This is a genomic window from Acinetobacter sp. YH12152, from assembly GCF_013418285.1.
GTDB classification, from domain to species: Bacteria; Pseudomonadota; Gammaproteobacteria; order Pseudomonadales; family Moraxellaceae; genus Acinetobacter; species Acinetobacter amyesii.
The window spans coordinates 1-57,671 of the sequence record NZ_VPCH01000002.1 but is presented as its reverse complement, the minus strand read 5'-3'; the positions used below and the strand labels follow the sequence as shown (position 1 = coordinate 57,671).

47 protein-coding genes and 1 riboswitch are annotated in these 57,671 nt (G+C 42.7%); of the genes, 17 read left to right on the top strand and 30 right to left on the bottom strand.

The window, feature by feature from the left end; all coding sequences use genetic code 11:
• Positions 1 to 79: 79 nt before the first annotated feature.
• Positions 80 to 889 (top strand): toxin-antitoxin system YwqK family antitoxin, encoded by an 810-nt coding sequence (locus tag FTU83_RS01010; protein ID WP_180101629.1) that lies wholly within the window; start codon positions 80 to 82, stop codon positions 887 to 889.
• A gap of 59 nt (positions 890 to 948) precedes the next feature.
• Here FTU83_RS01010 and FTU83_RS01005 read toward each other — a convergent pair whose 3' ends face one another.
• Positions 949 to 2,655, bottom strand: a complete 1,707-nt coding sequence (locus FTU83_RS01005) for a diguanylate cyclase (RefSeq protein WP_180010629.1) — start codon at positions 2,653 to 2,655, stop codon at positions 949 to 951.
• A gap of 1,098 nt (positions 2,656 to 3,753) precedes the next feature.
• Here FTU83_RS01005 and omp33-36 point away from each other — a divergent pair.
• Positions 3,754 to 4,638, top strand: a complete 885-nt coding sequence (gene omp33-36, locus FTU83_RS01000) for a porin Omp33-36 (RefSeq protein WP_180010631.1) — start codon at positions 3,754 to 3,756, stop codon at positions 4,636 to 4,638.
• 55 nt (positions 4,639 to 4,693) lie between these two features.
• On the opposite strand, the gene FTU83_RS00995 is transcribed toward omp33-36, so the two are convergent.
• Entirely contained in the window at positions 4,694 to 5,389 is a 696-nt protein-coding gene (locus tag FTU83_RS00995; protein ID WP_180010633.1) for an ion channel, read from the bottom strand.
• 254 nt (positions 5,390 to 5,643) lie between these two features.
• On the opposite strand from FTU83_RS00995, the gene FTU83_RS00990 reads away from it, so the two are divergent.
• Entirely contained in the window at positions 5,644 to 6,018 is a 375-nt protein-coding gene (locus FTU83_RS00990) for a hypothetical protein (protein ID WP_180008801.1), read from the top strand.
• Positions 6,019 to 6,106: 88 nt separating this feature from the next.
• On the opposite strand, the gene FTU83_RS00985 is transcribed toward FTU83_RS00990, so the two are convergent.
• Both FTU83_RS00985 and FTU83_RS00980 read right to left on the bottom strand, forming a co-directional pair.
• Positions 6,107 to 7,822: a cation acetate symporter gene (locus FTU83_RS00985; RefSeq protein WP_180002715.1), complete on the bottom strand. Its 1,716-nt coding sequence runs from the start codon at positions 7,820 to 7,822 to the stop codon at positions 6,107 to 6,109.
• Position 7,823: 1 nt separating this feature from the next.
• A complete protein-coding gene (locus FTU83_RS00980; RefSeq protein ID WP_078190540.1) occupies positions 7,824 to 8,156 on the bottom strand; it encodes a DUF485 domain-containing protein in 333 nt (110 codons plus the stop codon).
• A gap of 181 nt (positions 8,157 to 8,337) precedes the next feature.
• On the opposite strand from FTU83_RS00980, the gene FTU83_RS00975 reads away from it, so the two are divergent.
• Both FTU83_RS00975 and FTU83_RS00970 read left to right on the top strand, forming a co-directional pair.
• Positions 8,338 to 11,826, top strand: a complete 3,489-nt coding sequence (locus FTU83_RS00975; protein ID WP_180022766.1) for a PAS domain-containing hybrid sensor histidine kinase/response regulator — start codon at positions 8,338 to 8,340, stop codon at positions 11,824 to 11,826.
• A gap of 429 nt (positions 11,827 to 12,255) precedes the next feature.
• Entirely contained in the window at positions 12,256 to 13,023 is a 768-nt protein-coding gene (locus FTU83_RS00970; protein WP_180105511.1) for a hypothetical protein, read from the top strand.
• A gap of 425 nt (positions 13,024 to 13,448) precedes the next feature.
• Here FTU83_RS00970 and FTU83_RS00965 read toward each other — a convergent pair whose 3' ends face one another.
• Positions 13,449 to 14,099, bottom strand: a complete 651-nt coding sequence (locus FTU83_RS00965; RefSeq protein ID WP_078190543.1) for a response regulator transcription factor — start codon at positions 14,097 to 14,099, stop codon at positions 13,449 to 13,451.
• A gap of 374 nt (positions 14,100 to 14,473) precedes the next feature.
• Here FTU83_RS00965 and msuE point away from each other — a divergent pair, with 374 nt between their 5' ends.
• The 4 genes from msuE to FTU83_RS00945 all read left to right on the top strand — a co-directional run bounded on the left by msuE (position 14,474) and on the right by FTU83_RS00945 (position 19,002).
• On the top strand, positions 14,474 to 15,205 hold the full coding sequence (gene msuE / locus FTU83_RS00960; RefSeq protein WP_180105512.1) for an FMN reductase: 732 nt from the start codon (positions 14,474 to 14,476) through the stop codon (positions 15,203 to 15,205).
• A 39-nt stretch (positions 15,206 to 15,244) separates the two neighbouring features.
• Complete coding sequence (gene sfnG, locus FTU83_RS00955) at positions 15,245 to 16,351, top strand: dimethylsulfone monooxygenase SfnG (protein ID WP_078190545.1); 1,107 nt, start codon at positions 15,245 to 15,247, stop codon at positions 16,349 to 16,351.
• Positions 16,352 to 16,844: 493 nt separating this feature from the next.
• Positions 16,845 to 18,263 (top strand): deoxyribodipyrimidine photo-lyase, encoded by a 1,419-nt coding sequence (locus FTU83_RS00950; protein WP_180105513.1) that lies wholly within the window; start codon positions 16,845 to 16,847, stop codon positions 18,261 to 18,263.
• Between the two features lie 124 nt (positions 18,264 to 18,387).
• On the top strand, positions 18,388 to 19,002 hold the full coding sequence (locus FTU83_RS00945) for a riboflavin synthase subunit alpha (protein ID WP_180105514.1): 615 nt from the start codon (positions 18,388 to 18,390) through the stop codon (positions 19,000 to 19,002).
• A gap of 73 nt (positions 19,003 to 19,075) precedes the next feature.
• Here the strand turns inward: FTU83_RS00945 and FTU83_RS00940 are convergent, their stop codons facing one another.
• Both FTU83_RS00940 and acs read right to left on the bottom strand, forming a co-directional pair.
• Positions 19,076 to 20,254, bottom strand: a complete 1,179-nt coding sequence (locus FTU83_RS00940; protein WP_180105515.1) for an acyl-CoA dehydrogenase family protein — start codon at positions 20,252 to 20,254, stop codon at positions 19,076 to 19,078.
• Positions 20,255 to 20,559: 305 nt separating this feature from the next.
• Positions 20,560 to 22,503, bottom strand: coding sequence for an acetate--CoA ligase (gene acs / locus FTU83_RS00935; protein WP_180022761.1), 1,944 nt, complete (start codon positions 22,501 to 22,503; stop codon positions 20,560 to 20,562).
• A gap of 284 nt (positions 22,504 to 22,787) precedes the next feature.
• Here acs and FTU83_RS00930 point away from each other — a divergent pair, with 284 nt between their 5' ends.
• Together FTU83_RS00930 and FTU83_RS00925 are read left to right on the top strand one after the other, a co-directional pair.
• Positions 22,788 to 23,366: a DUF805 domain-containing protein gene (locus FTU83_RS00930; RefSeq protein WP_180011586.1), complete on the top strand. Its 579-nt coding sequence runs from the start codon at positions 22,788 to 22,790 to the stop codon at positions 23,364 to 23,366.
• 123 nt (positions 23,367 to 23,489) lie between these two features.
• Positions 23,490 to 24,461 carry a mechanosensitive ion channel family protein gene (locus tag FTU83_RS00925; protein ID WP_078190551.1) on the top strand — a complete coding sequence of 324 codons (972 nt, stop codon included), beginning with the start codon at positions 23,490 to 23,492 and terminating at the stop codon, positions 24,459 to 24,461.
• Here the strand turns inward: FTU83_RS00925 and FTU83_RS00920 are convergent.
• The 5 genes from FTU83_RS00920 to prfB form a co-directional block, all read right to left on the bottom strand.
• Entirely contained in the window at positions 24,447 to 25,157 is a 711-nt protein-coding gene (locus FTU83_RS00920; protein ID WP_180105516.1) for a 16S rRNA (uracil(1498)-N(3))-methyltransferase, read from the bottom strand. The genes FTU83_RS00925 and FTU83_RS00920 overlap by 15 nt on opposite strands.
• Positions 25,158 to 25,482: 325 nt before the next feature.
• Positions 25,483 to 26,763 (bottom strand): 3-deoxy-D-manno-octulosonic acid transferase, encoded by a 1,281-nt coding sequence (locus tag FTU83_RS00915; RefSeq protein WP_180105517.1) that lies wholly within the window; start codon positions 26,761 to 26,763, stop codon positions 25,483 to 25,485.
• Positions 26,764 to 26,850: 87 nt separating this feature from the next.
• Positions 26,851 to 27,939: an alkene reductase gene (locus FTU83_RS00910; RefSeq protein ID WP_111884475.1), complete on the bottom strand. Its 1,089-nt coding sequence runs from the start codon at positions 27,937 to 27,939 to the stop codon at positions 26,851 to 26,853.
• A gap of 37 nt (positions 27,940 to 27,976) precedes the next feature.
• Positions 27,977 to 28,276, bottom strand: coding sequence for a helix-turn-helix transcriptional regulator (locus tag FTU83_RS00905; protein ID WP_078190555.1), 300 nt, complete (start codon positions 28,274 to 28,276; stop codon positions 27,977 to 27,979).
• 154 nt (positions 28,277 to 28,430) lie between these two features.
• Positions 28,431 to 29,526 (bottom strand): peptide chain release factor 2 gene (prfB, locus tag FTU83_RS00900; protein ID WP_111884474.1). Its coding sequence is split into 2 segments (ribosomal slippage): positions 28,431 to 29,453 and positions 29,455 to 29,526, totalling 1,095 coding nucleotides; the frame shifts between segments, so codons are not numbered across the junction.
• A 181-nt stretch (positions 29,527 to 29,707) separates the two neighbouring features.
• Between prfB and FTU83_RS00895 the strand changes: the two genes are divergently transcribed.
• Together FTU83_RS00895 and FTU83_RS00890 are read left to right on the top strand one after the other, a co-directional pair.
• The gene (locus FTU83_RS00895; RefSeq protein WP_180105518.1) at positions 29,708 to 30,556 is read left to right on the top strand and encodes a putative porin; all 849 of its coding nucleotides are present in this window, start codon (positions 29,708 to 29,710) and stop codon (positions 30,554 to 30,556) included.
• Between the two features lie 326 nt (positions 30,557 to 30,882).
• Positions 30,883 to 31,668: a putative porin gene (locus FTU83_RS00890; RefSeq protein ID WP_067761595.1), complete on the top strand. Its 786-nt coding sequence runs from the start codon at positions 30,883 to 30,885 to the stop codon at positions 31,666 to 31,668.
• 71 nt (positions 31,669 to 31,739) lie between these two features.
• On the opposite strand, the gene recJ is transcribed toward FTU83_RS00890, so the two are convergent.
• The 7 genes from recJ to FTU83_RS00855 form a co-directional block, all read right to left on the bottom strand.
• Entirely contained in the window at positions 31,740 to 33,443 is a 1,704-nt protein-coding gene (gene recJ, locus FTU83_RS00885) for a single-stranded-DNA-specific exonuclease RecJ (RefSeq protein WP_180105519.1), read from the bottom strand.
• Positions 33,444 to 34,100 (bottom strand): pyridoxamine 5'-phosphate oxidase, encoded by a 657-nt coding sequence (gene pdxH, locus FTU83_RS00880; protein WP_168379407.1) that lies wholly within the window; start codon positions 34,098 to 34,100, stop codon positions 33,444 to 33,446. It lies immediately after the preceding gene.
• Positions 34,101 to 34,118: 18 nt separating this feature from the next.
• On the bottom strand, positions 34,119 to 35,450 hold the full coding sequence (glmM, locus tag FTU83_RS00875; protein ID WP_180054189.1) for a phosphoglucosamine mutase: 1,332 nt from the start codon (positions 35,448 to 35,450) through the stop codon (positions 34,119 to 34,121).
• A gap of 118 nt (positions 35,451 to 35,568) precedes the next feature.
• On the bottom strand, positions 35,569 to 37,035 hold the full coding sequence (gene guaB, locus FTU83_RS00870) for an IMP dehydrogenase (protein WP_078190562.1): 1,467 nt from the start codon (positions 37,033 to 37,035) through the stop codon (positions 35,569 to 35,571).
• A 219-nt stretch (positions 37,036 to 37,254) separates the two neighbouring features.
• Positions 37,255 to 37,620 carry a YkgJ family cysteine cluster protein gene (locus FTU83_RS00865; protein WP_180073361.1) on the bottom strand — a complete coding sequence of 122 codons (366 nt, stop codon included), beginning with the start codon at positions 37,618 to 37,620 and terminating at the stop codon, positions 37,255 to 37,257.
• A gap of 99 nt (positions 37,621 to 37,719) precedes the next feature.
• Positions 37,720 to 38,517 carry an MBL fold metallo-hydrolase gene (locus FTU83_RS00860; RefSeq protein WP_078190564.1) on the bottom strand — a complete coding sequence of 266 codons (798 nt, stop codon included), beginning with the start codon at positions 38,515 to 38,517 and terminating at the stop codon, positions 37,720 to 37,722.
• A 194-nt stretch (positions 38,518 to 38,711) separates the two neighbouring features.
• Positions 38,712 to 39,290, bottom strand: a complete 579-nt coding sequence (locus tag FTU83_RS00855) for a TMEM165/GDT1 family protein (protein WP_078190565.1) — start codon at positions 39,288 to 39,290, stop codon at positions 38,712 to 38,714.
• Between the two features lie 74 nt (positions 39,291 to 39,364).
• Positions 39,365 to 39,507, bottom strand: a riboswitch (yybP-ykoY riboswitch).
• Between the two features lie 58 nt (positions 39,508 to 39,565).
• Here FTU83_RS00855 and FTU83_RS00850 point away from each other — a divergent pair.
• The gene (locus FTU83_RS00850; RefSeq protein ID WP_180105520.1) at positions 39,566 to 40,276 is read left to right on the top strand and encodes a methyltransferase type 11; all 711 of its coding nucleotides are present in this window, start codon (positions 39,566 to 39,568) and stop codon (positions 40,274 to 40,276) included.
• A gap of 48 nt (positions 40,277 to 40,324) precedes the next feature.
• On the opposite strand, the gene FTU83_RS00845 is transcribed toward FTU83_RS00850, so the two are convergent.
• The 3 genes from FTU83_RS00845 to FTU83_RS00835 all read right to left on the bottom strand — a co-directional run bounded on the left by FTU83_RS00845 (position 40,325) and on the right by FTU83_RS00835 (position 45,992).
• The gene (locus tag FTU83_RS00845; RefSeq protein WP_180105521.1) at positions 40,325 to 42,310 is read right to left on the bottom strand and encodes a 2-oxo acid dehydrogenase subunit E2; all 1,986 of its coding nucleotides are present in this window, start codon (positions 42,308 to 42,310) and stop codon (positions 40,325 to 40,327) included.
• 2 nt (positions 42,311 to 42,312) lie between these two features.
• Complete coding sequence (gene aceE, locus FTU83_RS00840; protein ID WP_180022342.1) at positions 42,313 to 45,015, bottom strand: pyruvate dehydrogenase (acetyl-transferring), homodimeric type; 2,703 nt, start codon at positions 45,013 to 45,015, stop codon at positions 42,313 to 42,315.
• A 281-nt stretch (positions 45,016 to 45,296) separates the two neighbouring features.
• Positions 45,297 to 45,992 carry a M23 family metallopeptidase gene (locus FTU83_RS00835; RefSeq protein ID WP_180022341.1) on the bottom strand — a complete coding sequence of 232 codons (696 nt, stop codon included), beginning with the start codon at positions 45,990 to 45,992 and terminating at the stop codon, positions 45,297 to 45,299.
• A 106-nt stretch (positions 45,993 to 46,098) separates the two neighbouring features.
• On the opposite strand from FTU83_RS00835, the gene FTU83_RS00830 reads away from it, so the two are divergent.
• Positions 46,099 to 46,539 (top strand): DciA family protein, encoded by a 441-nt coding sequence (locus FTU83_RS00830; RefSeq protein WP_168379402.1) that lies wholly within the window; start codon positions 46,099 to 46,101, stop codon positions 46,537 to 46,539.
• A 97-nt stretch (positions 46,540 to 46,636) separates the two neighbouring features.
• Here the strand turns inward: FTU83_RS00830 and lpxC are convergent, their stop codons facing one another.
• The 8 genes from lpxC to gshB all read right to left on the bottom strand — a co-directional run bounded on the left by lpxC (position 46,637) and on the right by gshB (position 56,001).
• Complete coding sequence (gene lpxC / locus FTU83_RS00825; protein WP_180063028.1) at positions 46,637 to 47,539, bottom strand: UDP-3-O-acyl-N-acetylglucosamine deacetylase; 903 nt, start codon at positions 47,537 to 47,539, stop codon at positions 46,637 to 46,639.
• A 125-nt stretch (positions 47,540 to 47,664) separates the two neighbouring features.
• Positions 47,665 to 48,855 carry a cell division protein FtsZ gene (gene ftsZ, locus FTU83_RS00820; RefSeq protein WP_078193216.1) on the bottom strand — a complete coding sequence of 397 codons (1,191 nt, stop codon included), beginning with the start codon at positions 48,853 to 48,855 and terminating at the stop codon, positions 47,665 to 47,667.
• Positions 48,856 to 49,014: 159 nt separating this feature from the next.
• A complete protein-coding gene (gene ftsA / locus FTU83_RS00815) occupies positions 49,015 to 50,277 on the bottom strand; it encodes a cell division protein FtsA (protein ID WP_111884462.1) in 1,263 nt (420 codons plus the stop codon).
• 68 nt (positions 50,278 to 50,345) lie between these two features.
• The gene (locus tag FTU83_RS00810; protein ID WP_180105522.1) at positions 50,346 to 51,200 is read right to left on the bottom strand and encodes a cell division protein FtsQ/DivIB; all 855 of its coding nucleotides are present in this window, start codon (positions 51,198 to 51,200) and stop codon (positions 50,346 to 50,348) included.
• 3 nt (positions 51,201 to 51,203) lie between these two features.
• The gene (locus FTU83_RS00805) at positions 51,204 to 52,133 is read right to left on the bottom strand and encodes a D-alanine--D-alanine ligase (protein ID WP_078193219.1); all 930 of its coding nucleotides are present in this window, start codon (positions 52,131 to 52,133) and stop codon (positions 51,204 to 51,206) included.
• Positions 52,134 to 52,192: 59 nt separating this feature from the next.
• Positions 52,193 to 53,641, bottom strand: a complete 1,449-nt coding sequence (gene murC, locus FTU83_RS00800) for a UDP-N-acetylmuramate--L-alanine ligase (protein WP_078190576.1) — start codon at positions 53,639 to 53,641, stop codon at positions 52,193 to 52,195.
• A gap of 14 nt (positions 53,642 to 53,655) precedes the next feature.
• Positions 53,656 to 54,753: an undecaprenyldiphospho-muramoylpentapeptide beta-N-acetylglucosaminyltransferase gene (gene murG / locus FTU83_RS00795; protein ID WP_180049736.1), complete on the bottom strand. Its 1,098-nt coding sequence runs from the start codon at positions 54,751 to 54,753 to the stop codon at positions 53,656 to 53,658.
• Between the two features lie 303 nt (positions 54,754 to 55,056).
• Positions 55,057 to 56,001 carry a glutathione synthase gene (gshB, locus tag FTU83_RS00790; protein WP_078190578.1) on the bottom strand — a complete coding sequence of 315 codons (945 nt, stop codon included), beginning with the start codon at positions 55,999 to 56,001 and terminating at the stop codon, positions 55,057 to 55,059.
• 327 nt (positions 56,002 to 56,328) lie between these two features.
• On the opposite strand from gshB, the gene FTU83_RS00785 reads away from it, so the two are divergent.
• Both FTU83_RS00785 and FTU83_RS00780 read left to right on the top strand, forming a co-directional pair.
• Positions 56,329 to 57,231, top strand: coding sequence for a sensor domain-containing diguanylate cyclase (locus FTU83_RS00785; RefSeq protein WP_180105523.1), 903 nt, complete (start codon positions 56,329 to 56,331; stop codon positions 57,229 to 57,231).
• Positions 57,232 to 57,356: 125 nt separating this feature from the next.
• On the top strand, positions 57,357 to 57,560 hold the full coding sequence (locus tag FTU83_RS00780) for a DUF3565 domain-containing protein (protein ID WP_180105524.1): 204 nt from the start codon (positions 57,357 to 57,359) through the stop codon (positions 57,558 to 57,560).
• The last annotated feature ends 111 nt before the right edge of the window (positions 57,561 to 57,671 follow it).

Genomic DNA, 57,671 nt, shown 5'->3' with positions numbered 1-57,671 from the left:
AATTTTTAATTTTTAATTTTTAATTTTTAATTTTTAATTTTTAATTTTTAATTTTTTAAAATATAAAAGCATACTAACAATGAATAAATTTATCTTAAGTTTCAGCCTCTTATTATGTCCAATATATAGCTTTGCCGATGGCTATCTGAATGAATACATGGTGCTGTTTGTCTCACAAGAAGACCCCGATCTTAGCCCATGGAAAGATAAGCTGCAGTGTAAAGCCCTCAGCACCCCGACACCACACAATGGGATCTTTGAAAATCAATATGTCTATGCCAATGGCAATGCCCTGACCACCATCTTTCTGAGTAATAGCAAAATTAAAAACGGTGAATGTGAACATCTCATTCACTTTCCAGATGGTATTCAAGGCTCAGGCGTATTTGAAAGTTTCTTCCCCAACGGCAAACCCCGTAGCCGCATTGCTTATAAAAATGGGGAGTACGAGGGCAAACTTGAGTTTTGGTTTGCCAATGGGATAAAAGAGCAAGAAAGTAGCATCATCAATGGTGAATCGCAGGGGGATTACAAAATTTGGCATCCAAATGGGCAACTGGCTTTTTCTCAAAATTATAAAAATGGGATCGAAAATGGCCTGCGCCAACGCTGGTACAGTAATGGTAAACCGTGGACCTATGCCAATTTTCAAAACAATAAATTGATTGGCGAGCTGAAAATGTGGTTTGAAAACGGCAAACTAGAACGCCAAGGTTATTATCGTAATGGCGTTCGTCATAACAGTTATAAAATTTGGTATGACAATGGGCAACCTGAAGCGGTGCTTCAGTACGATTTAGGCAAAATTACCCAAGCCCAGTGTTGGAATGAAGATGGTAGTCAAATGAACCAACAAGCCTGCAATAAATTATATAAAGATGAAGATTAATTGATTTTTCTAGCTAACTTTATGAATCTGCCAAGATATTTATGAATATCAAGCTGCGTTTAGGCTGAAACACGGTCACGCCCCGCAGCTTTGGCTTTAAATAATGCTTGGTCTGCGCGCTCTAATAAATCGATCCAGCTTTTGGCACCCACTGCAACACCAATACTCACCGTCACGATGAGATCTGCTTCGTCTTCTGCCAAATTGAAATTCACATGCTGAATATCATGCCGTATGGTTTCGGCAATGTGCTGGGCTTTGAGCATATCAATCCCCTCGATCAGGACTAAAAACTCATCTCCACCATATCGCACCACCAAGTCGGATGAACGAATATGTTGTCGTAATTGATTGGCAACATGTTGAATCACCAAATCGCCGACAATATGCCCATAGCGATCATTCACCTGTTTAAAGTGATCAATATCAATCACGATCAGTGCTGTATGTAAAAAGCCTGAATTTTGGCTGTCGCGAAATTTAATATATTCATCTAAGGCAAAACGATTGGCGACATTGGTGAGTGAGTCAGTATTGGCAATATGTTTCAGCTGAAATTCAAAGGCATCACGTTGTTCCAACATGTTTTCAATATGCTGAATGGCATCAAATAAACTGAGATAACCTACTTTGGCAGGCTCAATCACGCCTTGATCCATTTGTCGGTGCCGAGCCAGTTTAAATAACTGATTACGAGCACGAATTAAAGGTTCAAACACCCATTTCTTGGCATAGAACATCGTTAATAATGCAGTCAGTAATGACACGAGCGAGACAAAAAGCGTGAAAATCAATTTATTTCGCGCTTCACGTTGTTCATCCGCAGCTACTTTGAGACTGTAATCTAAAATATAACTTTGCAATTCCACCACTGTAACAAATTTATTGACCATTGCATCAGTGAGCTGGGTGCCATCCATGTGATAACGCTGATGTTGAAGACTTTTTTGAGCCAAACCATCAATAATTGGCAAACCTTTATCTAAAAATTCCGTTCGTACCGCATGATGTAACTGTTTAAACTCGGGTGTTTTGTCATGTTCGGACTGCACGACATTGATCAATTCCCATAAATAGCGTGCTTGACGCTGGGTCTGTAAAGTCCGTGCTAGATTTTGCTCTGGAATTTCCTGTTGAAATGACACTGCAGCCATAATGTTTGATGCAACTCGTCCCGCCTGATCACGTAATTCAGCCAGTAATAAAATCAGCGTGTAATAATTCGATACACGGGTATCTTTACCATGTGAATGATTGACCAATTTCTGCATGGCAATATAGCTTTGATCCCAAGCTTGGAACATCGCCAAAATGGCATGATCCAATTTTTTAGCTTCACGCTGTTGTGTCGGCAGCGCAATATATTGATCGACCGTTTTGCGACCCTGCAACAAATATGGATATAAATTGGACTCTAACTGCTGGGCGATCGGTGCAAAGCCCGTTTCTTTTAAAACTTTCAGTGTATCTTGATATTGCCGATCAACGCCTTGACGATATTCAGCCAACTCAATAATTTTTTGCTCGCGCTGTTCACCTTGACTCGACATTGCACTGTTAGCTGGCGCACGTTCACGAGAAATTTGGTTGGTTAAATCTGCCACCATTTTTAGCATCTGAATTTCTTTCAGCGCTTGAGCATTTTTGAGGTAGTTTTGATAACTGCTCACAATCAGTGGAACACTAATAAATACGATAGACAAGACGATTACTAGCATCGCAAGTTGCAAGCGCTTACTAATATGCTCTGTTCGTAATGTTTCCATCTATTTTATGCCCCACACTTGTTGCATACCCCAACCCACTTATCAACTAAACGCGGGAATATTTAAATTAATGATCAATAATTTATTAATTTATAAAATGAACATTTATACAGCTAAATTCTATACAAATGTGTTGAATCTGTCACATTTTTATCATTTTAAAACGAGATAATTTGCTAAAAAACAGCAACATATTTGAAAGGAATAAATTTTTTTATGAACTTGCTTAAATAAATATTTACAATTGCAATAAATTGGTGCAGAATGCACCGTATTAGGGCACACTAAATTTCTTCCTCAGCAGAATATTTTAGTTTCCCGAAAATTTTGGCTAAAAAATCCTGATTTTCCATGAAAATCAGGATTTTTTTTGTCTATATCACTTTAATTGAAAGATAAATAAAATTATTGATGCACCATAAAAGTGCATTTATTTTTATTCCATCTCCGTTTTATCTATAATCTTTGCGGTAAAGTTCCATTTTTAGAAAAAAAAAAGCCCAACCTTGGGGAAAGCTGGGCGAATAAAAAACAAATGATGGAGAATCAGGGTCAAAGTCACACTTTTAAACTGTGTGACGACTCGATTGGCAAATTATGAATCAAATAAAACCTGATGTAAAGCCAAGTATTTCACAAGGATATTAAATTTATCACTAAGATATTCATTTAAGTGAAGTAGACCTCAGATTTAAAACAAAAACGTCCATTTACTATGCAAATAAACAGTTTTTGCCCAACAATTCGGCAGTCAAAGCCGCAATTTATCGCTTCAAATGCGTGAAAAGCGTTAGAATTTGCCCTTCGTATTAAATGTTAATTTAAATAAAAATAACAATAATAATTGTTATTTCAGATTGAAAAGTTGTGTATTTTTTCAAGTGTATTTTTTTAATTAAGAATTTAATCAAACTTACTTAATTGTTCTCAATGATTTTTTTTCAGTGACTTATTAGTTAGAGTAAAAACTGAATTTCTTATTATGAAATAAAGATCTGAGTCAGAGACTGAATAATAACCTTTAGGATCATTGACTTAATATATTGTTACAATACAATGCTCAATGTTTAATCCATTTGTAACAACTGGTAGAAAATCATGAAAAAACTCGGTTTAGCCACTGCTTTATTATTAGCCATGACCGGTGCTCAAGCTTACCAATTTGAAGTTCAAGGCCAAGCAGAATACATCGACACAACTGCAAATGACAAAGATTTCATTGGTGGTGTTCAAGGTACTTACTACTTCAAAAATGTTGACTCTACAAAAGGTCCTTTAGCAGAAGCTGCATTCTTAAACCAAGCTTCTAACGTAGCTGTTGCTTACAACTACGGCGAAGTTGGTTCACAAGGTGTTGACGTAATTGCTCATAACTTTGGTGCTAAAGCTGAAGCTTATGTTCCAACTAAAATTGTTCCTGTATATGCAAGCGCGTCTTACAGCCACACTATTTTAGATTCTAAAAACCAAGTATCTAAAGAATTAGAAGGCAATGGCGACCGTTATGCATTAGAAGTTGGTGCGCTTCCAACTCAAAACTTCTTAGTTGCTGTTGGTTACACTAGCGTTGCTGACCAAGCTGCTGTTGACGCGTTCAACGTTATGGGTAACGGTGTTGCTAAAGCTGCTGCAGAAGCTGCGACTATTGGTCAAGACCAAGACGCAATCACTGCACGTGCTAAATATGTTGGCGCAATCGACGACACTAACATGGCAATTGGTTTCGAATCAGGCATCATCTACGGTGATGACACTGCTTACCAATTCAAAACTGATCTTTTCGTAACTCCTAAATTAAGCGTTGGTGCTTCTTACGCTGAATCTAGCTTTGAAGGTACTCCAGACTCAGCTTGGGGCGCGAATGTAAACTACTTCATCACTCCTGCTGTTGCAGTTGGTGCTAGCTATGTAAATGCTAATGCTAAAGAAGTTGTTGCGCTTGATACCCAAACTGTTGGCGTAAATGCTAAATTCCGTTTCTAATTTATATTAGATCCTGAAGACAAAAAGGACGCATGTGCGTCCTTTTTTACTGCCATTATTTGTCTTTAGGTTCATGACGTTCGGGTAAATGGGCAATATATTGCAAGGCGATTAAGCGTGAAACGATGAGAGCCAAATACATCACCCCGCAGAACATTTGAAGCATGGCCAAGACCCGTGCTGGCGCACTCACGGGCATGAGATCCGACAAGCCCGTTGCGGACTGCAAACTAAAACTTAAAAATAATAAATCTAACCACGACTGCATGCCCGGCGCTGCAGGATTCACAAAACTATCCGGATAAATCAGCTGACAAATACTATAGAGAAAGGCAAAACCCCATGCGATGAGGGTAAAAACTGCTCCTGCTGCAAAGAGTTCATCTTTGGTTAAATAGCGATCTGCAAACATATAACGCAATACGCCATAAGCGGCACTAAAATACGCACAGGCTTCAAAACCATGCGCAATAATTTGAATATTCGGATGATTTACACCCAGCATAATCAAAGTAGAAAACAATACTGCACAGCCAACAAAACTCAGCCCAAGAATCGTAAACATCGGAGTTTGGCGAATCACTTTGGCAATGATCAATAGTACCGACACCCCAAGTACCCAAATTAGCGCACGAAAAGACAGACTTTCTCGGGTAATCGCGGTTAAAACCAAGATCAGAAACTGCACCAGTAACAGCCATGCTGAGGGTAAAAGTCTAAAGCTTTTCCAAAAATCCACGAATCCTTGCATTATGTTCAATCTCTATATTTTTTTATCATGCGCTGAAATGATCAATCTGAAGCATCATCAACTGATTGATTTTAAATTAGCATGAAGTAAGTTTCTTCTACTGCAAAGATTTGTTGAGCGTGTCCTGAAAAACATCACATATGCATACTGTTCAGCCTCAGTTTTTTTATCACCTATGAGCCTCAAAAAGCCTATTGTAAGTTTCAGCATTCAGGCGCACATTTAAAGAAATCTCCTGCGTGGTAGATTTCATTATGAAAAAACATCTCGTATTTGCTCCCCTCTGTCTGCTCATGCTCTCTGCCTGTACACAAAACAGTCCGCTCCTCAAAGGCCATGAAAATTATGTGGGGACTTGGCAAAACAACCACAGTGAATTAGTGATCAAATCGTCGGGCGAAGTGACGTATTACCATCAAGAACATACTGAAAAAAGTATTGCCAACCAAACCTTCAGTGGTGCTGAACAGTCGCGAATAAAAGCCCATTTGAGCAGTTTTGGTGATCAGAGCTTTAGCATCGGTCAGGATAATTTCTCTCAACAATTCACCATTCAGCGCTCGCCTTATCAAGATGATCAAGGCCATTGGAAAATGTCGATCAATGGAGAAAATTATACACGCAAATAGGACAGAGATTTGTCTACAAACCTCTGCGTCATATCATTCACTAAATATAAAAAAAGCCCCTTATTAGGGGCTTTTTAGGCGATTAAGATTAGTGATCTGAAGCACCAGAGATACCAATACCAGTTTGTGAACGTACATACTGTGCATCGAATGCTTTACGCTCAGCTTGTGCTTGTGCTGAATTATCAGTCACAGAGAACAACCAGCAGCAGATGAATGCCAATGGCATTGCAAAGATAGCAGGACCATTGAATGGGTTAATTGGTGTTTCAGAGATTGCGAATGTATCTACCCAAACTGCTTTAGATAAGATAATTAGGGTCACTGCTGTAAGCAGACCTACTAAACCGCCAATCACTGCGCCGCGAGTGGTCAAGCCTCTCCAGAACATAGACAATACAAGTACTGGGAAGTTTGCACATGCTGCTACAGAGAACGCCAAGCCAACCATGAATGCAACGTTTTGTTTCTCGAACAAGATACCTAAAATCATCGCGAAGATCGCAAGACCTAAAGTCGCGATTTTAGACATACGAAGTTCAGATTCTGGCGTTGTTTGACCTTTCTTGAATACGTTTGCATACAAGTCATGTGAAATAGCTGAAGCACCAGACAATGTTAGACCTGCAACAACTGCAAGAATCGTTGCGAATGCCACCGCTGAAATGAAGCCCATGAACAAATCACCGCCTAATGCATCAGATAAATGCACCGCAGCCATGTTGTTACCACCAACAAGCTCTAGCTTGCCAGTTACCGCCATTTTTGCAACATCAAGGAATTGTGGGTTGTTTGAAACGTAAAGGATCGCACCAAAACCAATGATGAAAGTCAGTAGGTAGAAGTAACCAATGAAACCTGTTGCTACAACCACTGATTTACGCGCTTCTTTGGCATCTTTAACCGTGAAGAAACGCATTAAGATGTGTGGTAAACCTGCTGTACCGAACATTAATGCCAGACCTAGAGAGATCGCATCAATTGGGTTCGCAGCCAATTTACCAGGCCCCATAATATTGCCCGCTTCTGCCAAAGTCACTTCGTGAACTTTAGAGAAAACTTGAATAGATTGTGAGAACATTTCAGAGAAGCTGAAGCCCACGCCCTTCATGACCATGAATGCCATGAACGTTGCGCCAGAAAGTAGCATCACTGCTTTAATGATCTGTACCCAAGTCGTTGCCAACATACCGCCGAAGATTACATACGCCATCATCAGCAAGCCAACAATCACAACCGCAATGTTGTAGTTTAGACCGAATAACAATTTGATTAACTGGCCTGCACCTACCATCTGTGCGATTAGGTAGAACGCTACAACCACCAGCGAGCTCATTGCTGCCAATGTACGTACTGGTTTTTCAGCCAAACGGAACGATACAACGTCAGATAAGTTGAATTTACCTAAGTTACGCAGACGCTCTGCTACTAAGAACAATACAATTGGCCAACCCACCATAAAGCCCAATGAATACAGCAAGCCATCAAAGCCTGAACTGAATACCATTGCGGAAATACCGAGGAACGATGCTGCTGACATATAGTCACCGGCAATCGCTAGACCATTTTGGAAACCTGAAATACCACCACCAGCAGTATAGAAATCTGCAGTGTTGGTAGTTTGTTTTGCAGCCCATTTAGTAATTAGCAGCGTAAAACCTACAAAGATGGCAAACATGATAATTGCGTGCCAGTTGGTCGCTTGCTGCTGTGCTTCACCTAAATCTGGTCCTGCCATTGCCATGCTTGACATGAGCAGAGCGGGAGCCGCCAGTGCTGTTGCTTTCAATGAATTCCATTTCATCTTAGTGAAGTCCTTTTTCTTGAGTAATTGCTTCTACTTCACGCATTGCTTCTTCGTTTAATGCATCTAATTTATTATTTGCAATGTACGAATAAACACCACAGAGCAGGAATGACAATACAATAATGCTCAAACCTAATGGCATACCAATCGTGGTTACACCACCACTCACGGATTGCATCAAGAACTCTTTGTTATAGCCCACAAGTAGCATGAAGCCGACATAGACCACCAACATGATGATCGTCAAAGTCCAGCTCAACTTACTTTTACGGCTAACCATTTCCTTAAATTTTGGATTCTGTAGAATTTGTTCTACCTGTCTCTCATCCATAATGTTCTCCTTACGCCGAACCTTGGCGCGCAATTTTCTAATTCGAATTATTTCGAAGCTAAACTTACCAATGTTCCTTATCTCTTGTAATTTAGACTTTGGTCGTTAAATTTTGAGCAATAACCTCCCTAAGCCTATGGATGCGTTATCATTAAGCGAGAATTAATATGCTGCAGGCTCTATGAATAGTTGGCTTATCGTCGGGGTATTGGCCCTTTACATCGCATTACTCTTTGTATGTGCATTCTTTGGTGAAAAGCATGCCAGCAGGCTCAGTACTCGCGGCAGAATGCTTCTCTTTAGTCTAACTTTAGGGGTTTACTGTTCATCTTGGACGTTTTATGGCGCAACAGGTGCCGCGGTTCGTGAGGGCATTATTTTCCTGCCGATCTATCTAGGACCGCTGCTATTTGTTGCGCTCGGCTATGATATTTGGCGACGTTTAGGCCGTGTCCGTCAGCATCATGCCATTTCATCGATTGCCGACTTTGTAGCAGCACGATATGGTAAAAGTGGCCCCTTAGCGTCATTAGTCACGATCCTTGCCGTGATTGCCATTATTCCCTATTTAGCCTTGCAACTACGTGCAATTGCCCTAAGTGCAACGGTCATTTTAGAACCGACCGCTGGTCTGACCAGCACCACCAATAGTGTGCTGTTTTTGACTGGTGTATTGGCGATTTTGGCGATGATGTTTGGGACACGACAGATTGCCAATACTGAACAGCACGGCGGCTTAATGTTGGCTGTGGCATTTGAGTCTTTCGTCAAGCTGTTTGCACTACTTGCAGTCGCATTTTTCTTTGTTTTTGAATCACCTGAAAACATGGCTCAAATCAGCCATGACATCAACACCACCTTTAAAGATGTTCAGCTCAAAGGTGTGCCAGAAAGCTTTTGGATTCAAACTTTATTGGCTGCATTAGCGATTATTTGTCTACCACGTCAGTTCCATGTCGCGGTGGTTGAACTGCGAGATGAAAAGCATATCCGTGGTGCTCGTCGTTGGTTTGCCATTTATCTGATTTTAACCATTATCGCGATCATCCCGATTGCCAGTTGGGCGCTGCATGCAGCACCTGCCTACTTGGCAATCCCCGATGTTGCCGTGCTCTCACTGCCTTTGAGTTATAACCAAGACTGGTTGACCTTACTTGCGTTTCTCGGTGGTTTTTCAGCATCGACAGGTATGCTGTTGGTGTCGTCAGTGGCCTTGTCGATTATGCTCAGTAATGACTTGATCATGCCTGCACTGTGGCGTACACGCTTATTGTCACGTCATGACAAACGCCTACCACTCGTACTGAAATTCACACGTCGTGTATGTATTTTAGCGGTCATGTTATTGGGCTTCTTGTTCTTCCATTTCTTCAATGACATTGACCAATTATCGGTATTTGGCCTATTGGCCTTCAGTGCTGTGGCACAGTTTGCACCGGCGTTAATTGGTGGTTTATATTGGCGCGGCGGAAGTAAGCAAGGCGTATATGCAGGTCTGTTGGTCGGCTTTGGCATGTGGGCTTATACCCTGTTATTACCAACCGTATTGCGTAGCCTGCCTGAACAATTTAAAACATTTACCGAAAATCTTTTAAGTCAGGGTCCGCTAGGCTTGAGTTGGTTACGTCCTGAAGCACTGTTAGGGTTTGAATCTTTCGATCCACTTACCCATGGCGTAGTTTGGGCACTCGGTTTAAATATCACCCTCTATATTTGGATTTCCCGCGTCTTCCGTCCAAGTGTTGCCGAGCAAATTCAGGCCGAAAGTTTCTTTTATTATGAAACCAAGCCCCTCCCGGCTCAAAGTACATCAAACGACATCAGCTATATTCACCATGATGTGGCACGCTTAAAAGTAGGTGATCTGATTACTTTGGCAAAACGCATTACCGGTGAAGGTCCAACTATGCGCGCCTTCAACCAGTTCTGCGCACAAAACAATGTGGTTTTGAATGAAAATAGCAGCGCCAACGGCATGTGGTGGCGTTTTACCGAACAGTATCTTGCCGGCACCATCGGTGCGGCATCTGCCCGTACCCTACTCACCACAGCCATGGTCAATAATGGTTTAGCACTCGGTCAGGTCGCCAATATTCTTGACCAAGCCTCACAGTGGCAGCGCTTTAACCAAAACCTGATCATGACCATGATCGACCATATGACTCAAGGTGTGTCCGTGGTTGATGAAAATATGTGTTTGGTGGCATGGAATAATCAATACCTCAAACTGTTTGATTATCCAAAAGACATTGTCTATGTCGGTTGCCCAATTTCAGACTTGATTCGTTATAACGCTGAACGCGGCGAATGTGGTCCTGGTTCAGTCGAAGAACATGTGCGTAAACGTATGCATTGGATGCAAGTCGGCAGCGCACACGAATTTGAACGAATTCGTAAAGATGGTCGTGTAATTCAGATGCGCGGGAACCCGATCGAAGGCGGTGGTTTCGTCACGACCTTTGCCGATATTACCGCATTCCGTGAAAATGAAGCCTTGCTTGAAGGGCGTGTACAAGACCGTACCCAACAGTTGGCAGATGCCCTGTCCGAACAACAATTGGCACGTGAGCAAGCCGATAAAGCCAATATGTCGAAAAGCCGCTTCATTGCTGCTGCAAGCCATGACTTATTGCAACCGATGCATGCTGCTCGCCTGTTCAGTACCGCCCTCGAGCAAAGCGTACAAAATGACGATGATCGTAAAACGCTTCAGCAACTAGATCGTGCGCTGCATGGTGCGGAAAGTATGCTCTCTGCCCTCTTGGATATCGCACGACTCGAAGGTGGAACCATTCAACCAAAACGTCAGCCTTATCCGCTGCATGACTTACTCAGCGATCTTGAACTGCAATTTAAATCGATTGCGGCACAGCGTAATATCAAACTGACCGTACATGATGCTCAGTTCTGGATTGACACCGACCCACAGTGGATTCGTCGTATTATTCAAAACTTCGTCAGCAATGCCCTACGCTATACGGCGCGTGGTCGTGTTGTGGTGGGTGTGCTACGTTCAGCACGTCCAGGACATATTCGTATTGGCGTTTGGGATACAGGTCCAGGGATCGCGGAAGAACAGCGCATTAAGTTGTTCCAAGAGTTCGAACGCTGTGGACATACCTCTCCTTGGGGCGAACAGGGCCTGGGCTTAGGTTTAGCCATCGTGCAACGCATGACCAGCCTACTCGACTACCCAGTGCATGTGTTCTCAGAACTTGGTCATGGTTCGTGTTTTATGATTGAAGTGCCTGTGGTCGCTGCGCCAAAAGTGGTCGCTGCACCGACTCAAGCGGTTCCGCTGAAGACCAAAGCCTATAAGATTCTGTGCTTAGACAATGATGAAACCATTTTGGAAGGGATGTCGACCTTACTGACCAAATGGGGCTATCAAGTCTTTAAAGCCACTGAACCTGAACAGGCCATGGAGTTGATTCAACAAGAAAATATTCAAGTTTGGTTGGTTGACCAACACTTGAATAACAACAAGATCGGTCTCGACTTTATTTTAGATAACCGTCAGGAAAATGTCCCTGTGGCGCTGATTACCGCAGATTCTGATCCTGAACTACCGCAACGTCTAAAAGAGTTAAACATCGTCTTACTGAAAAAACCATTGAAACCGGCTTCACTGCGTTCATGGTTATCTGGTTTAAAAATTTCAAATCAGTAGCGTTGTTACAGGACATCGCTCTGTGAAAAGTAGCCCATTTCATTCACATGAAATGGGCTTTTGTTTACCTTGCTTTTACTTAAACTTACCTAACTGGCAAAAAAATTTGTCTCAACGGCAAGACCATTCAAAATAGCCCCGATATTTCGTCTATTTATTAGCCATAAATATCAAATTAAGATTGCCTATGGCAAAAGATATCGAATGCGTGAGTGAACACTTGTACACTTAGTTACAATTAAAAATCTATTTGATTTAAATCATATTTTTATAACCAAAAATAAAAACTAAAACTTTAGTCGTATATTTAGCTGCGGCCGTTCGTTTTAAAAATATTCATAAGAAGTTGATCAGTTTCAAGCCAATTCAAGAAGCGTCATAACTCAACACTTGAGAAGCTGATCTCCCCCGCATATTAGGAGTGATCTTGTGAATATTTCAGAAACAATGCCGCATGGTTTTGATCAAAATCTACAGTTTCATCGTCAGTATGGTGCCAATGCCATTTTGCCAGAGATCGATTGGCGTCAGCTATTTAAGTTCAGCAAATTAAGTGATGTGCAAGTCGAAGCGTTGGAAACACTCTATCGCAGTGCCGTTCCTCTCGCGTTACAAGTGTTTGATGAACTGAATTTTGATGTCTTTGCACCGAATGCTTACAAACCCCAAGGTCTTGGCTTATTCGATCGACTGGCAGAACAAGAAGATCTACTGCTGCAAAATTTAGAAGCAGAATCCAATAGCTTAGGTTTGGACACCCGTCATCAGATTTGGAGCATGCTACTGCGTGGTGGTGCGGTCTTAGTATTTAAAGCTTGGCTCGGTAAAGTCAAAACCGACAAAAACCAGCTGGATAAAACACAGTTTGATGAATTATCTGATTTACTGTTTATTAAAACAGCGCCATTTGAATTGGCACAACGTTTGAATGTCGATGCCAACTCCAAGCAAGACCATATCTTCCTGATGTATGACAATGATGTTTATCTGGATCGTTTTAACAGCTTAGAAACTGCAGCCCTATTTGTGGATTTGGGTGTTTATGATGCGGCTTTCCTGAGTTTACGTGATGACCGTGTCGCGGATTATCTCAAAGCGCGCGGCTATGTGTCCGATGAACAAATTGATGAACTGCAATGTGCGCTCAACCCTTTGTACTGTACGGATTTGACGCCTAAGCAAGACTATATTGCTTAAGTTATTGTTGAAGTTGTTTATATAAGGTATTAACTGATGTTACGCAGTAACATCAGAAGCACAATTTGATTCAAATAAAAGAACGATACGCGGTAACGTCATCCGCAAGTGTTTGAGACAGGACGACTTCTAATCACAAATGTTTTTGCGATACTTTGAATAATTTGGCGCAAGTGAACGAGTTTTGCGGATGACAATGGTTTTGGGTACTTTTGCCGAAACAAAAGTACCTCCAGCCGAAGGCTGATCCCTTTATTTAATCCCTAGATGTAAGACTCCGTCGAACTGACTTAAAAATCATTTTAAAAATGCGAAATTACTTTTAGGTGCGTAATATCAGTTATTGGTTTAATTCGCATTGTTCTATCGCTTAAACAGCATAAAAAAAGACCTCCACGATGGAGGTCTTTTTTTTGAAAAAATCCTTAGATTTTCTTTTCTTCAATATTCAATGCATTAATTGCCAAAACAGCTTGAGTTCGGTTTTGTACGCCCAACTTACGGAAAATCGCCGTCACATGTGCTTTGATGGTTGCTTCAGACACATCCAACTCATAGGCAATTTGTTTATTCAACAAACCTTCCGCCACCATCATTAACACGCGGAATTGTTGCGGTGTTAAAGACTGAATACGTTCTGCCAATGCTGTTTCATCTGCAGCACGTGGGTCAAAGTTCATATTGGCTGGTAAATTTGGTGGTAACCAAATCTCGCCTTCTAAGACTTGACGAATCGCTTCACCAATGTGACTTGGATGCGCAGATTTTGGAATATAACCCATCGCGCCATGTGCAATCGCACGTTGAATAATCGACGCTTCTTCATGCGCAGAGACCACAATGATTGGAATCGATGGATATTGTGCGCGTATATGCACCAAGGCAGAAAAGCCTGAAGCACCCGGCAAGTTTAAATCCAATAACACAAGATCAGGCTCAGGGCCATTTTCAAGACGTTCATAGCATTCATTGACTGCTGCAGTCTCATGAATTTGCGCCTGAGGCAAACTATAACGAACCGCCTGAATTAAAGCATGACGAAACAGCGGGTGATCATCAACGATTAAAATATTCATAAGCAACGTGAGAGATCTTGTGCACAATGACCCTATTCTAACCACACATGCTATGTGAAGGATATGCAAGAACTTATTTTTTTGCATTTAAAATGTAGATTTTCACCTAAAATGCGTCTTTTTTCGCATTTTCTATAAATCTTTAAATCTAATCATATTTTCATATAAATTTTATCAACACAGTAAAAATGCTTATATCTAAGCATTATATGTTGAAATATCAACAGTTTAAAATTTGAAATTTCACGAATCTTCTGGTTTTTCCAACATATCTAAAAATCAGATAACTTTTCTGATTTTCGTTATTTTACAGTGATCCACCCATCGGGATTAATAAAAGGCATTCCGAGAAACCACACTTTTAGGTTTAAAAAATGTCTCAAGTTAATCTACAAAAACCCCTGAATATTGTTGCTGTGTCAGGTGGTCTAAACAATCCATCTAAAACTGAAGCTATGGTACAAGCCATTGTTGATGAACTCGGCGATGCGACTCCAATCAATGTACATTTTATTAAGTTTAGCGAAATTGGCAATTTATTAGGTGGGGCGATTTACCGTAACCAATTGCCGCAACGTGTACAAGATGACCTTGCTGCCGTTGAAGCTGCTGATGCACTGATTGTTGGAACACCAGTTTACCGTGCTTCATTTACAGGCCTGTTTAAACACTTCTTTGACTTTGTCGAACAAACTGCCTTGGTGGATGTACCTGTCTTGCTTGCAGCTTCGGGTGGTTCTGAACGCCATGCTTTAGTGCTTGAACATCAACTGCGTCCATTGTTCAGTTTCTTTCAAGCGCAAACATTACCAATCGGAGTCTATGCAACAGATCATGATTTCACCCCTGAATACACCATTCATAGTGAATTACTCCGTGACCGCATTACTTTAGCTGTAGCACGTGCGCTGCCGATTTTGGAATGGGCTCCAGCCAAAGGTCAGCGTGCTGAAGTGGTGAAAGCCAAGTCTCAACAAGCCAACCAAAACTTGGGCATTAATAAGCAAATCGAGCAAGAAGAAGTCCTTCCTTCTGCAGCTGTTCCAAGTTTGGATGCCGCTGAAGCTCGACTGCATAGTAAAAAGCCAAAAACGCAAGTGGCCTAAACACCACAGCTTAACAATTCGATCCCGAGGGTTTGCAAAATGTCAGTACAAGAAAAAAACATTACATTTGCGTATTGGGTACCAAACGTCAGTGGTGGTTTGGTGGTCAGTAATATTGAACAGCGTACCGATTGGAGCTATGACTATAACGTGCGTTTGGCACAAGCTGCAGAAAAAAGTGGCTTTGATTATGCGCTGACTCAAATTCGTTTTACCGCAGGCTATAACGCGGAAAATCAACATGAGTCGGTGAGTTTCAGTCATGGTATTTTGGCCAAAACCGAAAAGCTCAAAGTCATTGCCGCGATTTTACCCGGCCCTTGGAAACCAGCTCTGGCTGCGAAACAATTGGCGACCATCGATCATCTCACCAATGGCCGTATTGCGATTAATGTTGTAAGTGGTTGGTTCCGTGGAGAGTTTGATGCGATTGGTGAAGAATGGCCCGAACATGATCAACGCTATGCGCGCTCTGAAGAATTCATTCGTAGCCTAAAAGGCGTTTGGACGCAGGATAACTTTAGTTTTGATGGTAAATACTATCAATTTAAAGACTACACTCTATCTCCGAAACCGGTACAAAAACCGCATATTGAAATCTTCCAAGGTGGCAGTTCACGTGCAGCACGTGACATGGCATCACGTGTTTCCGATTGGTACTTCACCAACGGCAATACCCCTGCTGAGTTGAAAAAGCAGATCGATGATATTCGTGAAAAAGCCAAAGCTAACAACCATCAGGTCAAAATCGGGGTGAATGCCTTCATTATTGCCCGAGATACGGAGGAAGAAGCCCAAGCGGTGCTTCAAGCTATTATCGACAATGCCAATACCGAAGCGGTCAATGCCTTTGGCGATGCAACTCGTGAAGCAGGTGCATCCACCAAAGAAGGCGAAGGTAACTGGGCAAAATCTACTTTTGAAGATTTGGTTCAATATAACGACGGCTTTAAAACCAATCTGATTGGCACGCCACAACAAATTGCCGAACGCATTGTGGAACTCAAAAGTGTAGGTGTCGATTTGGTTCTCTCAGGTTTTCTCCACTTCATTGAAGAAGTGGAATACTTTGGCGAAAAAGTGTTGCCACTGGTTCGTGAACTGGAAGCTCAACAGCAGCAAGTTGTGCAGGCTAAATCAGCATAATTGTTGATGCAGTCACAGCTCATGTAATCAGCATAATAATCACAACCGGCTCACTTCACTTTCCTCCCCTAAGGCTCGGCTTAGGGGATTTTTTATCTCGAGTACCATTTAAAGACATGCTCTGATTCTAGAAAATGAGCTGACCTGTAAACAAAGAAAAAGCCCGACATCCTGTCGGGCTTTTTCTATATGGATACTTAAGCATGACTCCTGTCTTGCTTCACAGTCCTGATGGTGAACACTTTGTTATTGTTTTATGTTCCGGAACGTCCTGTTCCTGTATGAGTTCATCTTAGGTAAAATTTAAAAGTGCGCCTAGCGTCAAAAACTTCGTTGCTTGTACGCTTAAGCTGACAGAATTGTGCGCAATCGGTTAACTTAAACCATAGATATTATATGGTTTTTTATAGAAATCGATTTTTTAGATAATTTCATTACCACTAGATACCCCCGTAATTCCAGTGATATTTCCAACACAAACGAGGCAATAAACATGCAACTGGTTTGGTTTCGACAAGATTTAAGACGACATGACCATAGCGCACTGTGGCAGGCGACACAGTCTGGTCCAACGATTGCCTTTATTGCGCTTTCTCCTGAACAATGGGCAAGGCATGACGATGCCCCCATTAAAATCCATCGCTATCTTGCCCAACTGGAACTTTTGCGACAGCAATTGGCTGAACTAAATATTCCACTGATTATTCAGCATATTCCCGATTGGTCAGACATCGCCACTGAGCTATTAACCTTATGTACTCAGCTCAATATACACACTGTTCATGCACATATTGAACATGGTGTGAATGAACTTAAACGAGATCGCGAAGTACAACAGTTATTAGAACAGCAGCACATCTCTGTTGAGCTGTACCATGACCGCACCCTGTTTCCTGTTGGCAGTATTCGCAATCAATCTGGACATCCTTATCAAGTTTTCGGTGCATTTAAGAAAAATTGCTACGAAAAATTGAGTATCAGTCTGCCTACTTGTTATCCCGCTATTGAAGCCCAAGCGGCTCTCGCCTCGCATCCGCTGTGGCAAACCGAATTCGATCTTCGTCCTTTTTATCCCGCAGGGCTGTTAGCAGCTCAAATCGAGCTTTGGCCGATTGGGGAAAATCATGCACAGCAGTGCTTAGATGAATTTATAGAACAACATCTGAGTCGTTATGCTGATGATCGGGACTATCCAGCGCTCAATGCTACCAGTCGAATTGGCATGTATCTCAACTTGGGCATCTTGTCTATTCGCCAATGTCTGCAAGCCCTGTTTCGTGAACAAGGTGGCTATTTCCAGATCGACCACAGAGGGCAACAAACGTGGCTCGATGAGCTACTTTGGCGTGAATTTTACCAACACATTTTATTTGACTACCCGCAGGTATCTCAGCACCAGCCGTTTCAAACCAAAACCTTAAAAATAAAATGGCGCCATGCACCACAAGACTTGGCTGCATGGCAGCAAGGTCAGACAGGCATTCCAATTGTCGATGCAGGGATCCGTCAACTACTGGCTACGGGTTGGATGCATAATCGGGTGCGGATGATTTGTGCCATGTTCCTCAGTAAGAATCTACTGATCGATTGGCGGTTGGGGGAGCAATGGTTTATGCAGCACCTTGTCGATGGCGACTTAGCGGCCAATAATGGCGGTTGGCAATGGTGCGCCTCGACGGGTACAGATGCTGTACCTTATTTTCGGATTTTTAACCCGATCAGCCAATCTCAGAAATTTGATCCGAACGGGGATTATTTACGTCAATGGCTACCTGAACTCGCAGATTTGGATGCCAAACAAATTCACCAACCCTTTGCCAAAAATCCTCAACTAGAATTGAACTACCCTCAGCCGATTGTCGATTTAAAGCAGTCTCGCCTAGCGGCAATTGAAACATTCCGAGCATTGTAGAGACTGCCAAGATCGAACTGCTAGGGATCAAAACGCTGTACTGAAATGGTCACTCTAAGGCATAGCCGATCGGTCGTTTTGTCCCTACAATACAGAAAACGCAAATCATTTTAGAGACGCTCACATGTATACAGGCATCGTGCAAGGTTTAGAAAAAGTCTTAGACATTCGTCAAGGCAATGGCTTCACAACCTTGGTGATTTCAAATCATCAGAATTTTTTTCATGATGTCTTTATCGGGGCAAGTGTTGCAATTAATGGCGTGTGTTTAACGGCCACACATATTGATTTGGCAGCCAACCAAGTACATTTTGATGTCTCTGATTTAACCAATCAACTCACCACGCTGAAAACTCTCAAAGCTGGTGATGAGGTCAATGTCGAACGCTCAGCCAAAGTTGGGGCAGAAAATGGTGGTCACAATCTATATGGTCATATCGAAGGCACAGCCACGATCAAAAACTTAGAGCATCGCGGGGAAACCTTTCATCTCGATATTCACATTCCAGCAGGCAATATTAAATATTTCTTTCTCAAAGGTTTTATTGGACTCAATGGTTGTAGTTTGACTGTGAACCGTGTTGATCGTGCCAGCAGTGAAATTTCAATCGATCTTATTCCTGAAACACTGCGCCTCACTACATGGAAAGATGTCCAAGTCGGTGATGCCGTGAATTATGAAATTGATCAAACAACGCGAACCTTAGTTGATACCTTAGAAAATATTCATCAGCGTTAAGATCGACTGAAATTACATTGCAAAAAAGCCTCCCTTTCGGAGGCTTTTTTATTGGCTCATGTGCAATATACGTTTAAGAATAAAAACTTGGATCTGGCACTTTGGCTGTAAGCACCCATTCACCGACCTCCTGATATTTATAATCAATCGGATCGTGTAAGGTCTGGGTACGTACATTGCGCCAGAAGCGATCTAAATTCAATTTGGCCGTCGTGGCACGTGCGCCCATCACTTGGAAAATATTTTGCGTAATGTACAGCGCACTATTGGTGGCCGCAATTTTGGCTGTTGCAATCGCAATAGAAACTTCTCCACGTTGTTCCGCCGTTAAAGCTGCACCAATCTCCCAAGCCCATTGCAAACGCTGAACCGCTTTATCTGCCAATAATCGTACACTTTCTAATTGCACATAAAACTCAGCAAAATGCTTTTGAATGAAAGGGTCATTCACTGCATTTTCAGCCAATGATTTTGACCACGCTTTTTGGTTTTGAACCGTCTGTTTTGCTGTTTCAAAAGCCCCTTCTGCCACCCCCAAAAACATATGCACAAAGATCAACTGTGCAATCAACGGACGTAAGCTTGAATACGGTGTACTCAAAGGCCCCGGGTTCAGTAGTAATTCATCTTTGGAAATTTTAACTTGTTCAAAATGGCTACTTCCACTGTCGGTTTGACGTTGTCCCATATTGTCCCAATCGCCGAGAAAACTGACGCCTTCACGTGCTGTAGGAATCACCCCGATCAATAATTTTCCATCTTCATTGAAGCCAGAACACAGCAAAATGTCTGAATCCATGGAACCCGAACAAAAACTTTTATCGCCATGAAACACATATTCATGTTCAGACAGTTGCGTCGCTGTAGTACGGCGGTCTAAAGGGTTTAGGGTGTTGCCCCAAAATAAATGCTCACGTGCAGTCTGTTCAAACCACGGGCCATATTGCTCTGGCTGCGCGAACAACTGTACCGTTGCAATCAATAAATGATGGAAACCATAAACATGCGCCAATGAGCTATCCACTTGAGCAATGGTTTGAATGGTTTTAAAAATCGTCAGCCAATCTGCCCCCTGTCCACCGTATTGTTTTCCAATGGAAAGTGCAAGCAAACCACTTTGACGAATCAAATCACGTTCAGCTTTGGGATTTCCCCCCTGCTTATCACGCTGAGCAGCCGTCGTGGCAAATTCTGCCGCCAGTTTTTTGGCAATGTCGATCGGATCTTGAGTCAATGGAATTGAAGCGTTCATATATCTGTCTGATTATTCTGTTACCGTTTTAGCTTAACAAAGTAGAGGCATTCAGCTTATCTCAATGCCTGCAGTCTATATCTGTAAAATCTATATCTTATGAAATCTAAGTCACCAAGATTCAGGCGACTTATAATTTGATCATTTTATACGTCGTATTTAGGATGGATAAAATCCATCATGAACGTCCCTTCATCCTAATCAACTTTTATAGGAGAAAGGACGTTCATTATTGCTTTAATAATCCTTCATATAAGCCATAGTGAACTTTCATCAGAACGTGATCACTCACGCTCAAATTGTTCTTATGACTTCGGATAAACCGTAGCAATCAAATGTTCAACCACTTGAGGTTCTGCCAAGGTCGAGGTATCACCTAAAGAGTCCAACTCATTGGCCGCAATTTTTCTTAAAATACGGCGCATGATTTTACCAGAACGGGTTTTCGGTAAGGCCGGCGCCCAATGCAATGCATCTGGCGTTGCCACTGGTCCAAGGACTTTGCGTACCCAAGCCACCAGTTCCTGACGTAACTCATCCGTCTCTGCTGTCCCTGCTTGTAAGGTCACAAAGGCGCAAATCCCTTGCCCTTTAATATCATGTGGCATACCCACCACAGCAGACTCTGCCACAGCATCATGTGCAACCAGCGCACTTTCAATTTCAGCCGTTCCCAATCGATGCCCTGAAACGTTCAAGACGTCATCCACACGGCCCGTAATCCAATAGTAGCCAGACTCATCACGACGTGCGCCATCACCTGTAAAATACGTCCCCGGATAAGTGGAGAAATAGGCTTCAATAAAGCGCTCAGGATCACCCCAAATGGTTCGCATTTGTCCCGGCCAAGAATCCTTAATCACCAAATTGCCTTCTACGGCGCCTTCAAGCTCATTGCCTTCAGCATCCACTATCGCAGGTTGTACACCAAAGAATGGACGCGTCGCTGAACCCGGTTTTAAATCAGTTGCTCCCGGCAATGGCGTAATCATGAAACCACCCGTTTCTGTTTGCCACCATGTATCCACCACTGGACAGCGGCTTTCACCTACCACGGTGTAGTACCAATTCCATGCCTCTGGGTTAATGGGTTCACCCACCGATCCCAATAAACGTAAACTACTGCGGTCACTTTCTCGGACAAAGGCATCCCCTTCTCGCATCATGGCGCGAATTGCAGTCGGTGCCGTATATAAAATAGTGACGTTGTGTTTATCGACAATATGTCCGGTTCGAGCCCAACTTGGATATTGTGGTACACCTTCAAACATCACGGTCGTGGTGCCATTCGACAATGGCCCATACAACACATAAGAGTGTCCCGTAATCCAACCAACATCGGCAGTACACCAAAACACATCATCTTGTTTAAGGTCAAAAACTTCACGGAAGGTACAATTCACATAGGTTAAATAGCCGCCTGTGGTATGCAATACACCTTTCGGTTTTCCTGTCGAACCTGATGTATACAAAATAAATAGCGGGTCCTCGGCATTCATAGGTTCAGGTGGACAAATATCATTGACCGACATGATTTCCATGTGATACCACAGGTCACGATCCGCTTTCATTTCGATCGGGTTACCTGTACGGTGCACCACAATGACATTTTGAACCGAAGATGTGCCTTCAATGTCGAGTGCAAGATCGACATTTTCTTTGAGTGGAATGGGCTTGCCACCACGCATCCCACAATCCGCAGTAATCACGACTTTCGCCTGACTGTCATCGATACGACTTGCCAATGAGTCTGGTGAGAACCCGCCAAAAACCACGCAGTGTACTGCTCCAATTCGGGTACAGGCCAACATCGCAATTGCCGCTTCTGGCACCATTGGCATATACAGCACCACACGGTCGCCTTTGCCCACGCCATGTTTTTTCAGCACATTAGCAAAACGGCAAGTTTCATCATGCAGTTCTTCAAAAGAAATGATTTTATGCCGTGAAGGATGATCTCCTTCCCAAATAATGGCTGGTTTATGTGGATGTTCTTTTAAATGTCGATCGAGACAGTTGGCACTGACATTCAGTTCACCGTCAGCAAACCACTCAATCTTGAAATCATCTTGCTTAAAATTTGTATTTTTAACTTGGGTAAACGGTTTGATCCAATCGATCTTTTGCGCTTGCTCCGCCCAAAACTCATCTGGTTGTTCAATCGATTTTTGATAACGCTCAAAGTACTCCGACTCATTGATGCGCGCGGTTTTTTTAAAACTTTCAGGTACTGGATAGATCTCTTTCATATTGTATTTTCCTTGATCTGATTCATCTCATCACGAGATGCCATGCCACATTTCTACTTTTATAATTTCTGCATCACAGCAGTATGACGATTAATTTTTAATCGCAGCAATCATGCTTTGGTCGTATTATTCTTTCCCATTTAAAGCACATCTATAAGCAAAATTTCAACAAAAACATGTTTCAATTCAGTATCTGATCAGTTCATTTGAACCTATAATGCAAAGGTAATTTTACTCAGCATTCCACTTTTTTATTCTTCCATACACGTTGAGTTGACCCAAGCATGAATACCAATGACTCTTCTTTCTTTTCCCGTCAGACGACCACTACATCGGATAATCCCCTGAAACCAGATGGACGTTTTGGTCGACTGAGCATGATTGGTTGGTATGGCTTTCTCAATATCATCAGCTTTTTTGCCTTGATCGCTTTAAGCCTTGCCGTGGGTATTTTCAACATCAATACCATGACGTTAAATGAGCAATTTGTTGGCATATTCACTGGGGTATCTGGCCTCGCCTATTTGGCGATTATTATTCTCTATATCTATTTTTATTGTGTCTTTGTCGTGCGTCGGCTGCATGACCTCAATAAAGCCGGTTGGTTGCTACTGCTCTTATTTATCCCCGTGATCAATCTATTCTTTATCCTGTATTTATTATTGGCCTCAGGCACACCGACCGTAAATCAATACGGCGCGCCACGCCCTGCTGCAGTTTGGGAAAAAATTCTGGCATGGTTGATGATTTTAATCAGTGTCTTGTCGCTCGTGGCTACAGGTAGCATCACGTCTTATATGATGGGTAGCGGAGAAATTGAATCGCCTACAGAAATCATTCAACAAGGTACTGAATATTTCTAAGCCACTAACCGAATTTGAGCCTGTCTGAATTTTGATACATCCGTTCGCAAGCCTGTAAATGAGGGTTATTTTCGCCACTAATTTCAGGCAAAATAGCGAAAAATCTGAACATTTGGAAAACTCGTGGCTGAAAAAGAAAATGCCTTGAGTGATGTCACTCAAGGCACGACTCAACTTTTGCAAGAGGCAACTGAAAAAACTGCACAAACCGTGCTGGAACATACCTCTAAATATAATGACGCATACTCAACGATCGATAAATTTGTCGATGGATTTTGGGAACGCCTGCCTTATATTTGTATCGCATTAATTGTTTTTACGATCTTCTATCTACTGTCTAAACTCTTTAGATTCTTTGTTCGTAAAGCGCTCACTGACCGTTCTTACTCAAAACAAAATCTAGTTTTGGTCCTGAACCGTGTGGGTAGCTCAGCCATTATGTTCTTCGGTTTCCTGATTGCGATGGTCATTGCGATTCCTGGGTTCACACCGGGTCAACTCATGAGTGCCTTGGGGATTGGTTCGGTTGCAATCGGTTTCGCGTTTAAAGATATTTTCCAGAACTTACTGTCGGGTATTTTGATTCTCCTCGGTGAACCTTTCAAAATCGGTGATGATATTATTGTGTCAGGAATGGAAGGTACGGTTGAAGATATTCAGATCCGTGCAACCTTTCTACGCTCTCCAGATGGTCGTCGTATCGTGATTCCAAACGCGACGGTTTACACCAGTGCGGTAACGGTGAATACCGCTTATCAACGTCGTCGTTGTGAATTTGTGGTGGGTATTGGTTATGAAGATGACATTCAAAAAGCTAAAAATATTGTTTTGGCTATTTTGGACAAAGACCCAACCATTTTGAGCCAACCTGCGTTTACCGTAAACGTGAATGCTTTGGCTGATTTCTCGGTCAATCTGAATGTCCGTTGGTGGGTTGATACCACTGAAACCACCACTGCGAACTCGATCAGTGAAGTGCAAGAACACGTTATCCAAGCATTCAATCAAAATGGTATTTCAATTCCGTACCCTGTACAGGAAGTGAAAGTTTACCGTGGTGATCAAGCTGAGGCAGAAGCTTCAACAGCTAAATAATCGCCCTAAAACGTATGGAATCACAGTTTCTGTCCGGATAATTCGGTTGCCTAAGCTGACTGCTTGGCAACCGTTTTTTATGAGTAAATCTACCTCATAAGGAATAAATCCACCTTCAGGTCCAATGATGATCGTACATCCATGTTGAATCCCTGTAGGCATCACATCTTCGACATAAGGATGCGCCACATAAGCCGGAGAGTCCGAGGAGATCATGCTCGGTAAAACATCCTCCACAAAGGGTTTAAAGCGTTTATATAATTCAATTTTGGGCGCAATGGTGTCACCTGCCTGCTCCAAACCCAACGTCACATAGTGATCGAGCTGCTGTAAAAATGGGGTCTGCCAATAGCTTTTATCCACGCGATAACTGTGCAGCAAAATGATTTTTTCTACACCTAAGGTGACGGCATCCATGATCAGACGGCGCAACACTTTCGGACGAGGCATTGCCACAATTAAAGTCACCGGATGCTTTGCTGGTACTTCTTCTTCTTGTAAGGGTTTAAGTTGAATGCCGTTATCCGTAATACTGACGATTTGGGTTAAATAACGCTTTCCTTCCCGAATCCCGACTTTGAGGGTATCGCCCACTTGTACATCGACATGGGTTTTTAAATGCTCAATTTGGCGTTTGGCACTGATATTCCACAGTTCAGATTCAGTTTGACGTGGGTCAAGCAGGACGATGTTCATAAAAATTCTCTTACCCAGTTCAATTGGATACGCGAAAACGTCATCCACAACGGTTCAAGGCAACACTCAATAGAATCACTCAAGTTTCAGCGATTATTTGTTAGACATAAAAATTCGACGCGTTTTGTCGGTGAGCTGCACTGCACCGCAAGATGGCTTCCTTGCGAAGCTTCGCATTCCATTTTGCCGAATGAGAAACAACGTTTCGTAAGAGTACCTCCAACCGAAGGCTAAGCCCTTTCTTCAAATCTTAAATGTAAGACTCTGTCGAGCCTATTCATTCATCTGTTTAAAGCATCAACCAATTTAAATCATGGTTGTAAATTCAAAGGTATTGATCAATCACCTGAATATGCTTTTGCAGCGACCCAGTATTCTTTTGCATAATCAGCTGAGCTGCATCATTTAAAGCCTGCGCTTTCGCAGTATTTTGAATGATCTCAACCAATGCACTAGCCGCCTGCTCAAAATCCTGCACAACCACAACCGCATGGGCCGCTACAAATTCATCCACAATGGTTTGAAAATTAAAATAATGCTGACCTAATACTGTCGGGACATGCAGCGCGATAGGTTCCAAAATATTATGTCCACCGCCCGGTACATTTAAAGACCCGCCAACAAAACAAGCCTGACTCAGTGCCAGCCAAAGCCATAATTCACCCATACTATCCGCTAAATACACTTGCGTTTCAGGCTGAATCGTTTGCTTTAAACTGCGGCGCTGTGTGCGTAAATTCAGTTTCTGCGCTTCTACAAAAACCTCATCAAAGCGTTCGGGATGCCGTGGTACGACGATACATAATAGCTCAGGCTGTTGTTGCAAAATCGGCTGCAGTGCTGCGAGCAGTTTTTGTTCTTCTGGTGCATGTGTACTGGCAATGGTAATGATTTTACGGCCTTGCAAAGCCCAATCTTGACGTAACTGCGCTGCTTGTTGCACAAAGCTATCGGGCGCATGAATATCAAACTTGATACTTCCCACGACCTGACTGGTATGCGGGTTTGCACCCAACTCAATAAATCGCGCTAAAGTTGCCTGATCTTGCGCCAATAATTGTTTCAAACTCTTTAGCATCGGCTGCGTCAAACTCGGGACTTTGCTATAACCCTTCGCCGATTTTTCAGATAATCTGGCATTAATCAATAAACACGGAACGTTAGCCTGATCGGCTTCAATCATCAAATTTGGCCAGAGTTCTGTTTCGACCAGAGCCAACATTTTCGGTTGATATTTTTCGATAAAACGACAGACTAATTTTTTTTGATCTGCTGGCAAATACACGGCCTGAAACAGCGATTCATATGGTGATTTTAAAAATAATTGTTTCGCACGCGCTTGTCCGGTTTTGGTCGTATTGGTAACCAAGACCGGATGACCTGCTTTGAGATAATGTTCAATCAGCGGCTGTGCAGCGTTGGTTTCTCCTACGGAAACCACATGAAACCAAATTGCATTGCGGTTTTTAACCTGCTGAAATGGCCCAAAGCGCTCAAGACACTCTTGCTGATATAGTTGGAGATCTTCAGCACGTTTTTTGATGCGCCATTGATATAGCGGCTTAATCAGCGCCAAAGCTGCGTTATACCAAAAAGGAGTAGTCAAATTATTACGCTCAAAAACGGTTTGAATCGGCAGAATATATCAGAGCATTATCCACATGTTAATGGATAATGCGTATTCAAGTGTCGATTAATACGTTGAACGTCCTGAACCAAATTTATTTTTCATGCTTGGATAATCAATATAGCCTTCGGCAACATCTGTCCCAATCATATTTTCCAACTGCAATTCATTTAGTGCAGCATTCGCTAGCAAACGTTCAAACAAATCTGGATTGGCAATATAGGCTTTACCAAAAGACACCGCATCGGCTTTACCTGAGGCCAATAAATCAACAGCATCTTCACGGCTTAAACGCATATTGGCAATGTACGGCACTCCATTTGAGCGCTGTTTCAGATAGTCACTAATACTGTCATCCGCCAGATATTCACGGGTAAAGAAGAATGCAATCTTCCGTTGCCCCAACTGCTCTAAAGCATAGCCAAAGGTTTCACGTGGATCATGATCGCCCATATCGTGTTCATCACCACGCGGCGCAAGATGTACACCTACACGACCTGCACCCCACACTTCGATCAGCGCATCCACCACTTCAAGCAATAAACGTGCGCGGTTTTCGACAGAACCACCATACTCATCTTCACGTAAATTGGTTTTGCTTTGTAGGAATTGATCGATCAAATAACCATTGGCCGCATGCAATTCCACACCATCAAAACCGGCTTCTTTGGCTTTGATCGCAGACTGTTTGTATTGTTCTACAATGCTTTTGATTTCTGCAATCTCTAATGGACGTGGCACGACATATTCGCGTTTTGGGCGAAGCAGACTGACATAACCCGCCTGTTGTACCGCACTGGCAGAAACTGGTGTATCACCATTCAAAAGGTCGGGATGTGAGACACGTCCGACATGCCACAATTGTGCCACAATTAAACCTTGCTGTTCATGTACGGCTTGGGTCACCAATTTCCAGCCCTGAACTTGAGCATCGGTAAATAAACCCGGCGTCTGCAAATAGCCATTAGCTGCTTCTGAAATGACTGTTGCTTCTGAAATGATTAATCCAGCACTTGCACGCTGTGCATAATATTCAGCCATCATCGGCGTTGGAACACGGTCAATGGTTGCACGACTACGGGTTAGTGGCGCCATTACAACGCGATTTTTGAGGTGTAAATCACCCAAAATGAGAGGAGTATTAAGTTCAGCCATATATGTCTCGCCTAACACTTCAAATGCGAAAAATGATTTAAAGTGAGTTCTGCAGATAATCAATATATTGCTGAATGAGTTCTTCATTGCGCGAAAAATACGACCATTGACCATATTTCTCGGCTTGAATTAAGCCCGCCTGTTGTAACACAGACAAATGATTAGACATCGTAGACTGCGAAACATTACCGAGTTTTTCGATATTGCCAGCGCATACACCACGATTAAAGCCGCCACATTGTTCTTCTGACAAAAATTGTTCAGGTGTTTTCAACCATTCCAAGATTTGACGTCGAGTCGGATTGGCAAGTGCTTTAAAAATTAAATCAATATCCATAATTTAAACGGGTTTAATTAAATAAAAATTTGGACAACAAAGTTCTATTCAGCATCTTGAATACACTATATCGTATTTTTTCGATTTTTATATCGATTTTTTTAGATATGATGATCAAAAACAGATAGAACTTTGTTTTCTATATAAATTTAAATTACAAACCTTGTTTGAGGCTGGCTTCAATAAACTTATCTAAATCACCATCAAGTACCGCGCCGGTGTTTGAACTTTCCACACTGGTACGTAAGTCTTTAATACGCGAGTCATCTAAAACGTATGAACGAATTTGGCTGCCCCAACCGATATCGGACTTGGTGTCTTCCAACGCTTGTGCCGCATCATTACGTTTTTGCATCTCAAGTTCGTACAATTTTGCACGTAACTGTTTCCAAGCATGGTCACGGTTGGCGTGCTGTGAACGTTGGTTCTGACATGCCACCACAATCCCTGTTGGAGCGTGAGTTAAACGTACTGCAGAGTCTGTTTTGTTAATGTGCTGACCACCCGCACCAGATGCACGATAGGTATCAGTACGAACATCAGCTGGATTGATTTCAATTTCAATATTGTCATCAATTTCAGGCGATACAAAAACCGCTGAGAATGAAGTATGGCGACGATTACCTGAGTCAAAAGGTGACTTACGGACTAAACGGTGTACGCCAGATTCTGTACGTAACCAACCATATGCATACTCACCTTCTACACGGATCGTTGCAGACTTGATCCCTGCCACATCACCATCAGATTCTTCCATCACTTCTGCTTTAAAGCCATGACGTTCAATCCAACGTAGATACATACGCAGTAACATCGATGCCCAGTCCTGTGCTTCAGTACCACCAGAACCTGCTTGGATTTCGACATAGCATGGGTTCGGGTCCATCGGATTACTGAACATACGACGGAATTCTAATTTCGCAAGTTCTGCTTCCGCTGAAGTTAACTCTGCTTGCACATCTGCAAGTAAGCTTTCTTCTTCTGCTTCAACCGCAAGATCCAACATCGCTTGGGCATCTTCTAGCTGAGTTGAAAGCCCTTCGAGCACGTTAATGACGTTTTCGAGTTCACCTTTTTCTTTTGCCATTGCTTGTGCACGGCTTTGATCATTCCAAATTGCTGGGTCTTCCAGCTCACGTAGAACCTCTTCTAAACGCTCTTTTTTCAGATCGTAGTCAAAGATACCCCCGTAATGTTTGACCACGGTCGTTTAAGTCTTTTAGCTGTAATAGATACGGATTAATTTCCACGTGAATTACTCTCAATCAAAAAATTTGGCTTAAATAGCCGCCTATTATATCACAGAGCATTTGCACAGATTCAGCCAGATTGATCATCCAAATCATTGACTTCAATGCACATAATATGAACAATACGCTCGCGTTACTATTTATTACATTTTATTTACAACAATAATGTTTCGAGGGTTTTATGAAAAAGACATTACTTGCACTAGGGTTAGCTGTTATCACTTCATCAACTTTTGCTTATGATGGTCAAGTTGATGGCGGTTTTACTTATACAGATTGGGACAATGACATCGTAGATTCAAACGGATTGTTCAACTTACAAGGCACGTTATATTTAGACTCAGTAAACCCTAAAAATGGCCCATTAAACGAAGCTGCATTTTTAGGCCATAACAGCAATATTTATGCTAAATATAGCTATCAATATTTAGATACAAAAACAGTTGATGTATCAGATTATTTTCCTGTTTCAGGTCCGCTTGCAGGCAAAGCAGAATATGACAGCTACCATATTTCATTAGGTGCTGAATACTTCTTTGAACAATTCTACTTTAATGGTGAATTAGGCTACAAAGAAGAAAAAGCTGAAGTAAAAGTTGCTGGCATTTCAGCAAGCGAGGACTATGATTCAACAACATACCGCGCATTAGTAGGTTATTTACCTGTCTCTAACCTTTTACTTGCTGTTGGTATTGATGGCTATCAAGGCGACAATGATGAAGACGAAGACAACCGTTTTGCTGTTAAAGCAAAATATGTTGCGCCTTTGAACAATGGTCAATACATCAACCTAGAGGCAGATGGCGCTTTTGGTGATTTAGACTCTGTTACGATTGGTGCAGACTACTACTTCGACCAAGCTTTTAGCATTGGTGCATCTTACAACATCGAAGATGATGGTGATGAAGACACGGATTACTTCGCTATCCGTTCAAAATACTTCCTTAACCCGAACCTAGCAATCGGTGGTCAAGTTGGTTTTGGTGATGACGTTCAAGCGTTCAACATCAATGCAACTTTACGTTTCTAATTTCGTTTGAATTAGGAATGTGCATTAAAAAAGCACCTCAAATTTGAGGTGCTTTTTTCTTTTCGATGTAATATTTACTTTAAAAAAAGTCCAGTTGTTGACCAAATAATCTACAAATTCATAATATCTACACAGTTTTAATAAAACAAAACATTAATAATAATTATATATTTTTCAATATCTTAAATAATTAAAATTACATAAAATTACCGAATACACAGTTCTGCAACTTTGCAGCGATTGACCATCTTTAAAAATTCTCTAGACTAAAACTTGTAACAAAAAATGTATTAAATTTAGCCAAACAATTTAGAGGGGTAGTTTCCATGAAAAAACTCGCAATTGCTTCAGCACTTCTTTCTGCACTTGCTATTACAGGTACAGCTCATGCTTATCAAGCAGAAGTAGGCGCTTCAGCTGGTTACATCGACCCAGATAATGGAAGCTCTGGCAGTGAATTTGGTGTAAACGGTACTTATTACTTCAACCCTGTTCAAACGCGTAACGCTCCTCTTGCAGAAGCTGCATTCTTAAACCGTGCAAGTAACGTAAATGCACACGCAACTTTCGCTGATCGTGGCAATGTTGACGACAATACTTATGGCGTTGGTATCGAATACTTCGTACCAAACTCAGATTTCTATGTATCTGGTGATGTAAGCCGTAATAATGTCGAAGTTGACACTGCAGTCGGCACAATAGACAACGATACAACTTATTATGCAGCTGAAGTGGGTTACCTTCCTGCACCTGGTTTCTTAGTTGCTGCCGGTCTAAAAGGTTGGGACAATGACGATGACGACGGTGTAGATCCAACTTTACGTGCTAAATACGTAACAACTTTAAGCAATGGTAAAGACATCAACCTTGAAGCGGGTGCAGCATTCGGTGATCTAGATGAATTCAATCTAGCAGCGGATTACTTCATCGACAAAACATTCAGTGTTGGTGCTGACTACTACAACAACGATGTCACTGATCGTAACGAAGTAGGGATCAATGCACGTAAATTCTTCAACCAACAAGTGAGCCTTGAAGGTCGTGTTGGTTTCGGTGAAGTTGGCAACAATGACTACAATTCATTTGGTGTAGCAGCGAAATACCGCTTCTAATCCATTGAAGTCAAAACCATAAAAAAAACCGCTCTTCTGAGCGGTTTTTTATTTGCCTGTAAAAATGGAATTTATTGAGCCAAGTGTAAAACTCTCAATTGAACACTGACATTTCCTCTAAATTCATTTTTATCGAGTTCGTAGACCAAGCGGATTTGATCTTGCATAGGATTAAATTCATATTTTTCTGCCGCATTAAATGCAATTGCGTCCACCATTAAGCCATTATCTAAAGCAAGTTTTAATTTCAGATGCACATCTTTCAACCAACGATAATCTAAAACTTTAAATAGGCCTTCATAGACCGGTTCAGGAAATTTTTGTCCCCATGGACTTAAATTTTGCAGAAGATCCACGGTTTCGACATTAATGGCCGAATCAGGCAATTCACCATCTGTCCAAATAGTGGCCTGAAATAAACTTTCATCTTGCGCAGCGATGAGTGCTTCAAAAGCGGTTTTAAATTCAGAAAAATGCTGCTTTTGAATGGTTAGTCCTGCTGCGGCTGCATGTCCACCAAAATGACTGACCAAATGCGGATGTAATTCAGCAATACGCTCAATACTGTCTCGAATATGAATACCTTCGATAGAACGCGCAGAGCCTTTAATATGTACGCCATCCTCATCTGCGGCAAAGACGATTGCAGGTCTATGGAATTGTTCTTTCAAACGCCCTGCAACAATCCCAATCACCCCTTGATGCCAATGCTGTTCAAACATGATCAAGGCTGCAGGTAAGTTATCCTGATCAAGCTGAATATGTTCTAACTCAGCCAGAGCTTCCTGTTTAATCTGCCCTTCGACTTGGCGTCTTTCAATATTGAGTTGATTCAACTGCTGCGCAATCGGATAAGCCGTACTTAAATCCGCCGCAATCAGACACTCAATCCCAATATCCATAGTCTCCATACGCCCAGCTGCATTGAGTCGTGGGCCAACTACAAAGCCCAAGTCCTGTGCTTTTAACTGTGCGGGATCACGACCAGCGATATCCAATAATGCACTGATCCCTGGACGACATAGTCCTTGCTGAATCCGCTTCAAACCAGCATCGATCAAGATCCGATTATTCAGATCTAGACTTGCAACATCGGCATAAGTGCCTAAAGCCACCAAGTCCAAATATTGGCTGAGGTTGGCTGTGGATTTAGCATTTTTTTTACGCATACTGGCCAAATTGGCCAACACATAAAATGCGACACCCACACCAGCCAAGGCTTTACTTGGAAATTCACATCCCAACTGATTCGGATTCACCACCGCTTCTGCTAGTGGTGTTTCCTTTGTGGTCAGGTGATGATCGGTAATGATCACCTGCATACCATGCGCCTGCGCCTGTGCTACACCGGCATGACTCGAAATTCCATTATCGACTGTAATCAACACATCTGGAGTAAAGCTCACGAAGGCCAAATCAGCAATGGCAGGTGTCAGACCATAACCATATTTGAAACGATCTGGAACCAGATATTCAACATCCGTACCCATATCACGTAGTGCCAAGACCATCAATGCAGTACTGGTCGCACCGTCGGCATCATAATCACCAACAATGACGATTTTCTTTTGAGTATCAATTGCTTGATCGATTATTTCAATCGCTTGCTCTAAACCCTTTAAGTTTGGCGCATGTAAGTGCTTAAGCTTCAATTCCAGCTCTTGTGCGGAAGAAACCCCGCGACGTGCCAATAAATCAGCAATAAACGGGGCAACGCCCTGAATATCTTCAGGGCGCGTCAAATAGGGTCTTTGTTGAATTAAAAGTTTAGACATTTATGGCATCAGTCGCTGTAAAACCCATTGACCATCCTGTAGTTTATAACTCAAGCGGTCATGTAAACGATTCGGACGGCCTTGCCAAAATTCATAATAATCCGGAACTAAACGATAGCCGCCCCAAAACTCAGGTTTCTCCAAAACGTCTTTGCTTTCCACTTGATCATGCAAATTTTGGAAACGCTGTTGTAATTCTTCACGACTAGCGATAACACCACTTTGTGGAGTACTAATGTGCGCTGCGATTTGGCTGTCACGCGGTCGTTTATGGTAATAATCCGTAGATTCTTCTGAAGATATCTTTTCCACACGACCACTGACCCGAATTTGACGTTCCTGCTCTTGCCAATAAAACAATAACTCTGCATAAGGATTATTGAGCAGATCGTTACCTTTTTGACTGTCATAGTTGGTATAGAAGTCATAACCTGCATGGGTCGCACCGCGCAACAAGACCGTCCGCACGTGCGGACGACCTTGGGCATTTGCCGTCGCCAAAGACATAGCATAGGGTTCATGCAATTGTGCTTCTAAGGCATGGTTAAACCATAATAAAAACTGCTCATGTGGATCACGGTTCACCTGATCTTCATGCAACTCACCTTTTTGATAAGTTAAACGCAGTTCACTTAAGTCCTTAATCACATCATTCATGCAATTTCCCCTCTTGATTTAAGCTGCATTGGCACGAACAGCATCGGCCAAATGATTTGCCAATGCGGTGACTTCTTCAAGGTCATTACCTTCAACCATGACACGAATGACCGGCTCTGTGCCTGATTTACGAATCAAGATGCGACCACGCCCTTTAAGCTGAGCTTCAGCTTTTTCAAACTCGCTCACCAGTGCAGGTACGGCGTAGGGATCAAACATCGCAGCCAAGCGAACATTCACCAAGACATTTGGTAATAACTCAAACCCTTCCACCAATTCATGCAAAGCTTTACCTTGCTCAACCATCACCGTTAACACCTGAAGTGAAGCAATGATCGCATCACCTGTGGTGCTCTTGTCCAAAGTCAGAATATGACCTGATGGCTCACCACCTGTTACCCAACCTTTTTCTTCCAAACCTTGCAATACATAACGATCACCGACTTTGGCACGCAGTAATGGCACTTGGGCTTTATCTAGCGCAATTTCAAGCGCCATATTGCTCATAACCGTACCCACGATACCCGCAGGTTTTTGACTCGCTTGAGTGGCTAAAATATAAAGAATATGGTCACCAGTAATTTGCTGACCGTTTTTATCGACCATAATCACGCGGTCAGCATCACCATCAAAAGCGATCCCTAAATCCGCCTGATGTTCAACAACTGCTTTTTGTAAAAACTCAGGATGCGTCGAACCACAGTCTTTATTGATGTTTAAACCATCCGGTTCGTTAAACAGCGCAATCACTTTTGCACCCAGTTCACGATACACCGAAGGACCAACGCTATAGGCTGCACCATTGGCACAGTCCACCACAATTTTTAAGCCTGTCAGGTCAAAATGGTACGGGAAGGTTGATTTACAAAACTCGATATAACGACCATTGGCATCTTTTACACGCACACTTTTACCTAAGTTTGCAGGGTCTTCGATCACCAAGTCATTTTCAAGTTCTTTGTTTATGGCTTCTTGAATTTCATCCGGCAATTTTTTACCTTCGCTCGAGAAGAACTTAATGCCATTATCAAAATACGGATTATGCGACGCCGAGATCACGATGCCTAAGCTGGCATGTAATGCACGGGTTAAATGGGCAATTGCGGGTGTAGGTAATGGACCCAACAAGTGAACATAAACACCTGCTGCGTTTAAACCGGCTTGTAATGCTGACTCTAAAATATAGCCCGATAATCGGGTATCTTTACCTAGTACAACGATGGGCTTTGCTTTTTTACTGTATTGTTTTAATACTTTACCTGCGGCAAATCCTAGTTTTAATGCAAATTCAGGGGTAATAGGCAATTCACCGAATTTGCCACGAATGCCATCTGTACCAAAATAACTCATGTTGTACTCACTTCTTAATGGTGATCTTAATCATCACTTTTTACTGTAAATACTTTACACCAAAAACAAAAAGGCCGTCATATTAATGACGGCCTTTTCGGCTAAAAGCTACTAAATATCAACCAACACGGTAGTTTGGTGCTTCTTTAGTAATAGTCACGTCATGTACGTGAGATTCAGACATACCTGCCGCAGTAATTTTGACAAACTGTGCATTTTTACGTAAGTCATCGATCACCGCAGAACCGGTATAACCCATAGATGAACGTAAACCACCCATCATTTGATGAACGATGTTACCCATTGGGCCTTTGTACGGTACGCGACCTTCAATACCTTCTGGTACAAGTTTTTCAGCACCGGCTTTTGAGTCTTGGAAATAACGGTCAGCAGAACCTGTTGCACCTGCCATCGCACCCAATGAACCCATACCACGATAAGCTTTGTAGTAACGACCTTGGAAGAATTCAACTTCGCCTGGTGCTTCTTCAGTACCCGCCATCAATGAACCTACCATGATGGTACTCGCACCTGCACCAATCGCTTTTGCCATATCACCAGAGAAACGGATACCACCGTCTGCGATCAATGGAATTTGATCTTTTAGTGCATTGGCAACGCTGTCAATCGCAGAGATTTGCGGCATACCAATACCAGCAACGATACGTGTAGTACAGATTGAACCTGGGCCAATACCCACTTTCACTGCATCTGCACCAGCATCTAATAATGCAAGAGCTGCATCACCAGTCGCGATGTTACCGCCAATCACTTGAACTTGTGGATAGTTGGCTTTTACCCAACGTACACGTTCAATTACACCTGCAGAGTGACCATGTGCTGTATCAACAACAATCGCATCAACACCTGCTTCCACCAATGCTTCTACACGGCTTGGTGTTTCTGCACCTGTACCTACTGCAGCGCCAACGCGTAAACGACCTAAGTCATCTTTGCAGCTGTTTGGATAGTTTTCAGCTTTACGGAAATCAGTAACCGTGATTAAACCTTTCAGTTCGTTGTTGTCATTTACAACAAGGACTTTTTCAATACGGTGTTTTTGAAGTAATGCTTGGATATTTTCTTTTGATTCGTTTTCACGAACAGTCACCAAACGATCATGGCCTGTCATGATGTTACTAACAGGTTGCTCAAGATTGGTTTCAAAACGAGTGTCACGACCAGTAACAATACCCACCACTTGACCGTCTTTCACCACTGGTACACCGCTGATGTTATTTGCTTGAGTTAAAGCAATCAGCTCACGTACAGTCGTTTCTGGTGTAACGGTAATTGGGTCTTTCACCATACCTGCTTCAAATTTTTTCACGCGGCGAACTTCTGCAGCTTGTGCAGCAATATCCATGTTTTTATGCAGGATACCGATACCACCGTTTTGCGCCATTGCAATTGCCATACGTGATTCAGTCACAGTATCCATCGCAGCAGAAACAAGTGGAATATTCAAATTGATGCCACGTGTGAAACGTGTCTTAAGAGAGACATCTTTTGGGAGAACAGTAGAATAGGCAGGGAGTAATAAGACATCATCAAAGGTTAGGGCTTCTTGAACGATGGTCAACATAACAGTCTCGCTGGTAATTTCCGTGAGCCATTATATACAAATTTCCGTTCAATTTTCATTTTAATTGCGGCAATTCTTTACGGAGTTTTCAATATTAACCATCGAATATGCTGTTTTCAGCAAGAATACACTGAGGGTTAGTCAGCAACTTGTTCAATACAGGCAGAATCCGAAGACTCTACCGCTTAATTTCAATAAATTTATTCTGGAACTAAAGCCTTAACTGACTTGATCGAAATCTTCATCATTTTCAGCGTCATGCAGTGGAATACTGATCAATGGAATCATTTGATGCGCGATGCGTGCTTTATTACATTGCTCATCAGCTATCTGCACACTTTTACATGTGGAACTCCGAGCCTCGTACACCCTACAACTCACTGCTTGCCCAATTTTCCCACCCAAAGCGATACAACGAGACTGCGCTTGATTGGTGCCCGCCATACATGAATACACGGCATTAACCGGTTCAGTATAATGTTCGGGCATATTCAGCCCTTCTGCCCAATAAAAAGAAACGCGATAGTGGGCACAACATGCTCCACAGGTTAAACATGCATCCTGAGTCGGTATTTGAGACAACATTTTTATCTATTCTCGTCATCTAAAAGCTTATTTTATGGACGAAAAATACTAAAAAATGTTATCTGCAAACTCAATTATTTTTTCTGAATTTTCAAGTCATTATACTGGGCAAGTAAAGACTGTTTCATCCATTAAATCGACACCACACTGCAAGGTTTCGATCCAATCTAAGAATTGGTTGATCTGTTCTTTACCAATAAATGGCGTGCCGTGCTGCGGTACGATCATTTCCACATCCATCGTCCGTACCATGTTGACCCACAGACGGATCACTTTGTTCGAACACATGTAGCGCTGATGGAAGCCTTTCATTTTAGGAATATGAGCGGCAAAATTTTCTAAAGGTTTAGAGGCATCATCCACCATAGATGCGCCCATATCCCCTGAGAATAAAATTTTGGCAATCGGGTCATAAAATTGGAAGTTACCAACCGAATGTAGGAAATGTGCAGGAACAGCCACCAAATGACTATTGCCTAATGGAATCACCTGACCATGATCTGGCAGTTCGATCAGACGATCCAACCAGTTGCCTTTCATCCGGTCACTCATAAATGCAGAGTTTAAATGCGGTAAGAAACGCGCCCACAGCTTAGATGCCACCACTTTGGCGTCGGTATAAACCAACCAACGCGGCATCGAGGTAATAATGTCTGGGTCCTGATGCGAGGCCATCACATAGTCAAGATTGGTCAAACGGGTATATTTATTCAGTTCCATAGTCAGTGGGACATAGGTCAAGTCACCACCCGGATCGAGCACCGCTGCGCGCTCATTATCCAAAATCAGGAACTGGTTCGCCTGTACGCCCTCGCCTTTTACCAAGCTGGTAAAGCTAATACATTTATGCTTTCCATCATCATAAAGTACCTGTGATGTTGTGCGTTCGAAAGCCATTCCCATTCCCCAAATTTTTTATCAAAAAAAATATATTCTATAGGTGAATAACATATATTTATTTAGGGAAACTTACAATAAATATTCAGTCAATATTATCTGAAATATCAGTGAATTGGGTCTCATTTATTGGCAAAGAATCCTGAGTTTTTCACTCAGGATTTCATGTATTTTTAATATAGTGAGATTGGTATTTAAAATAAATAGTGTTGTGCCAACGCAGCCAAACCAATCACCAAGAATACCAAGGCGCCAATTTTATGAATCAGTGAAATCGGTAGTTTTTCTGCTAGTTTGTTCCCAATAAATACCGCAGGCGCATTAACCAACATGATGCCTAGTGTCGTCCCCAAAGTCACCCAGCCAATACTGTCAAAGCGTGCAGCCAGTGCAACTGTGGCAATTTGGGTTTTATCTCCAATCTCAGCCAAGAAGAACAAAACGAAAGTGGCACCAAAAACCCCATATTTTTGCCATTTATTGATACTTTCAGATTCATCATCCAATTGATCGGGGATCAACATCCACACCGCCATGGCAATAAAGCCCAGAGAAACAATCCACAATAAAACGGTTGGGCTTAAAACGGTGGTAATCCATTGACCCAGCACAGCAGAAACCCCGTGGTTCACCACAGTCGCTAGGAAAATTGCAATTAAGATCGGAACGGGTTTACGAAAACGTGCAGCAAGCAGTAAGGCAAGTAATTGTGTTTTATCGCCCATTTCTGACAGGGCAACAACAGCAAGGGAAATGAAGAAAGCGGTTAACATGGTGCATTTCTCTGGCTAGCAATAACATATACCGATGACTTATCCCTCCTGCTAGCCAATGTGCAGAGTGATAAATCAAAGGTCTTGCCAACAAAAGAAAGCTACGAAGAGCTCATTTGGTTCTTTGCTATGATGACCATGCTCGTTTTAGAGCAAATATGTTGACCATCACCTTTTTACTTTGCGTAAAAAGCGGCTACTCCCCAATGAAGTAATGCTATTCTAGCGAGGAATGCATGTTTTCGCAATTTTAATTTTCGATGACTCAATATGATATGCAAAACAATAATCAAAAATTTCAAGAATTTATTCAACACTATATGCATGTGCAGGATGTATTAATCATTGCAGGTGGTCCATCTCAGCTCAATTTCGACTTAACCACCATTCAGCCCTCAAAAAAACTGCTGATCATTTGCTGTAATCAAAGTTTTCTTCAACTTCCTCAGGCTCAAATTGCTCATCATTCAGACTATGCATGGTGGTTACACTATCAACCCATGCTTAATGCATCCTTTCAAGGTGACATCATTAGCGGATGTGGTTTAGGTCACAACCGTCCATATCCTGAACATGAAGTGATTAACTTCAAAACCGTGCGCATCGATACGCAAGCGGAGTTATTTCATTCACCGTACTTTGTGTATGGTAATAATTGCGGCCTTCAAGCCTATTCACTCGCACATCTCTTTCAACCGCAGCGTATTTGGCTGATGGGCTATGACTTCCAGCACCAACAGGGCCAAACACATGCGTATCAGCATCAACATGTGCAAGAACTGGAGCATTATGAAAAGTTTTGGGGCTTATTTTTAAAAGACTTCCAACGCTTTGAACATTTACGACAAAAGCTTTGGTCGACGGCGCACCCACATCGTACACTTCCACTCACTTATAACCTCAATGCAAACTCAGCATTAAAGCTCTACCCTTCACCCATTGAACTTCCTGATTGGCTTTGTCAGTCCACCACCACGACGCCATAAAAAAACCCTGCCAAAGCAGGGTTCATTTTGAAACTTAAACAGGTCAGATTAGATCAATAAAGTTCGGATATCTTTGAGCAGCTTCGTCAGCTTATTGGCAAAACGTGCAGCATCCGCACCATTAATTACACGGTGATCGTATGACAATGACAGCGGCAGCATCAAACGTGGATCAAAGCCTTCACCATTCCACACCGGCTGCATAGTTGCAGGTGAAATACCTAAAATCGCCACCTGTGGCCAGTTGACCAGCGGTGTAAATGCCGTACCACCAATTGAACCCAGACTGGTAATGGTAAAGTTCGCACCTTGTAGATCTTTCGGCGACAGTTTTTTGTCACGTGCTTTTTGACTCAGTTCACCCAGCTCAATTGCAATCTGCTTAATCGATTTTTGATCTGGATTACGCAGTACAGGCACGGTCAAACCATCAGGCGTTGCCACGGCAATCCCCATGTGGATTTCATTGCGTAACAATACTGACTTGCCATCATCAGACAAATGACCTGCAAATTCACGCTCTTCTTTCAACAAGTAAGCCACTGCTTTGATGATGAAGGCCATAATGGTTAAGCCAATACCTTCTTTCTTAAAGTTGGCTTTTAAATCATTACGCCAAGCTTCAAGATCGGTAATATCCGCAGCATCGAACTGCGTCACTTGCGGGATAAAATTGTTTAAAGACAATTGCGGAATCGACACTTGTTGTAAACGTGTCAAAACTTTCTCTTCGACACCACCAAAAGCATCAAAGCTTGGCAATTTCGGTAAGCCTGAAACCTGTGCCACAGCTTGAGCTGCAGGTGCAACTTGCGGAGTGGTCAAACGGGTTTTTACATAAGCGAATAAATCTTCTTTCATTAAACGCTCATGCGGGCCAGATGCTTTGACTTCTGCCAAAACCACACCTAATTCACGTGCAAGCTTACGAACGGCCGGACCTGCATACACTTTGGCATTGGCAGCATTTTGCTCTTTGGTGAGCTTATCTGCGCCTTGTGGTTGCGGTGCTGCTGCTTCAACTTTGCTTTCAGCTTTAGGTGCAACTGTCGCAGGCTGTGCTACAGTTGGAGTAGGTTTCGCTGCTGGCGCGGGTGCTGCAACAGCTTGACCTTCAGCTTCAATCGTCACTAAAGCGACGCCTTCAGAGACACTTTGCCCTAACTGGACATGAATCGCGGTGATTTTACCAGCGGTAGAGCTTGGCACTTCTACCGTTGCTTTGTCTGATTCCACCACGATGATGCTTTGGTCTTTTTCAACCACATCACCCACAGCGACTAAAATTTCAGCCACTGCTGCTTTATCAACACCTAAGTCAGGCACTGCAATATCAACAGGTCCAGACGCCGCAGCCGTAGACGGCGCTGGTGTTGCTTCTGCAACAACAGGTGCAGCAACAGGCTGTGCAGTTTCTTGCACAGCAGCCGATGCAACCGCAGCAGATGAAGCCGCCGTTTTCACCGTTAAAATCACTACACCTTCTTTCACTACATCGCCAGCACTGATTGTGATCGATTCAACACGGCCTGATACAGTACTTGGGACTTCGACTGTCGCTTTGTCTGATTCCACCACGATAATACTTTGATCGACATCAATCTCATCACCAACAGAGACCAAAATCTCACTCACCGTAGCTTTCTCTACGCCAATATCAGGGACTTGCACATCGATACTTTGCGACTGAGTAGCATTGGCTGCAACAGGTGCTGCTGCAGCTTGTTCTGCTTCCACAACCGGAGTTGGTTCTGCTGCTTGGTCTTCCGTTGCATTTTGTACTGGCTCAGCTGTAGCAGCACTTTGACCTTCTTCTTCTAACTCGATCAGCACAGCACCTTCAGCAACACTGTCACCTAGATTGACTGCAATGCTTTTCACCACGCCTGCCGAAGTGCTTGGCACTTCAACAGAGGCTTTATCAGACTCTAACAACACAATGCTGTCGTCGACGCTAATGCTGTCGCCGACTTTCACTAAAATCTCAGCGACCGTTGCTTTATCTACACCAATATCAGGAGTCGTAATTTGCATGATTAGTTCTCCTCTTTGTAGTCAGCCACAGCATGCAGTTCCGGCGTTTCCTGCGGAGCCCATGCCACTGGACGGTCAGTATCTAGTTCAAAGCTTGAGATGGCATCTTTAACCAAACGTGCATCAACTTCGCCTTCATCCGCGAGTTTTTTCAATGTTGCTACCACAATATGTGCGGCATCGACACCAAAGTAGCTACGTAAGTTGCCACGTGTATCTGAACGACCATAACCATCTGTACCTAATGCAACGAATGGACGATTGTCTGGAAGATAGGCACGGATTTGTTCGCTATATGCACGCATGTGGTCAGTTGCCGATACCACAATACCGTCTTTTTCACGAAGCAATTGAGAGACCCAAGCTTCTTTCGTATCTTCAGCCAACGGATGTAAGCGGTTGTATTCTTCACACGCCATACCATCACGAGCTAATTCGTTAAAGCTAGTGACGCTCCACACGTTTGAATGAATTTGATATTCATCACGAAGGATTTTCGCTGCTTTGATTACTTCGCGCAGAATCACACCTGAACCCATCAACTGAACCGTTGCTTTCTCATCTTCTTCGAAGAGATACATACCACGTTTAATGCCTTCTTCAGCACCTTCAGGAATAGCTGGATGTTCGTAGTTTTCATTCATTACTGTTAAGTAGTAGAACACACGCTCTTGGTTCACGTACATGCGTTTTAAACCATCATGTACGATTACTGCCAACTCATAACCAAAACATGGGTCATAAGAAATACAGTTTGGAATCGTATTTGCCAAGATATGTGAATGACCATCTTGGTGCTGTAAACCTTCACCATTCAGTGTTGTACGACCCGCAGTTGCACCGAGCAAGAAACCTTGCGCCTGCGCATCACCTGCAGCCCATGCAATATCACCAATACGTTGGAAACCAAACATCGAGTAGTACATATACATCGGAATCATTGGCAAGTTATTGGTTGAATAACTGGTTCCTAACGCAGCCCAAGCACTCATCGCACCCGCTTCGTTAATCCCTTCTTGTAACATGTGACCATCTTTAGCTTCACGGTAATGCATCAACTGTTCTTGGTCTTCAGGGGTATATTTTTGACCATGCGCAGCATAGATCCCCAACTGACGGAACATACCTTCCAAACCGAAAGTACGCGCTTCATCTGGCACAATTGGTACGACACGATCTTTAATGGCTTTTTCTTTCAATAACGAAGAAATCAAACGCACCATCAACATAGTTGTCGATTGCTCTTTACCGCCACTGCCTTTGAGTACCGCATCAAACACAGACAATTCAGGAATCGCCAGCTGCTCGCTTTCTTTACGACGTGCAGGTAAATAACCACCCAATGCCTCACGACGTGCTTTCATGTATTTAATTTCAGGTGAATTTTCACTTGGACGGTAGAATGGCACTTCTTCAAGCTGTTCATCGGTAAATGGCAAGTTGAAACGGTTACGCACGTATTTCAACGACTCAAGCTGCATTTTCTTGATTTGATGCGTCTTATTGACTGCTTCAATCTCTTCCGACAAACCATAACCTTTGACTGTTTTTGCCAAGATAACTGTTGGCTGACCCGTTTCCTTCATCGCTTCGGCATAAGCCGCATACACTTTGAATGGGTCATGACCACCACGGTTCAGGTTATCAATATCTTCATCGCTTAAGTTGCGCACCAACTCTTCAGCTTCAGGATACTTACCAAAGAAATGTGCACGCGTATACGCACCGCCTTTCACTTGATAGCGTTGGAAGTCACCATCGACCGCTTCTTCCATCACCGCTTTTAAGGCACCTGAATCATCTTTTGCCAGTAGCGGATCCCAATGACGACCCCATACCACTTTAATTACGCGCCAGCCTGCACCACGGAACAATGATTCAAGTTCTTGAATAATTTTACCGTTACCACGAACTGGGCCATCTAGACGCTGTAAGTTACAGTTCACGACCCAAATTAGGTTGTCGAGCTTTTCACGACCTGCAAGTGAAATGGCACCTGTACTTTCAGGTTCATCCATTTCACCATCACCGAGGTAAGCCCAAACTTTACGGTTTTCTTCTTTGATCAGGCCACGGTTCATCAAGTACTTTTGAATGTGTGCTTGATAGATCGACATGATTGGACCTAGACCCATCGATACGGTTGGGAACTGCCAATAATCTGGCATCAAGTACGGATGTGGGTATGAAGGTAAACCTTTACCGCCAACTTCACGACGGAAATTATTTAAATGTTCTTCAGTCAAACGACCTTCTAAGAACGAACGTGCATAGATACCTGGCGCACAGTGACCTTGATAATAGATCATGTCACCGCCAAAGCTGTCGCTATTGGCACGGAAGAAGTGGTTAAAACCCACGTCATATAAAGTGGCAGATGATGCAAAACTTGCCAAGTGACCACCTAAATCGTCACCTGTTTTATTGGCACGCAGTACCATCGCTAAGGCATTCCAGCGGATCAGCGCACGAATACGGCGCTCCATATCCGAATCACCCGGCATAGGCGGTTGTTCTTCAACTGAAATGGTATTTAAGTAAGGAGTATTTAGTCGCTGAATGGGAACGTGCTTAGCAATCGCTTGTTGATAGAGTTTTTCAAGCAAAAATGCAGCGCGGTCAGTTCCCATGTGCTGTAAAACTGAATCAAATGCGTCCTGCCATTCTTGGGTTTCTTGCGCATCTGTATCGCCATAAAACGCCATACTTCACCTATCCTATGTGCTAAATATATGGCTCTATTAGTACCATATTTTGGCTAGGCTGAGTTATCGCCACAGATGAATACGAAATAGCTCTATTATTTATTTACTAAATACTTATTGATTAACAATTACACAAATTTACATTTTTGGGTCAATTTTCGCCATATTTCATACAGACAATATTTTTTAGAATGATAATTTTATAGTTATTAGCGATAAATAAAAAAGCCATTGTCTGTAGAGGTTCAGACAATGGCTTCGTATACAGATGTTGTATGCGCTTATGGCAACATCGCTAAATACGTCGATGGGTTTTTGCGTTGACCATCTTTCACTACTTCGTAATGCAAATGTGGGCCAGTACAACGACCAGTACAACCAACGTTAGCAATATGCTCACCCGCAGCAACACGGTCGCCTACACGTGCAATTAAGCGTGATGCATGTGCATAACGTGTCAGGTAACCATTACCATGGTTGATTTCAACATATTGGCCATAACCTGTGCCCCAGCCTGATTTAGTTACTATGCCAGGGCCTGTTGCATAAATAGGTGTGCCACTTGCCGCAGAAAGATCTAAACCTGAATGATTTTCTGCACGGCCACCCATGGTACGACCACCATAGTTTGAGCTCACGCGCTTCATGTCTGGAAGTGGGTGGGCAATTAACCATGAATATGGATTATTTGAACTTGCTGAATAGTTTTGAGAGGAATTGCTTGAACCGTATTTTTTTGCGATTGTCGCATTGTTGAGTTCAATTGATTTTTCACGAATTTGAACATTCAACTTCGTTTCCGCTGGAACATCAATATCATTGCTTTCAGAGTAAGCACCTTGAGACAAAGTGCGAGTTAACTGTTCAATACGATCTGATGATGAGTCTGCTTGATTTAATTCAACTAAATCTGCAAAAGCGACTGAAGCGGCCGAAGCTGCCAATGAAAACGCCAATAAAATACGTCGTAAATGCATAAAAAACCTCTATAAACTGTTCTCTTTTGTTCCTTGTGTGATTTCGTCCTTGATATCAGCCAAAAGGAGCGCATAAGATTAAGACATAAACATGTAGGAAATATGTATGTCAGAACCTGTCAACGTCTTTCAACCAACAAGAAAACACATAAAAACAGGAAACTTGTCGTTTCTCTCAACGCAAGTTGCTGTATGGCAGAAACTTACGAAAATTGTTCAACCGCTATTGCCCCAACCGGATCAATGGCAAGTTGTTTGTTATATAAATGGTGTACTTATATTAACTGGAGAAAATCAGGCACTGATTAGTCAGTTGGCCTATTTGCAAAAGCAATATATTGCACAATTATCACAAATATACGAATTCAAGGATTTGCACAAGATTCAAGTCCGTCTGAGAACTCCGTCTCCAACGCCCCATTCCCCTGAAAAAATTTCAAGAACCCTCAGTACAGAAACTCAGGATTTACTCCGTAATGCTGCTGACTTTGTGAGCGACCCTAAGCTTAGCCAAGCAATGCTGCGTTTGGCAAGCAATAAAAAGTAACCACCCAGTTGTAACAGACAAATTTGAATGCTCAGAATGTGACAGACTTAACACTTACAAATGATACAATATAACATCACTATTATAAGACAATGACTTATGTCACATTCACATAACTAATTGGGCAATCATTAATGTCATCAAATGTTACAATTTCATAGCTATCTGGATCACTTTTGACATTGCGTAATAACTGATTATTTAATGCATGACCTGACTTATAGGCATCATATTTCGCAATAATTTGATGACCAAGCAAATATAAATCACCCACAGCATCTAATATTTTGTGACGAACAAACTCATCCGAAAAGCGTAAGCCCTCTTCATTGACCACACCATTGTCATCTACACCAATGGCATTTTCGAGACTCGCCCCCAAAGCCAAATTATTGGCTTTGAGATAATCCAAATCTTTCATAAAGCCAAAAGTCCGCGCTTCACTGACTTCATAGACAAATGTTTCGGTTGAAAAGTCGATGGTTGCCGATTGAAATTCTTTCTTAAATGCAGGATGGTCAAAATCAATCGTAAAATTTAATTGGAAACCGTCATGCGGTTGGAAGGCAGCACGTTTATCATCGATCAGTGCTTCGACAGGTTTGCGTATTTTTATGAATTTTTTAGGTGCATTTTGTTCTTGTAGTTCACCTTGCATAAGCAAATAAATGAACGGGCCGGCACTCCCATCCATAATGGGCACTTCAGACGCCGACACTTCCACGATCAGGTTATCAATCCCTAAACCAGCAATCGCACTCATAATGTGCTCAATTGTGCCCACCTTGGCATTTTCTTGCACCAAGTTAGAACACATGAATGCTTCTTGAATCAGCATAGCATCAGCTGGAATATCAATCGGTGGATTTAAGTCGATACGACGAAACACAATCCCCCCATCGGCATGATGTGGCACAAAGTTAATCATCACTTTTTGCCCACTATGCAGTCCGATGCCACTCGCTTTCACGATGCGTTTCAGGGTACGTTGTTTCAACATGTGTCTTCTATCATCAGTTCACAAAACCGCTATACGTTAGCATATTTAGCCATTGATAAAAAACAAAAAGGTAGCTGATCAGCTACCTTTTGTAATCAATAGACACTTAAGTCATTGAATTTATGTTATTTACGTTGCTGATTTTTCAAGTAGTCTTGAATACTCATTGGCGTAGGGCGTGAATTGGATGCTGACGCCGCTGCTGCAGCTGGAGCTGCTGCTTCATTGTGCTGACGTTGAATTGCTGGCACATCATCTTCATCTACAGGTACTTGTGCAGAAGCGACTGTACGCGTTGCTTGTGCGACAGGGCGTTTCACTGGCTCAGCAGAATCGGCAGAATTACGAGTTAAACCCGTTGCGATCACCGTTACGCTAATTTCATCACGTGCATCTGGATCAAATACCGTACCGTAGAACACTTGACCTTCATCAAGATCGACAATTTGGTTCACCACATCAGTGATTTCTTCAATTTCACCGAAGGTTACGTCATCGCCACCTGTAACGTTAATCAAAATGCCTTTTGCATTCATGATGGTCACGTTATCTAACAACGGGCTACGGATCGCTTGCTCAGCAGCTTGACGCGCACGGTTTTCACCACGACCAGAACCTGCACCCATCATTGCGTAACCACGTGTACTCATGGCAGTTTTCAAATCGGCGAAGTCAAGGTTGATATGACCCGGACGCACGACAAGATCAAAGATACTACGTACCGCATTTAACAATACATCGTCTGCCTTTTTATAAGCATCTTTCATTGAAATATCGCGGAATACTTTAAGTAGACGTTGGTTCGGAATAATAATCAGAGAATCAACATGTTGCTCAAGGGCTTCAATACCTTTCTCAGCAGATTGCTGACGACGTTTACCTTCAAAGTTAAACGGAGTCGTCACCACACCTACAGTTAAGATACCCATTTCTTTGGCAATTTCAGCAACAACTGGCGCAGCACCTGTACCTGTACCACCACCCATACCTGCAGTCACGAACACCATGTCCGTTCCTTCAAGGTGTTGGCGAATCAACTCACGGCTTTCTTCAGCAGCAGTTTGACCCACTTGTGGATTTGCACCTGCACCCAAACCACGGGTACTTTGCTCACCCAGTTGGATTTTAAATTGTGCATTCATGCGGTCGAGTGCTTGTTTGTCTGTATTGGCACAAACAAATTTTACACCTTCGATATCTGATTCCAACATATGTTGCACAGCGTTGCCGCCAGCACCACCTACACCGAATACTGTGAAACGGGCTTGACCGTTGCTGTCGCTTTGATCATCTTCTAAAAATTCAAATGAGGCCATGCCTAAAAAATTCCTAATCCATAATTGGCAGACACTTCAGCCCGTATACTGCCTTGATCTTAATAAAAATTGTTTTTTAGAATGCTGTCCAAGTTCCAGCTTGTCAAGTACAAGCAATAATCCGTACAACTTCCCAACAATATTCCCAAATATTTCAACTTAAAAGATCGACTTCAAGGTGTCATTGAAGCCCGACCATGCACGTTTTACCCGATTCAATACTGAAAGTTTTTCCGTATCTTCTGGCTCAACGATCGTATCTTGTGTTTCACTTTGACTGAAAATTAACAGACCTGCGGCAGTCGCGTATTGTGAACGACGTAAAGCGGCTTGCTGTTGATCATCAGCATACACTTGCATAGGTGGATTACCTAAATGTGCAGAAACACCTAACATCCGACGCGCAAATGTCACCATCCCTTCAATTTGGCAGGCATCACCTGTGAGTACAACACCATGGTATAAACCATGAATCGCACCATGATCGACCAATTCATTACGCACTTGATTAAAGATTTCTTCATAGCGCGCAATAATGATTTCGGTCAGTTCAATACGGCTAATGGTTTGTGGACCATCAATACCTTGGAACTGAATCATACTTTCAGGTTTAACCACTTTCAGGTCGACACAACCATACAACAGCTTAATACGTTCAGCTTCTTCTGTTGTGGTTTGCAATACAGCAGCAATATCACGCGTTACATGCTCACCGCCACGTTGCAAAGTGTGTGTCATCGCCAAGCGACCATCTAAATACACCGCAATATTGGTCGTACCAGCACCAATATCAACCAAGCACACACCATATTCTTTTTCATCTTTAAGCAAACTAGCTTCAGCAGTTGCTAATGATGAAATAACCATGCGTTCAACACCAATATTGGCACCTTTTAATGCACGATCCAAATTCTGCATGGTGCTGATGGGCAACATCATCAAATGATAATGCCCTGTCATACTCCGTGCTGACATGCGAATCGGGTTTAATACCCACTCAGGTTCATCATCTAGTTCAAAACCTAAAGGTACAGCACTCACCAAATAGTGGTCAGACGTTAAGTGACTGGCTTTGGCCAGTTCTAATGCACGCACCACTTCATTGGTGGTAATCGCATGGTCATTATTTTCAATTGGAGTGCGACCAGAGGCATAAAAACTTTTTAGTTCAGCACTTGGAATGGAAATCCACGCAGAATGTACACGACATTCCGCCATATCTTCCGCTTCCTGCACTGCATTTTTAATTGCGGTAACAACTTTATCGAGACTGACAATTTTCCCTTTATTCATGCCGCGGTTACGAGCGGTCGCCATCCCTACCACTTGGATATTGTCTGGCGCGTGTACCTTACCAATCAAAACTGAAACTTTGTGTGTCCCAATGTCAATCGCAACAACCGAGGGAACAGCTTCATTCATTATTTACTACTACCATTCACATGTTTGTTTAATTTATGGCTTAAAGCCTCTACTTATAAAGCCGATCATTATGGCTTTACAGGCGCTGCATTCGCAATGCCTATGTCATCACTGGTTACAACAAACTGACCATTTACCGACTTTGCTGGCACAGAGTTTTTCCATTGAATCGCTAAACCATTTCGGTAGCGCAAATCGATGGCAGAAATTCGTGGCCAAACAGGTTTTAAGTCACTGTGTGCGAGATAACTTAAACGCTGCAACTTACTCATGGTCTGATCCTGATCGACAATCACACGTAAGCCTGAATCAAACTGCATAAACCAAGTCATTCGTTCTGTTAAATATAATTCTTTTAAACGAATGCCAACAGGTATAAATAATTGATTAATTTCATTATAGCGACGCATCATCATTTTGGACTGACTCGTCGGCCCATGCAATAACGGTAAATTCTGATGATTGGTCGGAGTTAATTCGGCAAATACATCACCACTGTCGCTTAACAGTCGCCCAGTTCCCCATCGTGCAATCGCTTGACGCGGCATCACCCGTACACGAATTGCATTTGGCCAAGCACGCGATACCACCACGCGATCGACCCAAGAGATTTCTAAAGTACGGTCACGAATGACACGTAAATCAGAGGTAAAATAGTTTTCAGTCATCATCGGTGAAACGTATGACATCACTTGTTGTTTTTCTTGGGCGCTCCGCACACCCACCACATCAAGTTCAGCCACACGTGCATCCGTCATGACTTTATATAGCCCCCAAATTCCGGCAATCAAAACCACACATGCAATAAACAACAACAGCCATCCACCCAGATTGGTAAGCTTTTCCTTACGTGTCGGTGGTTTGTCATGTATCGATGTCGTTGCTGCACGTTTACGGCGCATAGACGCAGGAAGTTGAGCCATAATTTAGTGTGCCGCACCTGTCAGGGTTTGTTCCAAAATCGCGACACAAAGATCATCAAAACTATAGCCTACAGCATTGGCAGCTTTTGGCACTAGAGAATGACTAGTCATACCCGGAACAGTATTTACCTCAAGTAACCAGAAGTTTCCTTCTGCATCTTGCATCGCGTCAATACGGCCCCAACCACTCGCACCTACCGCTTGGAAAGCGCGTAAAGATAAAGCTTGTAGACGCTTTTCTTCATCTTCAGTTAAGCCACATGGAATACCATATTGCACATCGTTACGGTTATATTTCGCTTCGTAATCGTAAAAAGCCACATCTGCAGGCGGTTCTAAACGAATCACCGGTAAAGCCTGACCATTTAAAATCACAATGGTAAATTCACGTCCGGTAATCCATTTTTCAGCCATCACGACTGCATCATGCTGGGTCGCTTTGGCAATTGCGGTTGCAAAGTCTTCAATTTTTTCAACTTTGCTCATACCAATGCTTGAGCCTTCATGCACCGGCTTGATAATAAATGGCAAACCAATTGAATCTACAATTTCTTGTAAATCTGAGTCTTTGCTGACAATACGATAAGGTGCTGTCGGTAGTTCTGAACCTTGCCAAACTTGTTTAGTTTTGACTTTATCCATACCAATCGCCGAGCCTTGAACGCCCGTTCCAGTGTACGGAATGTTTAACCATTCCAAAGTACCCTGAATTTGACCATCTTCACCACCACGACCATGAAGTACGATAAATGCACGGTCATAAGCCACCAACTCAGTCACACTGCGTTGCTGCGGATCGAATGCTTCGGCATTTACACCCGAACGCACCAATGCTTCAAGTACAGCTTTACCACTATCGAGAGAAACCTCACGTTCGGCAGATTTCCCACCTAATAACACGGCAACTTTGCCGAATTTTGAAGCATTTGACACGTTTATATCCTTAAACTTTTATCTACGGTCTAAACAAACTTTGGATCACCCAGCGGTGATCATTTTACATAGAGATTGTTTTGAGCAAGTTCGATTGAGATTGCTCCAACATTACCTGCGCCCTGTGTTAATAACAAGTCATTTGCTTGTAACACTTTTTTCATTACTGCTTGTAAGTTGCCTTCTACTGGATCGATGAGAATCGGCTCAACTTCACCACGTAGACGAATGCTTCGAGCCAACGCACGACTATCCGCACCTACAATTGGTTTTTCACCTGCAGGATAAACTTCTAATAACAACAGTTGATCGACTTGAGACAAGACATCGACGAAGTCATCAAAACAGTCACGCGTACGACTAAAACGATGTGGCTGGAACATCATCACCAAACGACGATCTGGATGACTTGCACGTGCTGCTTTAATGGTCGCTTCCACTTCTTTTGGATGGTGACCATAGTCATCGACCAATTTCACCAAGCCATCTTCAACTTCAAATTCGCCTTGTACTTGGAAACGACGACCTACGCCACTGAAGCTTTCTAAGGCACGCGCAATCGCAGCATCAGAAACACCTTCATCCGTTGCAATACCAATCGCTGCCAAGGCATTTAAGATATTATGAAGACCCGGCAAGTTAATGGTTAAACGTAACGGCTCACGGTCTTTACGCAAAACTGTAAAGTGTGATTGCATGCCTTCTTGAGCCACATCAACGGCACGAATGTCATTGTCTTCATTGAAACCATAAGTCACGACAGGACGACCAATACGCGGCATAATTTCACGGATGTTGGCATCATCACCACACATCACAGCTAAACCGTAAAATGGAAGGCGCTGTAAGAATTGTACGAAGGTATCTTTCAATACATCGAAACTACCGCCATAGGTATCCATATGGTCAGCATCGATATTGGTGACAATCGTTGCCATCGGCTGTAAATGCAGGAATGACGCATCTGATTCGTCTGCTTCAGCCACGATATAACGGCTTGCACCCAATGCAGCATTCACACCAGTACGATTTAATAAACCACCAATGACATAAGTTGGGTCCAGATTTTCTTCTGCCAACATGCAGGTCACCAGACTGGTTGTCGTGGTTTTACCATGCGTCCCCGCAACGGCAATACCATGACGGTAACGCATTAATTCACCCAACATTTCTGCACGACGCACGACAGGTGTACGGGTTTCAATCGCCGCTTTCACTTCTGGGTTTTCAGAATCAATAGCTGTTGATACCACGATTACATTGGCGCCTTGAATATTTTCAGCAGCATGACCGATGAAAACTTGAATGCCGTTTTCTTCAAGCTGAGCCGTGGTTTTCGACGCTTTAATATCTGAACCTGAAACTTTATAGCCTTGGTTTTTCAATACTTCGGCAATACCGCACATGCCCGCACCACCAATCCCAATAAAATGGATGTGTTTAATACGGCGCATTTCTGGCACTTTAATGAGCTTTTTCGCTTGATCGGCAGGCGTTGATGGAGACATAGATTACTCGAATTTTACAAATCTTGAATTAAACCAACCACGTGCTGTGTCGCATCGGGTTGTGCCTGTTGTCGAGCCTTAACCGCCATTTCCATAAGTCGTTGGCGATTCATCAGCGGCTTCAACAACGCTGTTAAACTTTCTGCGGTCATGTCCGCTTGTGGGCAAATTTTTGCGGCATTGATATTGGCCAAGAACCCTGCATTTGCAGTTTGATGGTCATCCACTGCACTTGGCAGAGGAACAAACACGGCTGCTACACCCGCTGTCGCAATTTCAGTGACGGTTAGTGCACCAGCACGGCAGATAATCAAATCCGCTGCAGAATAGGCTGCTGCCATATCTTCAATAAACGGCTGAACTTCAACTTGTATATGTTCAGGTGCGTTTGCATAACGAGCCAATGTGCTTTCAGCATTATTTTGACCACACTGATGATATACACTGAGGGGCTGTTCTAATTGCTGCAAAGCAGCCGGCACACATTCATTTAAGGCACGTGCGCCCAGTGAGCCACCTACAATTAAAACCCGTAATGGCAACCCAGCTTTTTCACGCTCTTGGTAACGCCATGACGGATTTAAAATTTCTGTAATTTCCTTCCGTACAGGATTGCCTGTGGTCACGATTTTATCTTGAGCTGGAAAAGTATTTGGAAATGCCTGACACACCGTTTTCGCCACACGCGATAATTGCGTATTGGTAAACCCAGCCACAGCATTTTGTTCATGGATAATGACTGGTATGCCCAATGCACGAGCTGCCAAGCCACCTGGCCCAGCCACGTAACCCCCAAAGCCTGCAACTGCATCAACTTTGAGTTGTTTCATATAACGCATGGCACTCAAAGTAGCTTTGAGAATTTTAAACGGTGCCATCAGCTTACGCACGACTCCATTGCCGCGTACGCCTTGGATATCAATTTGATAAATTGGAATATTATGATTTTTAAGCAGGCGATTTTCCATGCCTGTTGGCGTTGCGAGCCAAGAAACTTCACAGCCTTGTTGTTGCAACTCTTTGGCAACAGCGAGCGCTGGAAAGACGTGACCACCGGTTCCGGCAGCCATCATCATGACATGTTTCGGCTTTACTTGCGTTACTTCGGTCACTGTCTAATTCTTCAATTCTAAAAAGAGGCTAATGATATTCGATTTTAAGCAAACAATTGTAATCACAAACGCATGACCGTGAAAGGTAATTTACTTTTTTTCAACAGGCGTATGATTGTTTTTTTCTACTATTTTAAAAGTTTAAACTAGTTTTATTATTAATCTATGAGAATTGAAAAAAAATCAGACAATTTTTCACTTTAATTGCATTCACTTACAGTTTTTTTGCTTTTTAAGCTCCCCTCCCCTTAGCGCAGGCCAAAAAAAGAGCCCGTGAAGGACTCTTTTAAATCTAGTGCAAAATTAAGCTTTTAAACCTGCCTCAAGGACATCAAATAAATCATCGGCAATCGAGGTGCCAAATTGCGCATCAATTTCACGTACGCAGGTTGGACTGGTGACATTAATTTCAGTCACGTAATTACCAATCACATCCAGACCAACAAACACTAACCCTTTTTCACGAAGGAATGGCCCAACTTTGGCTGCAATGGCTTTATCATTTTCGGTCAATGGACGCGCCTCGCCCAAACCACCTGCCGCCAAGTTGCCACGCACTTCGCCATTTTGCGGAATACGCGCCAAACAATACGGTACGGGTTCGCCATTGATCATCAAGATGCGCTTGTCACCATCCACAATTTCTGGGATGTAACGCTGCGCCATAATCGGCTGTGTGCCGTTATTGGTCAGGATTTCAATGGTTGAACCAATATTAACGCCATCTTGGTATAAACGGAAAATGCCCATACCGCCCATGCCGTCTAATGGCTTCACAATCACATCGCCGTGTTCTTGCAAAAATTCACGAATCAGGCTTTGCTGCGAGGTCACTAAGGTCGGTACTTGAAGTTCAGGGAATTGCGTCGCAAACAATTTTTCATTGCAGTCACGTAGGCTTTGTGGCTTGTTAATAATCCATGCGCCTTCGCGTTCAGCCTGTTCCAAAATATAGGTGGTGTAGACAAAGTTCATATCAAACGGCGGATCTTTACGCATCAAAACCACGTCATAAGCTGCAATTGATTCTTTTTGTTTTTCGCCGAGTTCGTAATAGTGGTTGTAGTCTTCAAAAACTTTTAGCGGTGAAATCAAACCAAAGGCTTTGCCTTGATCGATATATAAATCTTGCTGTAATGCATAGCCTAGCTCATGTCCACGGCGTGCTGCTGCCCATAGCATCGCCATTGAGGTATCTTTTTTTAGGTTTACATTTTCGATGGGATCCATCACAACAAGTACACGCATTATTCAGTGCTCTGTTCATTATTAATTTATGAATGAGTATAGCCGAGATTTTTCTTTTGTTTATTCTGATTTTGCATGTGTATGTATGGATTCGTGTGATGCAGGCGATAATTCAAAACATTTCTATCATCGGCTTTATCTTAATAATGGAAATAAGCCATGAAAGCATTATGGCGTTAGGCCTGTGTAAATCGACGCCAAGCAATTGAGACAGATATTCATCACATCTACATCTCGCCCATCATTATTTTTGGTGAAAAAACACGTGCTTTTTATTTTTTTTAGCTATTGTGTTAATTATTGTAAATAAAGAAATAGAATTAATTAATGATCAACATTGAGCAGATGGCTATCATTCTTGATGCTTTGCCAGACCCTGCTTTTGTCATATCGCGTAGTAGAAAATACGTTGCGGTTTTTGGTGGGCGCGATAATCGCTATTACCACGATGGTTCCGGTCTTGTTGGTACCTATATTTCAGATGTGATCAAGCCAGATAAAGCCAACTTGTTTATGCAACTGATCGACCAAGCTCTAGCGTCAGGAAATCTACTCATCGAAGAGTACGAATTGAGCAATAGGGATGTAAAAGGTCTGCCCGATTATGGTCCTGAAGAGCCCATTTGGTTTGAAGTGCGCATCCAAGCGCTCAGTTTTGCGGTAGATGAAGAAGACGTTGTGCTTTGGGTCGCAAGTAATATTTCAGCGCGTCACAACTTGGAAATTAAGCTGAAGGAACTCAGCCATACGGATCAGTTAACCGGTCTTTTCAATCGAAGAAAATTAGAGCATGACTTAGCATTACATTATGAGTCATACCTACGACATTCCATACAGACCTCGATTTTGATGTTCGATCTTGATAACCTCAAAAAAATCAACGACAGCAAAGGTCATCATGTCGGTGATGAGGCAATCCGAGCAGTCGCAGATATTCTTCGTTTAACGCTGCGCAAGACTGATTGCGCCTGCCGCTTAGGTGGAGATGAGTTTGTGGTCGCATTACCCAACACGGGCTGTGAGCAGGCCATTCAATTTGCCAAACGGATTCATGAACATTCCAGAAAAGAATTAAGTCGGTTTTCAATAGATAACGCCCATGTCACCGTGAGCATAGGAGTAACAACCATCATGCCTGAAGATTGTACCTACGAAGATACAATTAAGCGTGCTGATCTAGCGCTGTATAAAGCCAAACATGGCGGGAAAAATAGAATTGTCGCGGCGTAAGCGTGCGGCAGAAATAAACCAAATTTCACAGTCTATTTAGCAATTTGATATTCAAGCCGTTGTAATTGTTCAAGATGAACTCTATTCCCTTTTCAGCATAAGTTCAATTTAGATAGGTGTCCGATATGCAGCAAGCCATTGTTGATTTTGCCTTGGATGATGAAAATCAGTGGTATGCCATTTTAGCTTGTGGCCATACACAGCATGTCCGGCATGATCCGCCTTGGCAAAACCGTCCTTGGGTTATCACTGAGCAAGGACGGAACGAAAAGTTAGGGGTAATGTTGGAATGTAAGAAGTGTGATGAAGAGATTGTTATTCCTAAGTAGAAATGTCCTACCTAATAACCAAATAGAAATGTCCTATATGGACAATTCCAAGTCAAGCACAGGATTTAGATTTCGTTCTTTGATTGCTATTTTCTGTGCACGTCTGCTTGG

Excerpts from the sequence above, each read along its gene's own strand:
- lpxC (WP_180063028.1), bottom strand. The coding sequence starts at position 47,539 with ATGTTGAAACAACGTACCCTGAAACGCATCGTGAAAGCGAGTGGCATC.
- murC (WP_078190576.1), bottom strand. The coding sequence starts at position 53,641 with ATGTCTCCATCAACGCCTGCCGATCAAGCGAAAAAGCTCATTAAAGTG.
- msuE (WP_180105512.1), top strand. The coding sequence starts at position 14,474 with ATGTCTCAAGTTAATCTACAAAAACCCCTGAATATTGTTGCTGTGTCA.
- sfnG (WP_078190545.1), top strand. The coding sequence starts at position 15,245 with ATGTCAGTACAAGAAAAAAACATTACATTTGCGTATTGGGTACCAAAC.
- FTU83_RS01010 (WP_180101629.1), top strand. The coding sequence starts at position 80 with ATGAATAAATTTATCTTAAGTTTCAGCCTCTTATTATGTCCAATATAT.
- FTU83_RS00810 (WP_180105522.1), bottom strand. The coding sequence starts at position 51,200 with ATGGCTCAACTTCCTGCGTCTATGCGCCGTAAACGTGCAGCAACGACA.
- FTU83_RS00910 (WP_111884475.1), bottom strand. The coding sequence starts at position 27,939 with ATGGCTGAACTTAATACTCCTCTCATTTTGGGTGATTTACACCTCAAA.
- aceE (WP_180022342.1), bottom strand. The coding sequence starts at position 45,015 with ATGGCGTTTTATGGCGATACAGATGCGCAAGAAACCCAAGAATGGCAG.
- FTU83_RS00965 (WP_078190543.1), bottom strand. The coding sequence starts at position 14,099 with ATGAATATTTTAATCGTTGATGATCACCCGCTGTTTCGTCATGCTTTA.
- recJ (WP_180105519.1), bottom strand. The coding sequence starts at position 33,443 with ATGTCTAAACTTTTAATTCAACAAAGACCCTATTTGACGCGCCCTGAA.
- FTU83_RS00860 (WP_078190564.1), bottom strand. The coding sequence starts at position 38,517 with ATGGCTTTCGAACGCACAACATCACAGGTACTTTATGATGATGGAAAG.
- gshB (WP_078190578.1), bottom strand. The coding sequence starts at position 56,001 with ATGCGTGTACTTGTTGTGATGGATCCCATCGAAAATGTAAACCTAAAA.
- FTU83_RS00850 (WP_180105520.1), top strand. The coding sequence starts at position 39,566 with ATGCAAAACAATAATCAAAAATTTCAAGAATTTATTCAACACTATATG.
- FTU83_RS00980 (WP_078190540.1), bottom strand. The coding sequence starts at position 8,156 with ATGGATGAGAGACAGGTAGAACAAATTCTACAGAATCCAAAATTTAAG.
- ftsZ (WP_078193216.1), bottom strand. The coding sequence starts at position 48,855 with ATGGCCTCATTTGAATTTTTAGAAGATGATCAAAGCGACAGCAACGGT.
- FTU83_RS00920 (WP_180105516.1), bottom strand. The coding sequence starts at position 25,157 with ATGAACATCGTCCTGCTTGACCCACGTCAAACTGAATCTGAACTGTGG.
- FTU83_RS00950 (WP_180105513.1), top strand. The coding sequence starts at position 16,845 with ATGCAACTGGTTTGGTTTCGACAAGATTTAAGACGACATGACCATAGC.
- FTU83_RS00895 (WP_180105518.1), top strand. The coding sequence starts at position 29,708 with ATGAAAAAGACATTACTTGCACTAGGGTTAGCTGTTATCACTTCATCA.
- FTU83_RS00945 (WP_180105514.1), top strand. The coding sequence starts at position 18,388 with ATGTATACAGGCATCGTGCAAGGTTTAGAAAAAGTCTTAGACATTCGT.
- FTU83_RS00975 (WP_180022766.1), top strand. The coding sequence starts at position 8,338 with ATGAATAGTTGGCTTATCGTCGGGGTATTGGCCCTTTACATCGCATTA.
- FTU83_RS00995 (WP_180010633.1), bottom strand. The coding sequence starts at position 5,389 with ATGCAAGGATTCGTGGATTTTTGGAAAAGCTTTAGACTTTTACCCTCA.
- FTU83_RS00855 (WP_078190565.1), bottom strand. The coding sequence starts at position 39,290 with ATGTTAACCGCTTTCTTCATTTCCCTTGCTGTTGTTGCCCTGTCAGAA.
- pdxH (WP_168379407.1), bottom strand. The coding sequence starts at position 34,100 with ATGAATGATGTGATTAAGGACTTAAGTGAACTGCGTTTAACTTATCAA.
- FTU83_RS01005 (WP_180010629.1), bottom strand. The coding sequence starts at position 2,655 with ATGGAAACATTACGAACAGAGCATATTAGTAAGCGCTTGCAACTTGCG.
- omp33-36 (WP_180010631.1), top strand. The coding sequence starts at position 3,754 with ATGAAAAAACTCGGTTTAGCCACTGCTTTATTATTAGCCATGACCGGT.
- FTU83_RS00890 (WP_067761595.1), top strand. The coding sequence starts at position 30,883 with ATGAAAAAACTCGCAATTGCTTCAGCACTTCTTTCTGCACTTGCTATT.
- FTU83_RS00785 (WP_180105523.1), top strand. The coding sequence starts at position 56,329 with ATGATCAACATTGAGCAGATGGCTATCATTCTTGATGCTTTGCCAGAC.
- FTU83_RS00830 (WP_168379402.1), top strand. The coding sequence starts at position 46,099 with ATGTCAGAACCTGTCAACGTCTTTCAACCAACAAGAAAACACATAAAA.
- FTU83_RS00990 (WP_180008801.1), top strand. The coding sequence starts at position 5,644 with ATGAAAAAACATCTCGTATTTGCTCCCCTCTGTCTGCTCATGCTCTCT.
- ftsA (WP_111884462.1), bottom strand. The coding sequence starts at position 50,277 with ATGAATGAAGCTGTTCCCTCGGTTGTTGCGATTGACATTGGGACACAC.
- FTU83_RS00930 (WP_180011586.1), top strand. The coding sequence starts at position 22,788 with ATGAATACCAATGACTCTTCTTTCTTTTCCCGTCAGACGACCACTACA.
- FTU83_RS00780 (WP_180105524.1), top strand. The coding sequence starts at position 57,357 with ATGCAGCAAGCCATTGTTGATTTTGCCTTGGATGATGAAAATCAGTGG.
- FTU83_RS00985 (WP_180002715.1), bottom strand. The coding sequence starts at position 7,822 with ATGAAATGGAATTCATTGAAAGCAACAGCACTGGCGGCTCCCGCTCTG.
- FTU83_RS00905 (WP_078190555.1), bottom strand. The coding sequence starts at position 28,276 with ATGGATATTGATTTAATTTTTAAAGCACTTGCCAATCCGACTCGACGT.
- glmM (WP_180054189.1), bottom strand. The coding sequence starts at position 35,450 with ATGAGTTATTTTGGTACAGATGGCATTCGTGGCAAATTCGGTGAATTG.
- acs (WP_180022761.1), bottom strand. The coding sequence starts at position 22,503 with ATGAAAGAGATCTATCCAGTACCTGAAAGTTTTAAAAAAACCGCGCGC.
- guaB (WP_078190562.1), bottom strand. The coding sequence starts at position 37,035 with ATGTTGACCATCGTTCAAGAAGCCCTAACCTTTGATGATGTCTTATTA.
- FTU83_RS00865 (WP_180073361.1), bottom strand. The coding sequence starts at position 37,620 with ATGTTGTCTCAAATACCGACTCAGGATGCATGTTTAACCTGTGGAGCA.
- FTU83_RS00940 (WP_180105515.1), bottom strand. The coding sequence starts at position 20,254 with ATGAACGCTTCAATTCCATTGACTCAAGATCCGATCGACATTGCCAAA.
- FTU83_RS00835 (WP_180022341.1), bottom strand. The coding sequence starts at position 45,992 with ATGCATTTACGACGTATTTTATTGGCGTTTTCATTGGCAGCTTCGGCC.
- FTU83_RS00845 (WP_180105521.1), bottom strand. The coding sequence starts at position 42,310 with ATGCAAATTACGACTCCTGATATTGGTGTAGATAAAGCAACGGTCGCT.